This is a genomic window from Desulfobacter sp. UBA2225, assembly GCF_002348205.1.
Classification (GTDB): domain Bacteria; phylum Desulfobacterota; class Desulfobacteria; order Desulfobacterales; family Desulfobacteraceae; genus Desulfobacter; species Desulfobacter postgatei.
The window spans coordinates 1-40,504 of the sequence record NZ_DDYV01000032.1 but is presented as its reverse complement, the minus strand read 5'-3'; the positions used below and the strand labels follow the sequence as shown (position 1 = coordinate 40,504).

General features: G+C 47.0%; 35 protein-coding genes, 1 tRNA gene and 1 pseudogene. 21 read left to right on the top strand and 16 right to left on the bottom strand.

Annotation, left to right across the window (positions count from 1 at the left end; all coding sequences use genetic code 11):
• Nucleotides 1–609: PDZ domain-containing protein (locus B3D59_RS01640; RefSeq protein ID WP_286817334.1), on the top strand; the 609-nt coding region annotated here is incomplete at its 5' end.
• 12 nt (nucleotides 610–621) lie between these two features.
• Nucleotides 622–882 (top strand): glutaredoxin family protein, encoded by a 261-nt coding sequence (locus B3D59_RS01635; RefSeq protein WP_286817333.1) that lies wholly within the window; start codon nucleotides 622–624, stop codon nucleotides 880–882.
• Nucleotides 883–1,273: 391 nt separating this feature from the next.
• Here B3D59_RS01635 and B3D59_RS01630 read toward each other — a convergent pair.
• Nucleotides 1,274–1,349 (bottom strand) — tRNA-Ala (locus tag B3D59_RS01630).
• Nucleotides 1,350–1,669: 320 nt separating this feature from the next.
• Here B3D59_RS01630 and B3D59_RS01625 point away from each other — a divergent pair.
• Entirely contained in the window at nucleotides 1,670–3,580 is a 1,911-nt protein-coding gene (locus tag B3D59_RS01625; RefSeq protein ID WP_286817332.1) for a peptidylprolyl isomerase, read from the top strand.
• A gap of 61 nt (nucleotides 3,581–3,641) precedes the next feature.
• On the opposite strand, the gene B3D59_RS01620 is transcribed toward B3D59_RS01625, so the two are convergent.
• The 7 genes from B3D59_RS01620 to B3D59_RS01590 all read right to left on the bottom strand — a co-directional run bounded on the left by B3D59_RS01620 (nucleotide 3,642) and on the right by B3D59_RS01590 (nucleotide 12,011).
• Nucleotides 3,642–4,058 carry a PilZ domain-containing protein gene (locus B3D59_RS01620; protein ID WP_286817331.1) on the bottom strand — a complete coding sequence of 139 codons (417 nt, stop codon included), beginning with the start codon at nucleotides 4,056–4,058 and terminating at the stop codon, nucleotides 3,642–3,644.
• Between the two features lie 281 nt (nucleotides 4,059–4,339).
• Complete coding sequence (locus B3D59_RS01615) at nucleotides 4,340–4,792, bottom strand: regulatory protein RecX (RefSeq protein WP_286817330.1); 453 nt, start codon at nucleotides 4,790–4,792, stop codon at nucleotides 4,340–4,342.
• A gap of 19 nt (nucleotides 4,793–4,811) precedes the next feature.
• Nucleotides 4,812–8,048, bottom strand: coding sequence for an AsmA-like C-terminal region-containing protein (locus tag B3D59_RS01610; protein WP_286817329.1), 3,237 nt, complete (start codon nucleotides 8,046–8,048; stop codon nucleotides 4,812–4,814).
• 26 nt (nucleotides 8,049–8,074) lie between these two features.
• Nucleotides 8,075–10,129, bottom strand: a complete 2,055-nt coding sequence (locus B3D59_RS01605) for a carboxy terminal-processing peptidase (protein WP_286817328.1) — start codon at nucleotides 10,127–10,129, stop codon at nucleotides 8,075–8,077.
• Nucleotides 10,113–10,967, bottom strand: coding sequence for a ribosome biogenesis GTPase YlqF (gene ylqF, locus B3D59_RS01600; protein ID WP_286817327.1), 855 nt, complete (start codon nucleotides 10,965–10,967; stop codon nucleotides 10,113–10,115). Before ylqF ends, B3D59_RS01605 begins: the two co-directional genes overlap by 17 nt.
• On the bottom strand, nucleotides 10,964–11,212 hold the full coding sequence (locus B3D59_RS01595; RefSeq protein ID WP_286817326.1) for a hypothetical protein: 249 nt from the start codon (nucleotides 11,210–11,212) through the stop codon (nucleotides 10,964–10,966). The genes ylqF and B3D59_RS01595 overlap by 4 nt, the downstream gene beginning before the upstream one ends.
• Nucleotides 11,213–11,234: 22 nt before the next feature.
• Nucleotides 11,235–12,011, bottom strand: a complete 777-nt coding sequence (locus B3D59_RS01590; RefSeq protein WP_286817325.1) for an inositol monophosphatase family protein — start codon at nucleotides 12,009–12,011, stop codon at nucleotides 11,235–11,237.
• Nucleotides 12,012–12,272: 261 nt separating this feature from the next.
• On the opposite strand from B3D59_RS01590, the gene B3D59_RS01585 reads away from it, so the two are divergent.
• Complete coding sequence (locus B3D59_RS01585; RefSeq protein WP_286817324.1) at nucleotides 12,273–13,469, top strand: lytic transglycosylase domain-containing protein; 1,197 nt, start codon at nucleotides 12,273–12,275, stop codon at nucleotides 13,467–13,469.
• Here B3D59_RS01585 and B3D59_RS01580 read toward each other — a convergent pair.
• The 3 genes from B3D59_RS01580 to guaA are packed head-to-tail and all read right to left on the bottom strand — an operon-like array spanning nucleotide 13,439 to nucleotide 17,645.
• The gene (locus B3D59_RS01580) at nucleotides 13,439–15,031 is read right to left on the bottom strand and encodes a SidJ-related pseudokinase (protein WP_286817323.1); all 1,593 of its coding nucleotides are present in this window, start codon (nucleotides 15,029–15,031) and stop codon (nucleotides 13,439–13,441) included. The genes B3D59_RS01585 and B3D59_RS01580 overlap by 31 nt on opposite strands.
• A 3-nt stretch (nucleotides 15,032–15,034) precedes the next feature.
• Complete coding sequence (locus tag B3D59_RS01575; protein WP_286817322.1) at nucleotides 15,035–16,102, bottom strand: hypothetical protein; 1,068 nt, start codon at nucleotides 16,100–16,102, stop codon at nucleotides 15,035–15,037.
• Between the two features lie 13 nt (nucleotides 16,103–16,115).
• Nucleotides 16,116–17,645, bottom strand: a complete 1,530-nt coding sequence (gene guaA, locus B3D59_RS01570; protein WP_286817321.1) for a glutamine-hydrolyzing GMP synthase — start codon at nucleotides 17,643–17,645, stop codon at nucleotides 16,116–16,118.
• A 290-nt stretch (nucleotides 17,646–17,935) separates the two neighbouring features.
• Here guaA and B3D59_RS01565 point away from each other — a divergent pair, with 290 nt between their 5' ends.
• The 9 genes and pseudogenes from B3D59_RS01565 to B3D59_RS01525 all read left to right on the top strand — a co-directional run bounded on the left by B3D59_RS01565 (nucleotide 17,936) and on the right by B3D59_RS01525 (nucleotide 28,110).
• Nucleotides 17,936–18,160 (top strand): hypothetical protein, encoded by a 225-nt coding sequence (locus tag B3D59_RS01565; protein WP_286817320.1) that lies wholly within the window; start codon nucleotides 17,936–17,938, stop codon nucleotides 18,158–18,160.
• Nucleotides 18,161–18,163: 3 nt separating this feature from the next.
• Nucleotides 18,164–19,828: a type I secretion system permease/ATPase gene (locus tag B3D59_RS01560; RefSeq protein WP_286817319.1), complete on the top strand. Its 1,665-nt coding sequence runs from the start codon at nucleotides 18,164–18,166 to the stop codon at nucleotides 19,826–19,828.
• The gene (locus B3D59_RS01555; protein ID WP_286817318.1) at nucleotides 19,825–21,483 is read left to right on the top strand and encodes a type I secretion system permease/ATPase; all 1,659 of its coding nucleotides are present in this window, start codon (nucleotides 19,825–19,827) and stop codon (nucleotides 21,481–21,483) included. The genes B3D59_RS01560 and B3D59_RS01555 overlap by 4 nt, the downstream gene beginning before the upstream one ends.
• A complete protein-coding gene (locus B3D59_RS01550; protein ID WP_286817317.1) occupies nucleotides 21,467–23,137 on the top strand; it encodes a type I secretion system permease/ATPase in 1,671 nt (556 codons plus the stop codon). Before B3D59_RS01555 ends, B3D59_RS01550 begins: the two co-directional genes overlap by 17 nt.
• Before the next feature lie 2 nt (nucleotides 23,138–23,139).
• On the top strand, nucleotides 23,140–24,447 hold the full coding sequence (locus tag B3D59_RS01545; protein ID WP_286817316.1) for an HlyD family type I secretion periplasmic adaptor subunit: 1,308 nt from the start codon (nucleotides 23,140–23,142) through the stop codon (nucleotides 24,445–24,447).
• Nucleotides 24,448–24,468: 21 nt separating this feature from the next.
• On the top strand, nucleotides 24,469–24,864 hold the full coding sequence (locus tag B3D59_RS01540; protein WP_286817315.1) for a four helix bundle protein: 396 nt from the start codon (nucleotides 24,469–24,471) through the stop codon (nucleotides 24,862–24,864).
• Nucleotides 24,857–25,999, top strand: a complete 1,143-nt coding sequence (locus tag B3D59_RS01535) for a glycosyltransferase (RefSeq protein ID WP_286817314.1) — start codon at nucleotides 24,857–24,859, stop codon at nucleotides 25,997–25,999. The genes B3D59_RS01540 and B3D59_RS01535 overlap by 8 nt, the downstream gene beginning before the upstream one ends.
• A gap of 279 nt (nucleotides 26,000–26,278) precedes the next feature.
• Nucleotides 26,279–27,706 carry a CAP domain-containing protein gene (locus B3D59_RS01530; RefSeq protein WP_286817313.1) on the top strand — a complete coding sequence of 476 codons (1,428 nt, stop codon included), beginning with the start codon at nucleotides 26,279–26,281 and terminating at the stop codon, nucleotides 27,704–27,706.
• Nucleotides 27,707–27,738: 32 nt separating this feature from the next.
• Nucleotides 27,739–28,110, top strand: a pseudogene (locus B3D59_RS01525) (GxxExxY protein).
• A gap of 41 nt (nucleotides 28,111–28,151) precedes the next feature.
• Here the strand turns inward: B3D59_RS01525 and B3D59_RS01520 are convergent.
• A complete protein-coding gene (locus B3D59_RS01520; RefSeq protein ID WP_286817312.1) occupies nucleotides 28,152–29,021 on the bottom strand; it encodes a class I SAM-dependent methyltransferase in 870 nt (289 codons plus the stop codon).
• A gap of 501 nt (nucleotides 29,022–29,522) precedes the next feature.
• Here B3D59_RS01520 and B3D59_RS01515 point away from each other — a divergent pair.
• From B3D59_RS01515 to B3D59_RS01490, 6 genes are all read left to right on the top strand, one after another.
• Nucleotides 29,523–33,983, top strand: a complete 4,461-nt coding sequence (locus tag B3D59_RS01515; protein WP_286817311.1) for a DUF4214 domain-containing protein — start codon at nucleotides 29,523–29,525, stop codon at nucleotides 33,981–33,983.
• A 107-nt stretch (nucleotides 33,984–34,090) separates the two neighbouring features.
• Nucleotides 34,091–34,885 (top strand): SapC family protein, encoded by a 795-nt coding sequence (locus tag B3D59_RS01510; RefSeq protein WP_286817310.1) that lies wholly within the window; start codon nucleotides 34,091–34,093, stop codon nucleotides 34,883–34,885.
• Between the two features lie 102 nt (nucleotides 34,886–34,987).
• Nucleotides 34,988–35,236, top strand: a complete 249-nt coding sequence (locus tag B3D59_RS01505; RefSeq protein ID WP_286817309.1) for a DUF6447 family protein — start codon at nucleotides 34,988–34,990, stop codon at nucleotides 35,234–35,236.
• A 480-nt stretch (nucleotides 35,237–35,716) separates the two neighbouring features.
• Nucleotides 35,717–35,977 (top strand): DUF4160 domain-containing protein, encoded by a 261-nt coding sequence (locus tag B3D59_RS01500; RefSeq protein ID WP_286817308.1) that lies wholly within the window; start codon nucleotides 35,717–35,719, stop codon nucleotides 35,975–35,977.
• Nucleotides 35,978–36,018: 41 nt separating this feature from the next.
• Nucleotides 36,019–36,264: a DUF2442 domain-containing protein gene (locus B3D59_RS01495; protein WP_286817307.1), complete on the top strand. Its 246-nt coding sequence runs from the start codon at nucleotides 36,019–36,021 to the stop codon at nucleotides 36,262–36,264.
• Between the two features lie 234 nt (nucleotides 36,265–36,498).
• Nucleotides 36,499–36,792, top strand: coding sequence for a hypothetical protein (locus B3D59_RS01490; RefSeq protein ID WP_286817306.1), 294 nt, complete (start codon nucleotides 36,499–36,501; stop codon nucleotides 36,790–36,792).
• A 20-nt stretch (nucleotides 36,793–36,812) separates the two neighbouring features.
• Here the strand turns inward: B3D59_RS01490 and B3D59_RS01485 are convergent, their stop codons facing one another.
• Both B3D59_RS01485 and B3D59_RS01480 read right to left on the bottom strand, forming a co-directional pair.
• Nucleotides 36,813–37,124 (bottom strand): HigA family addiction module antitoxin, encoded by a 312-nt coding sequence (locus tag B3D59_RS01485; RefSeq protein WP_286817305.1) that lies wholly within the window; start codon nucleotides 37,122–37,124, stop codon nucleotides 36,813–36,815.
• An 8-nt stretch (nucleotides 37,125–37,132) separates the two neighbouring features.
• Nucleotides 37,133–37,432 (bottom strand): type II toxin-antitoxin system RelE/ParE family toxin, encoded by a 300-nt coding sequence (locus B3D59_RS01480; protein ID WP_286817304.1) that lies wholly within the window; start codon nucleotides 37,430–37,432, stop codon nucleotides 37,133–37,135.
• 297 nt (nucleotides 37,433–37,729) lie between these two features.
• Here B3D59_RS01480 and B3D59_RS01475 point away from each other — a divergent pair, with 297 nt between their 5' ends.
• Nucleotides 37,730–38,770: an Rpn family recombination-promoting nuclease/putative transposase gene (locus B3D59_RS01475; protein WP_286817303.1), complete on the top strand. Its 1,041-nt coding sequence runs from the start codon at nucleotides 37,730–37,732 to the stop codon at nucleotides 38,768–38,770.
• A 249-nt stretch (nucleotides 38,771–39,019) separates the two neighbouring features.
• Nucleotides 39,020–39,541: a hypothetical protein gene (locus B3D59_RS01470; RefSeq protein ID WP_286817302.1), complete on the top strand. Its 522-nt coding sequence runs from the start codon at nucleotides 39,020–39,022 to the stop codon at nucleotides 39,539–39,541.
• Between the two features lie 121 nt (nucleotides 39,542–39,662).
• Here the strand turns inward: B3D59_RS01470 and B3D59_RS01465 are convergent, their stop codons facing one another.
• Nucleotides 39,663–40,034 (bottom strand): DUF86 domain-containing protein, encoded by a 372-nt coding sequence (locus B3D59_RS01465; protein ID WP_286817301.1) that lies wholly within the window; start codon nucleotides 40,032–40,034, stop codon nucleotides 39,663–39,665.
• On the bottom strand, nucleotides 40,027–40,320 hold the full coding sequence (locus tag B3D59_RS01460; RefSeq protein WP_286817300.1) for a nucleotidyltransferase family protein: 294 nt from the start codon (nucleotides 40,318–40,320) through the stop codon (nucleotides 40,027–40,029). Before B3D59_RS01460 ends, B3D59_RS01465 begins: the two co-directional genes overlap by 8 nt.
• Nucleotides 40,321–40,504: the final 184 nt, after the last annotated feature.

Genomic DNA, 40,504 nt, shown 5'->3' with positions numbered 1-40,504 from the left:
GGCGTCTCCATCCAGGATGTAAGCCAAGAGATGAGCGAATATTATAATCTGGATCCGAACCAAGGTGTTTACGTGGCAAAAGCCTATGAGGATCATCCTGCTTATGAGGCCGGCATTCGTCAGGGTGACGTGATCATCAGTGTTGAGGGTGTAAAAATTAATTCATCCAGGGATCTGACCATGAACATCGCCAATTTAGGGGTAGGTTCCAAGGTCAACATTGAGGTCGTTCGCCAGGGAAAAAATAAAACCTTTACGGTTAAACTGGGTGAACGCCCCGATAGCATAGAAGATTCCGGGTTCGGAGAACAACTCGATGGCTTTGATGATTTGGGCTTTATGTTTAAGCCTTTGGATAAGGATTTAGCCGAGCAACTGGGGTATCCCCCGTCCATCAAAGGGCTTGTGGTAATCCAGATTGATCCGGGTTCCCAGGCAGCATTGTCTGGTGTGATAGCAGGGGATCTGCTTGTGGAAATAAACCATAAAAGAATTGCCGGTATCAGTGACTATACTGGAATACTGCGGGCGATAAAGAAAGGGCAGACAGCTCATATGCTCTTTAGACGGGGTAACTCCCAGGTATTTGTGGTCCGGTTTGAAAGATAAAGGAGAAGATTAATGTTAACCGTTTACGGGGCAGCATGGTGTCCGCATTGCACACAGACCGTATCTTATCTGAAACAGAAAAAAATTGATTTTACGTATGTTGACATTGAGTCGGCACCAGATGACGTGGTGCAGCAGGTCATTGAAGTTAACGGCGGTGATGACTGGGTGGTCCCCACACTAGAAAATGACGGGAAGTGGCGCCGTGGGAAGGTTTTCAGTCGCCGTGATATCGACAGTGACCTGAAGGCGCTTGGCCTAAAATTAGAGTGACGCCGGTGGTTTTTGTTTTTTTTGAACCTGAAATTACCATTTGATAATACTGGTGTAATGTTCAGGTCAGGTTCAGATGTTAAGGTGTTATCCAACGTCGGAAATTTTGCTGTTGCGGTGAATGCGATACTAACCGTTATTGATAAATTATAACCGGCGGAAAATCTCCCTCCTTTTTGCAGAACGGGCTGCCTTTTTCTGGGCAGCCCGTTTTGTTGTACTGATAATTGTTGATTCTGATCATAGACGCCACTGGTGGGATAACCCGTTACAATAAGGTCGATAATTGTCATGAAATCAAACATGAAATAAAAATTGGGGAGTGAAGGCTGTCGGATGGATCAATAAAAAAAGCCACTGTAATAAACAGCGGCATGATTTTTATTTTAATTGGTGGAGCTGAGGGGGATCGAACCCCTGACCTCATGGCTGCCAGCCATGCGCTCTCCCAGCTGAGCTACAGCCCCACAAAAGAGTGGTAGATGTATAATCGAAAATGCATGGCGTGTCAATACAAAAAAATGTTTTTTAGTCGTGTTTGAACGAAAAGTCACCCATCTGGGGCGTTGCACAAAAATTTCCAATCCTCACATACGTTAGTATGCTCCGGTTGAAAATTTTTCTGCGCCTTGCATCTGGGCAACTTTTGGCCCAAACACGGGTTTTAGATCAGGCATGAAGTAGATTAAGATTGAAGGCTTAGAATATTTATTGACACAAGTTAGAGCAAAACGATATTATTCCATGCTTTTAAATTAACTAAACAGGGTCAAGGAGCTAAATAGGAATGCTGCGTTATCTTCGGGAAAATACGGGAAATTGGATCATAAAGTTTTTTTTGGGCATCATTGTTATTGTGTTTGTTTTTTTAGGTGTCGGCAGTATGAACGCCGACAAGCACAATAAGGTGGCCACGGTAAATGATCAGGTCATTACTTTTTCTGAATACCGGGATGCCTATCAGCGCATGATCCAGCGTCTACAGGAGCAGTTCGGTACCTCTTTGGATGACGAGTTGATAAAGTCGCTGAATATTAAGCAGCATGCAGTGAACAGTCTGATTGATCAAAAGGTTCTGGAAATTGAGGCCCAAAAGTTGAAAATTGTTGTGTCTGACCAAGAGCTTAAACAGGATCTGCTGTCAGTTAAGGCATTCCAAAAAGACGGTGTCTTTAATATAGATCTGTACAGGCGGGTGCTTGGACAAAATTCCATGACTCCCGAAACCTTTGAAGCGAGTCAGCGCAACACAATCAGGAATGCCAAACTCCAGCGCATGGTGATCAATGGCATAACCGTGGGAGATCAGGAAGCCCAGGCCTGGTATTCATTTAACAATGCAAAAGCCAGTATTGATTATATTATGATTGATCCGGGCACATTTTCTGATGTTTTTGCCGACGAAGCGCAGATTCGTTCCCAGTATGACAATCATCACGATCTTTACATGTCTGAGCCTAAACGCAAAGTTGCATTCCTGGTGTTTGCGCCGGGGGATTTTGAGGCTCAGGTTAAGATTGATGAAATTTCTATTCGGGATTTTTATAATCAAAACCCGACACGGTTTACCACTCCGGAGCAGGTTGAAGCCAGTCATATCCTTATAAAGGTTGACGAAAACGCCGATGAACAGGCCGTGGCCAAGGCCAAAGAAGAGGCTTTGAGCGTTTATGAGAAAGCAGTCAAGGGGGTAGATTTTTCAGAACTGGCCAAAGCCTATTCTCAGGGGCCGTCTGCCGCCAGTGGTGGCTACCTGGGCCGGTTCGGCAGAACCAGTATGGTAAAACCCTTTTCTGATGCCGCGTTTGCCATGAAAGCAGGCGATATCTCACAGCCTGTAAGAACCGGTTTCGGCTGGCATATTATTAATGTGACAGATAGAACACCTGAAGCCGTGACGCCTTTTGAGACCGCCAAAGTAGGGATTCAAAAGGAACTGGCTGCAAGCCGGCTTCAGGATCTGGCATATAATAAGGCTGAGGATGCTTATGATGCCGTGCTTGATGGTGATTCCTTTGAACAGGTTGTCCTGCTTGCAGCTAAACAGCCTGTAAACACACCTGCTTTTACTGCCATGGGAACGGAACTTAAGGGTATGGGTATTTCGGATCCCGGTCAGTTTGCCGCCGCAGCCTTTTCCCTGGCTGATAATGAGATCAGTGAAATCAAGAAAATCGGAAACAATTATTACCTGATGCATGTGCTTGAAAAGATAGGCCCGGAGTTGCTTGCCTATGAAGATGTAAAAAATGAAATTGCCGTTACATTAACTGCCGATCTGAAAAAACAGGCAGCTAAGAAAGCCGCTGAGTCAATGCTTCAAAAAGCAGGCAAGGATGTCGATGCCGTAAGTCTTGAAAAAATTGCCGCTGATAACCATTTTAAGGTCCAAGCCAGTAAGATGTTCACACGCACTGAAGATATTCCCGGTATTGCCGGATCTGTGGCCCTTGCACAAGCCGCTTTTACTCTTGATGAAAAAAATCCTGTTTATAAACAAGTTGTTGAAGTGTCAGGCAAATTCTATATTATCGGCCTTAAGGAAAAACAGGCGCCTGAGGCAACTGCCATTGCCGATAATCTTGATACGGTTAAGCTGCAACTTGAAACCCGAAAACAGCAGGCGTATTATTCTCAATGGCTGGCGGCCCGGAAAGAGAAAGCTGAAATACGGATAAATACAGATATTATCAATTAATTAATATTGAAATAGAGATCTATAGATATTAATCTGGTACGTTGTGCCGATAAATGGCGATTCAAGATTTATTTTGATTCGAAAGCGATTTTAATGGTTCCGATACATTGTTTTTTAGATAATAGTCCAGATCAAACAGCTGTTTGAATGTAAGATCGGTAAATTTGATGTGGCGCTTTCTGACTTTCATTGAACTGAATGACGGCGTATTCGTTATTTCATAGTCGGCAACCGTCTGAAAGGGAAGATCGCCGACATAATATCCCATGCTGCTTAGGAAAATAGACTCTTCATTTCTATTCACAGGTTCTTCTGATTTGTTTTCGGTGTTGATATATTTGAAACACAGTCCGCCCATACTGATGTCGATGATTTGACCAATCTTGTTGGAATTGGGACTGATGGCTGCATAGGCACCTTCCACCGCTTTATACCGTTTGTTTTTTCTACGCTCAATGGTTCTTTTTCTGCCAACCATAAGTAAATCCTTAACTTTCTGTGTTAAAAATCTTCTTTTTTTGCATTAATGCATTAAGCTATATAAGCAATATTTATACCCTCAATTTTTTTTATGGTTTTATTCAATGGACTAAGTCCTAAACGACGAACATCGCGAATAAATAAAAAAATTCCCATCTTGTTTTTTATTGGGGTCAATTTAAAGTTTTTCCGCTATTATGAAATTTATTTGGCAATAATTGTGTAAATAAAGTGTTAAATTGAGAAAAAAAATTCTGTGACCGTGGGCTTTGTATTTCTTCAGGGCTCTGTTTGAAATATCCGACATACAGTCTGACACACACTGTAATCAAACCCTCTATAACGCAAATAGTTCATTATTTTTTTTCTGCATTCCGATTCATCCAGACTGTTCCAGGCCTGCTTTTTAGTTTCAACGGCTTTTAATGCCAATTCCTCGTCTTTGTATACAGATAGCAGTTCTTCAGCAAGTGCCGGATCGATGCCTTTTTTGCGCAGCTCAAATCCAAGGGCAAATACGGATTTGGGTTTATAACGGATTCGGCTTTCGATAAACCCGCGTGCAAATGCTCTGTCGTCAAGGTAATTAAAGTTTGACAACTGCACAATAACCTGATCAATAATATTGCCGTCATATCCTTTATCAGTCAGATATTTTTTCATCTGCCGGATTGTTTTAGGGCTTTTTGACAGATACCCCAAGGCCTTTTGGTATGCTTTTTCAACAGTCATTTTCTATATTCTCTCAGGGCTATTTTCCATTTCCTTTCGCTCCTTCAACCAGGCGACCAGGGCTTTTGACCAGATCCTCCAACAGGTTGAGCAAGCCTTTTCCCACTGCGGAAGGATGAAGGAGAACCACAGTGGGATCTGATATTTTACCATAGGCTCTGGCCGGGAAAGAGACAAGTCGGCCGTTAAGAATCGCATTTACAACCGGAATGTATTTAATGATGGTATCGATGGTTTTAAACGGGGCCACCAAAAAGGTGATATCCAGGGCATCATTTAGCGGATCTGCCCATCCTTCGGCAATGATGCCCATATTGTCTGCATCAATGACGGCATTTTTTATATGCACCACACTTTCTTTTACGTCTGCATCGGCAGTAAATGTCTTAAATCCGAACCCCTGTTGCTGCAGGTCGGTTTCTCCTATAATATTGACAAGTGATAAGAGTCTGGAAAGCACCGTGGCTTTGAATATACGGCCGGACTGGGCCTTAAAATTAAGATGCCCGTTCTGTTTGGATTTCACCATGTCAAAGGTCTGTGCCGAGCCGACAAGTTCCCCTTCAAGTGTATAACTTCCTTTAATAACACTTTGAGTGCCTGTCAGGCATCCGATTGAAAGCGACACCTCCTTTGCCTGTTTCGTATTGAAAAACGTGTGAGTCAATACCCCGGGCCTGTCACCGGCAGGATTGATGGTTATTTTGCTTGAAAGATCAAGGCCGCAAAGAAGTGCATGGGTAATATCGATATCCGTGGACGATTGATGAATTGTCACCTTTGCCTGAACTCCCTGGTATACACGGTGGTCATAGTTCAATGTGTTGACGTTGATAAACATCCGGTTTTGTTTTACCAGGGGGCGGGCGGATGCAGATGTTTTCTGCGGGGACAAAAAGGAATCAAGATCAAGCGTGTCTGCAGTTATGGTGATGTCGCCCGTTTTATCCGTTGAAACCGTCAATGCATTGTCACCGGTTGCCTCCTGAAGTTTCCGGTAAAGATACGAATCAGGGTGAAGCATGTTTTCCAGGGTTGGTTTATCCAGTTGCCCGTAAAAAACAATCCTGGGCATGTCCGGCTGGTTGTAAAAGGTTAGATCGGCATGGGTTCGGTTCCCATCCTCTATCTGCAGCTTTGACAGGGTCATTTTGTCCACGGCAGGACCGTCTGCCATGAAGGATACCGTTGCACCCGAGATCATGCGTAACTTTCCCTGAAACAGACAGGCATCTGCTTGCCTCACAAATTGTGCCTGGGTCAGTGTCAGGGGGAGGATAATACTTTGGGTATATTCCGGTGAAATGTTATTTTCAAGCCAGGAGAGGTCTTTAATGGTACAGGCAATTTCCGACACGGTTATCGTTGAAGGGGTTGCGTTGAATGTGCAGAATAGGTCGGACAGCCCTTGGGTATTGTCTGAAAATATAACAGCCCCTTTATTGATCTGGCCTGTCATGTGGACCTGCCACAGGTTTGGGGAGAACATGGGGCCTTCAAGCCTAAAGTCATTAATGTCCATGATTCCGGAAAAATCTTTAACCGGGACCGGCTTTTTCCTTCCCCCGGGGAAAAGCTCAACCAGGGGTGCCACCTGTTCCAGAATAATATTTGCGGCCATATTTTTGATGTTCATGGGTACGGAACCGCTGATATCAATATCGGCATTAAGATTTGATATCCTGCTGCTGCCCAAGGCTCCTGACAAATTATTCAGAACAACCTTGCTTTTGTCCAAAAGAAAGGCGCCGCCGTCGATGCGGACAGGCAGGGGCAGGCGCTGGTAGTTTCCGATTGCCTCAATGTTTTTTGCTGTTACTTTAACATCTATCTCTTTGTGGGCTTGGGTTTGATTCAGTTCGAGAACCGCATCTGCCCGGCCGGTCAACCCGGATATTTTTGACATTTCCCGGGCAAGTACCGTGCCCGGCAATATGGAGATAAGGGCTTGGGGAACTTCGGCTAAATCAACCTTCAGGGGGAATCTGCCCGAAAATGGAACTGCGTGGTGATGAATCAGATTGATATCAAGGGCACCACCGGTGACAATGGTTTTTCCCACACGGCCGCCTTTAGGGTATATGCTCAGCATTCCGTCTTTCATATCTGCACAACCCGAGGCGTTGTCAACAATGACAGGAACATGGGGGATTTTAACGGTAGTGGCCTCAGCGCAGCCGGTTATAAAAAGGTTTTTTGCGTTGAACAGATGACGTATGTCTTTGCTTTTAAACCCCACCGTAATTTTTTGGGCGGTTCCCGATCTGAGTATGTCAAACAGGATTTGAGGCGTCTCAACTCCGCTGAGAAGTGGCAGGCACACCTCTCTTGTCTGGCTGATATCAATCTGTTCTCCGGTAAATTCAATACTTGATGCTTCTTGTCCGTAAGAAAGTGATAGATCTATTCCAACGCGTCCTTTGGGATAAAGAAGCTCCAAAGGTGCAAGATGTGCGCTTACCCTCTCTTTTGACAGGGCAAATTCAAGGTCGAACTTCCTTGCTTCGGCACGGTGATCCTTGGGTGCTTTAAGATTGGCCTGAAGAGATGTGATTCTCAGGTTGCCTGCAAGAATGTTGTCTGCATCATGCCGGCACTCCACAGAGAGGTGTGGGATATCAATAGCTGTTATTCTGCCTTTGACTGCGGATTCAAGTATTGGGATCTGATCTGTTTCCAGGCGAAGCCCCGACATCTGGGCTTTAATAGTCACAGCCCGTGTCCGCCCTGTCATAAGAATCCGGCAGTCCATGGTGCTAAAATAATTTGATTGGGCATTGGTTACGACAATATCCAGGCGATCGGTGTCTGCGAAGGGTAGATCAAACAATCCGTCAAATCCGTTCCGCACCCATGCGGCAAGATCCGGTGGCGCTGTGAATTTGTTTTTTCCGGCAACAGCCTCATTCCTAATCAGTTTGGGGGATTCAAGGGTGATGCGTCTTAGGGCGGTCTTGAATTTGAGCAGCTGGGGCGGCTCCAGTTCCACTATCGCTTTGTTGATTGCAACCTGGTTGTATCGGTCGATTTGTGCCGATATACCAGTTATGCAGAAACCCGGCAGGGGGGTGAGAATAAATGATAGCTGATCAAACCGGACTTCAATGCCGGTCTTTTTCTGAACAAACCTGGCCAGACGCGCTTTAACCTGTTCCGTGTTGATCAACGGGGTAATGGCAAAGGACAGAACTGCTGCGCAAAGGGTCACGGTTACCGCAACAAAAACGGCAATGCGCAGTATGCGTTTTTTGTTCATGGTTTTAATTTATGACATTGAGAAGGCTATTGCCACTTGTATCCGGTTTTATGGCTTAAGGTAATAAAATCGGCAGCAATGTATTTGGCCTGTTCCGTAAGTATTTCCTTGATCTCTTCTTTTTCCGGGTCAATGTCATCCAGGGTTGTCAGCGGTTTCTCCCCTTTTTGTTTCCGGTAATTGTTTTCCAGGGCCAGCTCTTCTTTATTAAAGGCGGTATCGGTTTTTAGACGTTCGGTCAGATTCAAGGAGAGTGTTTTTTGTTCACTCAATGATTCTGCCAATTGAATCCGCTGGGTGAGATATTTAATGCCAAAAGACTTTTCAGCCCGTTTTTTATAGGCATCATCCAAGGGTTTGATCATGGGCTGCAAAGACCTATATGCTGAATAACGGGTGGCGTCAATATGGTCCCAGAGCAGGGCTCCCTCAAGAGCGCTTTCTCCGGTGTCTTTGGTCCTGTAAATCTGGGGAAACCAGATGTCGGGTTCAACGCCTTTGTGTTGGGTACTTTTGCCCGAGATCCGGTAAAATTTGGCCGATGTCATCTTCAGTCGTCCATCTCCCAGGGGTTTGAGTTCCTGAACCGTGCCCTTGCCGAAACTTTGGGTGCCCACAATAAGCCCCCGGTGATAATCTTTGATGGCACCTGCAAAAATTTCACTGGCCGATGCGCTCATTCTATTGATGAGCACCACAAGAGGCCCGGTGTAGAGAATTTTTGGATCTTCATCATAGATGCGTGATACCCTGAATTTTGTTTTGACCTGTACCGTGGGGCCATATTTAAGGAACAGTCCGGTCAGATCATTGGCTTCTTTAAGGGCCCCACCCCCATTGTCCCTTAAATCAACAATCAACCCGTCGATATTCTCTGTTTTTAACTGTTCCAGCAGTTTTATCACGTCTCCTGTGGTGCTTTTGTAGTCCGGTTCGCCCCTGTGAAAGGCGTCAAAATCAATATAGAAATTGGGGATTTCAATGATGCCCAGCTTATAGGTCCGACCTTTCGAGGTCACGTCAACCACCTTTTTCTGGGCGGACTGTTCCTCAAGTTTTACCTCGTCGCGTTTGATACTGATGGTGGCGGTTACACTGGATTTTCTGGCAGGAATGATCCTTAACCGCACAAAGGTACCCTTGGGTCCCCGAATCAGTTTGACCACATCATCAATGCGCTGGCCAATGGTGTCTTTTATCTCTCCCTCCTCGCCCTGGCCTACGCCGATGATTTTGTCCCCGGGGGCAAGTTTCTGGGATTTGTCTGCCGGACCTTTGGGAATAAGGCGGACCACCTTTGTGTACTCATATTCGTTTTGCAGCACCGCCCCAATGCCTTCCAAGCTCAGTTTCATATGAATGTCAAAATCTTCGGACACGCGCGGAGCAAAATATTGGGAATGGGGGTCAAAGGACATGGTGACGGCATTCATGAAAATATGGAATACATCCCGGGACTGTGTCTGGGAGAGCTGGGCCAAGCGATTGGAATAGATCTTTTCCAGGGTTTCGGAAATTTCCTCATCCGAGGTTTTGTTTATTTTCAAATTAATGATATGGTTCTTCAGCTCTTTTTTCCACAGGGGTTCAAGGCCTGAGATGTCCGGGATAAAGGGTTTATGCTCATAGTCGATGACAAGGGTTTCGTTTTTAGCAAAATCAAGCTGGGTTTGCCAGGATCTGGCCAGCTTGAGAATATATTCAAAGCGCTGTTCGCTGCGGGACTGGTAAAGGTTGAAAATTTCAAAGGCCGGCCCAAGGTTCCCTGTTTTCAGATATTTATACATCAGCTGTTTTAACGGCTGAAAATCATTAAGGTCAGTCTGGGTCAGAAGATGCCTGCCTGGATCCAGAGATTTGATATACCGGTCAAACACCAGAACAGACATATTTCCATCCAGTTTTTTCCCGGTAATATTATCTCGCTCAAGGGCATTGACAATGGCAATACACTGTTGGGACTGTTCATCCTGAAATGTAAGCTCGGCAATTTGTGCATGGCAAACCGGCGCGAAATAAAGAAAGGCGGCAACAAGCACTACAGCCCGAAGCCTATGGTAAAGTTTATTGATCTGTGTCATCGTCTATGTTTATATCCTTTGGTGTTTCAAAACTGATCCGGCCAAGCCTGCCGGATCTAAGATCCCTGATAATAAGTTGTGATGCTTTTTGAAAATCGACATGCCCGCCTTTTTTAATACATCCCCTGGCTTTGCCCACCGTTTCGATAAGGGCCTGGGCTTGCCCGGGCAAGGGATTTAAAAACGGGTAACGTTCAATAAGGCAGGCCGGGTATCTTTCCAGTAAAAGCTGTGCGGCAAAATGGGCAAGTTCATGGTAGTCAACGGCTGTATCACTGATCGCGCCGGACACAGCCAGGACAAGTCCGCGGTGCCTGGGTTCAATCACCGGCCACAGGATACCCGGGGTATCGTAAATATCAATATTATCTTTAAGACTGGTGCGCTGCTGGTGACGGGTAATGGCGGGCACATTACCGGTTTTTGCCACTTTCCGACCGGCCAGGGTGTTCAAAATCGTGGATTTCCCGGTATTGGGAATGCCCACCACCATGACCTTGACTTTCCTTGCCTTGTTTCTGTCTACCTGTGATAACAGTGATTCCAGGGCATGTGAGACCTCTTGCGGACGGGTCGCGCAGATGGCTGCCGCCGGCCATTTAATGTCCCGGTTGAAGTATTCAAGCCAGGCTTGTGTCGCCTCCGGGTCGGCAATATCCGCCTTGTTCAGTAGCTTTATCCGGTTTTTGCCCGTGGCAATCCGTTCTAAAAAGGGGTTTGAACTGGCCAACGGCAGTCTTGCATCAACCACCTCAAGCAGGGCATCCACCCTGCCAATGGCACTTTTAAGCTGATTTTTTGTCTCCAGCATATGGCCGGGAAACCACTGAATATTCATTTTTCTATTTTTTTAATTTCCTGTTGGTGAATGATTGTTTTGTCCGGCGGTATGGGCACCTGTTCAACACGCTCTTTTTGAAACAAATACAGATATGAAAAGAGCAAGGCAATGATACTCGAGCCGATAAATCCGCTGACGGCAAAGGTGATGGTATATCCAATCCAGTCGTAATGCCTGTAATAGCCAAAGGCACCGCCGGCCGTCATGATTAAGATAAATATAAAAGTGAAAATGAGTTTCATGGGTACATTAAGTGTAAAATTATTATAAAACGTGAAATCCTGTCAGAATACGGACCAGTTCATTGTGCAACGCCTTGTTTGCCGCAGCAATGCCTTTTTCCGGGAATTGCCGGCCGCCTGTAAAATCCGTGACCACACCCCCTGCTTCCTTTAAAATAATCGTCCCTGCTGCAATATCATAAATATTTAGATTCATTTCCCAGAATCCGTCCAGGCTGCCCAGGGCCGTATAACAAAGATCCAATGCCGCAGATCCGAAACGCCTGATGTCCCGAAGTTTTGGTACAATTTCGTTAAAAATCGGCAGGTTGTTATTTTGCCGGCCGGCTCTCAGGCACGCAAACCCCGTTGCCATGACCGCTTTGTCAAGTTCTCTGGTTTCAGAGACATGAATTGCGGTGTCGCCCACAAATGCGCCTTTGCCTTTTTCAGCATAAAACAGCTGGTTTAAAGCAGGGGCATAAACCACGCCGAGTACGGGCTCTCCCTCTTTTTCAAGGGCGATACTGATGCTGTAAAAGGGCAGCCGGTGGACAAACGACGTGGTGCCGTCTATGGGATCAATGATCCATCTGAGTCCGCTTTTTGTCTGGACAGCTCCGTACTCTTCCCCGAGTACGCCATGGTCAGGATACCGGGCAAGGATAGCCTTAACCAGAAACGCTTCAACTTCTTTGTCCGTTTCCGTGACAATATCTTTTTCTGATTTGAATTCAAGGTCATGCAAAGACAAGTTTTTTTGGCCTTCAAGGCAGAGCCTGCCGGCTTGCAGGGCCAAATTTTTTATAAAGGAAATCAAGATATCAACCGTTTGTTAACTCATTTTTTTAAATAATTATAAAATTTATATCATTAAAATTTAGGACCTGTAAAATTAAGATCGGGTATTATGGCATATTAGATTGCATTTGAAAATACCCGGCACATCCATTGAAAAATAAAACAGTATTGCTTTGAAGTTACAGGGTTAACATGCCAAGCTCGATTTTCCGGGTCTTGATTTTTAAAGTGTGAAATGAGATGATCATATTTGATGTTTTTTGATCGGTTTCACAGTCCCGTGAAACTATGGCCTTGGACCACCCACTATGGCGCAGATATCATGAAATACTTCTTTGTTTTCACCGTTTTTCTGGCAATTTTTGCCGCACATGTTACACTGGCTGCAGAAGATAAAGCCGGACCAACCCAAGCTGCACCACCCGAATCTGGACTACCCGAAGCTGCACCACCCATTGTAAGCTCCCACATTCCCTCCCTGTTGGAAGCCATCCGTTTTTCCGGTGATATACGCCTTTGCGGGGAAAAAATACCTTATACAGATCAAGATGTCAGAGAGCGGCTTGAAAAGGAGATGATGCTGGCCGTATGGAACCGGCCCCAGGTGATGCTGTGGCTCAAACGGGCCCACCGGTGGTTTCCGTACATTGAAAGCGTTTTAAAGCAGGAAAAACTGCCTTTGGATTTAAAATATCTGGCTATTGTGGAAAGTGCGCTGCTCTCCTATGGAGAATCCTATCAGGGCGCGGTTGGGTACTGGCAGTTCATCGAAAGCACAGGTAAACAATACGGATTGCGCATTGATTCAGACGTCGATGAACGCCGGAACATGTTTTCCGCCACCCGGGCGGCCTGCCGCTATCTTAAAAAACTTTATTCCCAGTTTGGCTCGTATCTTCTGGCCATGTCCGCATATAACATGGGTGAATCCGCTCTGAACAAGGCCATAGAACTCCAGGAGACACGGGATTACTTTTCCCTTTACCTGCCCCTGGAGACCCAGCGGTATATCCTGAAAATGGTTGCCGTTAAGTTGATTATGTCTAATCCCGAAGATTATGGGTTTCATCTCGGGCCCCAGGATCTTTATCCGGTATTTACGTTTTCTGAAATCAAACTCTCCACAACAGATGTTGTGCCTTTAACCATGATCGCCAAGGCCTGTGGCATCTCATTCAAAACCATCAAGGATTATAATCCCCATATTCGGGGATATTTTCTGGAGAAAGGCACAAGCACGCTTCTTGTACCCGAGGGGAAGGATAAGGAGTTTAATCAAAAGTTTTACCCCCTTTACAATACCTTGCCCAAAACGCAATCATCTTCTTCAAGTTCAAGGTACCATGTGGTGAAAGCCGGTGAAAGCCTCTCCGCCATTGCAAGAAAATATAATACATCTCTGTCCGGGTTGCAGAACCTTAACAAGCTGTCAAAGAAACATCGCATTCATCCCGGAGATAAATTGCGTGTGCAATGATGCTTTTTTAAAAAAAGGGACGATACGCAGAATGCGGAAAATTTGAACAGAAACTCAATGAGTTCCGGTATGGAGATGGGCTGGTTGAATTCGCCGAGATGGGGGCCGGTAATCAGTATAATATCTTTTTCCCCTTTGGCCGGTATGTCGGTAACACCCCGTTCCGTCAGGAATTGTTCAAACTGTTCATCGTCCATCGCCAACTGGTCCTGTACCCGTAACGCTTCTTGCATATGTTCATCACGCCCCATTTTTTCAATGAGCTTTTCAATCAGTGCCGGTATATTAAACGGGGCCGGATCAAAGGTCTCAAATTCGGTCAGGCCTTTGAAATAGTGTTCACATACGCCCGTTAAAAGCGATTCAAACAGATCCGGGCAAAAAAGATCCCGGGTATCCACATGGGGTTGACTATTGTCTGTTCCCCTTCTGTGCGGGGCTTTGTTCCTGAAGCAGGAGCCTGCCACCAGAATAAAACTGAGCAGGTATTCCCCGGTATAATGTTCAAGATCCAATCGCTTTGTTTGGCAGGCAATATGTTCAAAATCCCGCAACCCGGATGCGGCAAAATTGGGGAACAGGCTGGAGTTCAGCCACTGGTCCAGGCGCCCGGCATGTTCCCACAAGTATCTGCCGTTGTCGTTTCTTCGATTCTGCTGAACCCGGTTATGGAACAAGGGGATCAACGCCGTATGGAAAAGCCCCTGGGATGAGAGTCTGCCCAGGGCAAGGGATGATTTGAAAAATGATCTTTGGATTTGTTCCCGGTCCGAACCTTCTAAATTGGGGTATTCATAATAACCCGGGCAGGGGATAAAGACGATGCAGGCAGATCCGTATAGTGTTCCCGGGCTTTCCTCAGGCAGTTCATCCGTGATGTTAAATAGATATCTGTCCCGGATGCAGACCGGTTTGGGAACAAGATTTTCAGCACCTGAAGGATTTTTGGAAAACCAGTCCATCCAAACCGCTTCCCAGTGAATTTCATTGATATTGTCCAGGGTTGTGGCGAATTTGATTACGCCCATGATTTTTGTTTCTGTCCGGGCGATCAGGCTTCTGCCCTTCCAGGTCCATTGCATCTCTGTGGGCAATGCCATCCCTGGGGGTGTAAATTTTTCAACAAGGCCGGAAACTTGAATGTCCAACGGCGTGATGGTGTTTGGAAAAGATGGTGTATCCGGTGCCGGGCAATTATCCGCCAGCCTGCCAAGCGCCTGGCTTAGGGCACGAAGACGGTTTCCTGAACTTTTGATCAGAAGCGTCGCAAGCTTTGGCACAATGGTCCTGATGATTTCGTTCTCCATTGTCCTGCCTATGTCCACCAGGGTGCAGGCCGCTTCATGATATAAAAAAAAGGCTTGTTTGGCCTTTTCAAATCCGGCGGTTTCAAATACGGAGAAGAGCGCATCCAGGGTCTGATGGGTAACTGTGTGCGGATAATCCGCCGCCTGCCGGCCAATATATTGGATACTCATGTACGCCGCTGAAAAATCCCGGCTATGATTGATAAGAAGACGTTCTTCGCGGATACGCGCACTGGAGGGTGGGGCGTGGTTCATACGTTACTGCGAAATATCCTGCTCTGAAATGTTCCCTGTGCCGGGAATCGTTTGGCGCGGCAGATCCGGTGTCTCTGTTTTCCGGGTAGGTGTCGGGAGGGCGTTGGGAGAAGAGGCTTGTGGCTTTACCGTTGATTGGACCTGATTTGTTGATTTTGGGGGGAGTTGTTTGGGTGTGGACTTTGCAGCAGCAGCAGCAGCAGCAGCAGCAGCAGCTGTTGCCGCTGCCTTTTCTGCTGCATCGGCCCGTCTTTTGACGTCAGCAATCTGTTTTTCAAGATCCTGCCTGAGCAGACTTAAATTCTTTTCAAAATCCTGCCTGAGCAAACTTAAGTTTTTGTCCAGGCGTTTGTCTATGGATGCTGCCGTCTCATTTTGCAATGCATCAAGTTTTTTGCCCAGCAGGCCTGTCTCCTTAACCAGTTGTGAAATTTTTTGTTCATAGGCGGACAATTCAAGCAGTTTTGTGCCAAATTCTTCCTTAAACAGGTGGAACTCTTTTTGGATCTGTCCGGAGAGCGCTTTAGTATCCGAACTGTTTTTATCAATGGCGGATATAAGTTCCCGGTTAATACGTTCCATGGCCGCCAGGGTGGACTTGTCCTGGTCTGCATTGGAGTGAATCCGTTTATCCAGCTTGGCAAGGGCTGCTTCCATGGCTTTACGATCCACCTTGGCTGCCGACATTTTTGCTGTCTGGTTCTCAAGGGCTTTGCGTTTGGATTCAAGGGCTGTCAGCTTTTCATCCAACTCGTGGGTGGCTTTGGCAATGCGTACGTCCAAGGCATTGAGTTTGATGTCAAGATCCTGGGAGACCCGTGCCATCTGGTTTGCCTGGGTCTGGTCCACATCCACCACCTTTTCGGTGATATCCATGTAGACGAATACCAAAATGGCAATAATAATGCAGGGGATGATCACGGAGATGATGGTCACCCGCTGGGATAATTTTTCTATTTGAAGGGTGTTGGCTTCCTCCTGGAAAGTTGCGCCTCCAATGCCCGGCCGATCATCCTCAAAAGATCCATCATCCTCCGGGTTCAGATAGTCCCCAAGTCTTTTTTCATTCATAATTTGTTGGCTGTTATTCCCATTCAATCGTGCCGGGCGGTTTCGAGGTGATATCAAAAACCACACGGTTGACCTTGTCCACTTCATTAATAATGCGGTTGGAAATTTTTCCCAGAAGATCGTGGGGCAGCTTTGCCCAGTCGGCCGTCATGGCGTCATTGGATGTGACCGCACGAATGGCGATACAATTGGCAAAGGTACGCTTGTCTCCCATGACACCGACGCTTTTGACCGGCAAGAGCACGGTAAAGGACTGCCACAATTTCCGGTAAAGGCCTGCCTGTTTGATTTCCTGGATAAGTATGTCATCGGCCTTGCGAAGAATATCCAGGCGATCGTTGGTGATCTCCCCTAAAATGCGGATGGCAAGCCCGGGGCCGGGAAAGGGCTGGCGCCAGACAAGATCCTCGTTGATGCCAAGTTCAAGGCCAAGTTTTCTGACCTCATCCTTGAACAGCAGTTGCAGCGGCTCAATGAGTTTCAGATTCATCTGTTCGGGAAGTCCCCCCACATTGTGATGGGATTTGATGACCGACGTGGGGCCGCCAAAGGCGGATTTGGATTCAATAATATCCGGATACAACGTTCCCTGGCCCAGGAACTGGGCACCGGCAACCTTCTTGGCCTCGGCCTCAAAAACATCAATGAAAAGTTTCCCGATGATTTTCCTTTTCTTTTCAGGGTCCGTAACCCCGGCCAGCGCGGTTAGAAATTTTTCTTGTGCATCCACAAACTTGATGTTCATGTGCAGGTTGGCCCGAAGGCTGACCTCAAGCTGCTCTTTTTCATTGAGACGTAAAAGCCCGTTGTCCACAAAAATGCAGTGCAGATTTTTTCCCACGGCTTTATGGATCAGGGTGGCGGCAACGGAAGAGTCCACCCCACCGGAAAGGCCCATGATCACTTTTTTGTCCCCAACCGCATCCTTGATCTGGGTGATGGCGCCTTCACTGAAGGATTTCATGGTCCAGTTCTGTTTGCATCCGCAGACATCAAAAAGAAAATGGCGGATCATGGCAGCCCCGTTAATGGAGTGCTCCACTTCCGGGTGAAACTGCAGGCCGAACAGTTTTCTTGCGTAATCGGCAATGGCGGCAATGGGGGTGTTGTCGGTCTGCGCGGTGATCTCAAACCCTTGGGGCAGGGCTTTTGCAGAATCGCCATGGCTCATCCAGCACTGGAAGCTGTCATCCATCTCCTTGAACAGCGGGTTGCCCGGATTGATGCGCAGTTCGGCAAAGCCATACTCTTTTTTGCTTGCCTGTTTAATGGTGCCCCCGAGGGTATGCACCATGTAGTGCATGCCGTAGCAGATGCCGAGGATGGGTACGCCCAGGTCAAAAATACCGGCGTCAATGGTGGGGCTGTTCTCTTCATAAATGGATGAGGGGCCACCGGAAAGAATGATACCCGTGGGGGCAAGCTCCTTTAATTTGTCAAGGTGGATATCCGCCGGTTCCACCTGGCAGTATACATTATTTTCCCTGACACGCCGGGCAATCAGCTGGTTAAACTGGGATCCGAAATCAATAACAATGATCATGGGCATTTCCTGAAATGATTAGATTTAAATCGGCAAATTTTCCTATAAACATGGGAAAATTGCAAGTTGTTTTTGGTTTCCCGGCATCATTGACTTTTTGTAAAATTGTATTAGACTATCTGGCTTGATTTGAGTGACACAAAAAAGTATTGAGTATTGAGTATTGAGTANNTTGAGTATTGAGTATTGAGTATTGAGGATTGAGGATTGAGGATTGAGGATTGAGGAAAACAGCCTGTTTTAAATCTCACTACTCAATACTCACTACTCAGATAAAAGGAGAACGTATCGTGGGTACCGGACCGTTGATCGCCGTTAATGTGATGTTGCTCTATATTATTTTGGGACCTGTGCTGCTCTTTGCCATCTATGTTCTGTTTGACTCCTTGGACCCCACCGGTAGAATGAAAAAGGATTCCGCGTCCGAAAAAGATCCTGCCCTGTGGACAAGTGACGATATTGATGCAAACGGTTTTGAAGGGATGTGCCTTGATAGGCGCAGGAATCAAATTTAACCCATGGCCGCCTTTTTAAAAAAATGGAAGAAATACTTTACCTTTGCCGCGCTTTTAAGCTGTTTTGTAAATATTCTTCAATTAACCTTTCCCTTTTACATGTTCACCATATACGGCAATATTGTTGTTTCCTACAGTCTGCTCTCTCTTAAAAATATCACGGTCGGCGCTTTTATGGCCGTAGCGGTGCTCGGGTGTTTTTCATATCTGCGGTCCGGGCTTCTGGCCCTGGCAGGCCAGGACTTAAGCCTGGGACTGAGGGAACAGGTTTATTCAGGTATGGTCAAAGGATCTGTACTGAACGGTAAGAATGCTTACCAGACCGGCTTGAACGATCTTGAAGTGCTGCGCAATTATTTTTCCACGCCGGCCATCTATGCGCTGTTTGACCTTCCCTGGGCCCCTTTTTACCTGGCGCTTATTTATTTTTTTCACCCGGTGCTGGGCATTATTGCGACCTCAGGCGCCCTTATCATGGTCGGGTTGAGCATATTGCAGGAAGTTCTGATCCGGAAAAGCATGAAAATGGCGGGGCAACTGAACATGAAGAGCCACCGGTTTGTGGACTCTTTTATGAGAAATGCCGAAGTAATCAACGGGATGGGGATGATCAGGGATATATCCGACAGGTTTGTTGAGAAAAATAATCGGGTGATGGTCAATCAGACAAAATCAAGCTATTATGCCGGCACCATTCAGTCCATGATCAAGCCCCTGCAGAACATTATCCAGGTCTTGATTTATTGCTTTGGGGCCATTTATGCCATAAAAGAGGGGTTTGATGTCGGGCTTATGGTCGCCGGGTCCATTATCATGGGACGCGGATTCGGGCCTCTGATGCAGTTCATGTCCTCCTGGCGTACGACGGCCACGGCAAAGGAATCCTACCTGCGGTTAAGCAGTTTTTCAAGCATGTTGGACAGAATAGTCCCCGGCATGCCGCTGCCGCCCCCCAAAGGCCATGTCTGTGTTGCCGGTGCCGGTTATCGAATCCCAAGCCGAATGTTGCTCAAAGCAGTCTCCTTTGAGTTGCCGGCCGGGGAGCTTCTCGGGGTTATCGGACCCAACGGGGCCGGTAAAACAACCCTGTGCAGTTTGCTTCTGGGTATTTTGCCCGCCTTTGGCGGCAAGGTCTATCTGGACGGGAAAGATATTTTTTCCTGGGACAAGGCCCAGGTGGGGCCTTACATCGGGTATCTGCCCCAGGAGATTGAGCTGTTCCCGGGAACTGTGGCCCAGAATATCGCAAGGCTTGGTCCCGTGGATATGGATAGGGTTGAACAGGCCATACAAACCTGCGGCATACAGGGTTTGGTGGACAGTTTTCCCCAGGGTCTTTCCACCCAGCTTGAAGGGGACAAGGGGGTCCGGCTCTCCGGAGGACAGAAACAGCTGGTGGGTCTTGCCAGGGCCCTTTATGGAAAACCCAGGCTCCTGGTCCTTGATGAACCCACTTCCAACCTGGACGAACAGGGAGAACAGCTGCTGGTAAACATACTGGCAGGCATGAAAGAGCTCCGAAACTGCACCTGTATCATGGTTTCCCATAAACCCCAGCTGCTGCACGCCATGGACAAGGTGCTGGTCATCAACGCCGGACAGGTTGCCATGTTCGGCCCAAGGGATGCGGTGTTTGCAAAACTGTCCGGGAAGCAGGCTGCCCTATGATTCTTTATCTGCGCTCCTGTTTTAAATATTTTGTGTTTGCAGGGCTTTTTTCCATATTTATCAACACCCTCTATTTGACTTTTTCTTTATACATGCTGGCGGTTTACCGCAATGTCCTGGCCAATCACAGCATGCCCACGCTTTATGCCATAACGGCCATCGCTTTAATAGCCCTTGTGGCTTTAGGGCTGCTTGAGTTCTGCCGGTCCCGCCTGCTGGTCCGGGCCGGGATTCAGCTGGACAAGCTTTTGAGCCGGCGGGTACTCAAGGCAATGCTCAAGGATCTGTGCCGTGCCGACAGCGACCGGTACACCAAGGGACTCAACGACATTAATACCCTGCGCAACTACCTTGGCGGCAATTCCATTTTTGCTTTTTTCGATCTGCCCTGGATATTTATTTATCTGTGGGTGATTTACCTTGTACATCCCCTGCTTGGCCTGACAGCCACAGGCGGTGCGGTTGTGGTTTTTATCATCGGACTGCTGCAGTCGGGCCTGACCCAAAAAGATACGGCCAGGGCCCAAATTTTAAAAAACCAAGGACTGCAGTGGGTCGCAGCCAGTTTCAGGACAGCCCGGGAGCTTGAAAGCATGGGGATGACCGGCAATGCCGCGAGCGGGTATTGCCAAATCAATGACCAGGAGATTCAGATCCACGACAAAACCGGGAATGTCAGGCATATTCTGGGGGCGGTGAGCCAGAGTTTCGGCACTCTCATGCAGGTCATTATATATGGGGTTGGTGCAGCCCTGGTGCTGGCCAACAAGAGTGACCCCGGCGTTATCATTGCTGCTTCAATTATCATGGGCCGGGCCCTGGCGCCGGTGAACCAGGCCATTGCCGCCTGGAAGCAGACCTCCGACGCCAGGATGGCCTATGATAATCTATCCGCGTTGTTAAAAAAGTCCCAACAAAAGCCGGACACCGTCGGTGAAATAACCGGGGCCCTGGATGTGGCGGATGTCAGCCTTTCCATAAACGAAACCCAGGTGCTCAGCCATATTGATTTTGCGTTGAAGCCCGGGGAAATCATGGGGTTGGTCGGGCCCAACGGTGCCGGTAAAACCTCATTGTGCCGGATGATTTTAGGGATGTGGAAACCTGACAGCGGCGTGGTGGAACTGGACGGCAAAAATGTATTTGAGCTGGACAATGATGATATCGGGCAATATTTGGGGTATCTGCCCCAGAATGTGGAGCTGTTTGCCGGCAGTGTAAAAGACAATATCGCCAGAATGGGGAAGGCCGACGGGGAAAAGATACTTCAGGCCGCACAGAGCGCCGGTGCCCATGAGGTCATTTTAACCTTTCCCCAGGGGTATGATACCGATATCGGGGAGGCGGGGCGAAGTCTTTCCGGGGGACAGCGCCAGCGGGTCGGCCTTGCCCGTGCCCTTTACGGCACCCCAAAACTGGTGATTCTGGATGAACCCAATTCCAATCTGGATGAGGCAGGAGAGCAGGCCTTGATCAAGGCATTAAAAAACCTTAAACAAATGGGTGCCACAACAATCATGATTACACATAAGCCAAACCTTTTATATACGGTGGATAAAATCCTGGTCCTCCAGCAAGGACAACAGGTGCGGTTCGGAGACAGGGATGCGGTTGTTGGACAGTTAATGGGAGGCGTGAATGCAACACATAATTAAATCATGGGTAAAATATTTTATAATCGTCGGGATTTTCGGGCTTTGTATGAACCTGATTTATCTTGCCCTGCCCATATATATGATGGTCATCTACGACAAAGTGCTGTTCAGTTTCAGTACGGCCAGTCTTTCTACCCTGGCTGCCGGTATAATGATCAGCTTTGTCATAGTGGCCCTGATCGATTATTTTCGTGCCCGGGTGCTGGGACAGACCGGCAATAACCTGGCCCAGAGAATGATGCCTTATGTCTTTAAAAGCATGCAGGCGGATGCCGCAGGAATTAAGCGTTCAGGGTATACCCGGGGGCTTTTGGATCTTGAGCTGTTGAGGGATGCCTTTGCCAGGGGGCATATTTTAAATTTTCTGGATCTGCCCTGGGTGCTGGTGTATCTGGCGGTCCTTTATCTGATACATCCCCTGCTGGGCTTTGTGAGCATTGGCGGCGTTTTTTTGATTACCCTGTTTCAGCTCCTGCTCAAACGAATTGAAACAAAGCGTTATACCGTGGCCGATGTCACGTTTCATGCCGGAGCCGATTTTGCCGGCAACTGCCTGCGCCATGCCCAGTTGATTTCAGGGATGAGAATGTTTTCCGCCGCCATGGAACAATACAGGACCCGGTATGAAAAGACCCTGGCTGCAAGGTCCGAGGCGGATGCGTTTCAATCTGCCTTTGGCGCGGTTATCCGTCTGCTCCAGATGACGGTGATGACGGCTGTGTTTACCGCCGGGGCGTTTGTGTTTTTTAGCCACGGAATTACCCAGGGGGGTATTTTTGCCGGTGTGATGATTATTGCACGGCTTTTTTATCCCTTTGAACGCAGCCTGCTGAATATGAAAACGGCTGTTGAAGCCGTGGCTGCATATAAGCGGCTCAAGCAATTTGTGAACACCCGGGAATCCAACCCCAAGCTCTCCCTGCCGGCCCCCGAGGGGCGGGTTTCGGCAGAAGCCGTCAGCCTCTCCCTTGATGCCAGGACGGTTTTATATAATATTTCCCTGGCCCTTGAGCCGGGTGAAACCCTTGGTGTTTTCGGGCCCAGTGCATCGGGAAAAACATCTCTGTGCAAGGTGCTGCTCGGCATCTGGCCGCCGTTGACGGGAAAGGTCAGGCTGGATGGGGCGGAACTTTCCCAATGGCCGGAGGAGGAGCTGGGGCAATATCTTGGCTACATGCCCCAGACACCTGAGTTGTTCCCCGGAACTGTGGCGGAAAACATTTCACGGTTTGAGGCGGTGGATTCTGAAAAAATCGTTAAAGCCGCCCAAAAGGCCGGGGTCCATGACATGATTTTAAAGCTTCCCCAGGGGTATGAAACCCGGATTGATCAAACCGGCAAGAACCTTGCCGCAGGTCCCCGGCAACTGATTTCCCTGGCCAGGGCCCTCTACGGTGACCCAAAATTCGTGGTTCTGGATGAACCCCACACCCATTTAGATGACCTGGGGCTCAGGATGGTGCTTGCCGCCCTTAAAAATTTAAAGCAGGAAAATGTGACCACCGTTATGGTCTCGGACCGACCCAATCTGATTGTGAACATGGACAAGCTTCTCATGATCAAGGAGGGGCAGACGGCCATGTACGGACCGGCTAAAGAGGTGTTAAATCAACTTGCCAACAATAAACAGTCCCAGCAGGCGGCAGGAGTATAAAAATGAAAGAAGATCCGGTATTAAATACAAACCCTTCAAAGTATATCATTGCAGGTCTTTTGGTTATTGCCTTTTTTTTCGGCGGCCTTGTGATCTGGTCCGTTTATTTTCCCTTCCAGGGGGCGGTGATCGCCCCGGGCGTGGTCAATGTGTTCGGTGAAAGAAAAGTGGTTCAGCACCTTGAAGGCGGGATCATCAACAAAATTTTTGTAAAAGAGGGGGACGAAGTCGCCCAGGGTGATGTGCTCATTGAGCTGAAAAGCTCCCAGGTCAGTTCCAATGTGAAACTGCTCCAGGGACGGTTGTGGGCCAAGGAAGCCGAAGCGGTCAGACTTCGGGCCGAGGCGGGTATGAAACCGTCAATTTCCTGGCCCAAAGCCTTGGGTGAGTTGAAAGACGACCCGGAAATTGCCCCGATCCTTTCCTCGGAACAGGATATTTTCGTCTCCAGGCGCTCCGATCTGCAGGGAAAAATACAATTGTATCATTCCCAGATCAGTCAGACAAAAAACAGGATTGAAGGGGCTAAAGAAGAGCTGAAAAGTGTGACGGAAATTACCCGGAATCTTGAAGAGGATTTAGCCGGTAAGCGGCCGTTGCTGGCGGAGAAATACATGGGAAAAACCGATATTCTGACGCTTGAAAGAAGCCTTTCCGAGTACCGGGGGCGAAAAGGTAAATTAAAGCAGGATATTGCCCAGTTTACCCAGATGATCGAGGAATATAAACTGCGTATTGCAGATATGGAGAACCAGTATACGGATGCGGCCGTGTCAAGGCTTGGCGAGGTGACCGACATGATTTTTGACCTTAAAGACCAGATTACGCCCATGCTTGATGCCCAGCATCGGCTCGAGGTCCGGGCCCCGGTCAGCGGGGTCGTCCTTAACATACGGGTTCATTCCGAGGACAGCGGTGTGATCCAGCCCGGAATGCCTTTACTGGAAATAGTACCCAAGGATCTGAGTATGGTGATCAAGGCCCAGGTCCGGCCCCAGGATATTATCAGTGTTAAGAAGGGACAGCCGACCAAGGTGCAGCTGGCGGCATTCCAGCGAAAATCCACCCCCCCCATCAGGGGAGAGGTGACCTATGTCTCCCCGGATTTAATGAACCAGCAGACCCCCCATGGGGAAACGTCCTATTATGAAGTCCATGTGCTGGTGGATGAAGAGGATTTAAAGGTTCATAACGCCTATCTGTCGCCCGGCATGCCCGCTGCCTGCTATATCACGACTGAAAGCCGGACAGTGATCAGCTATCTTTTAGATCCGTTGCTTGAAAATGTTGACAAAGCCATGCGTGAATAGATGAGTAGTGAGTATTGAGTTATGAGTAGTGAGAGCAATGCTTATCGTTATAAGCGGTTAGTCGTTTGGCAAAGAGCAATGGCGCTTGTTGTTCGTGTTTATAAAGCAACAGAAAGTTTTCCTAAACATGAACAATATGGTTTGATTTCACAAATGCGGCGTAGCGCTGTTTCCATACCGTCGAATATTGCAGAGGGACATGGTAGAAATTCGGATAAAGAACTGGTTCGTTTTCTTGATATTGCAAAAGGTTCAATATATGAGTTAGATACACAAATTGAAATTTCAAGACAACTAAATTACTTGAAAATACAAGAAGCTATCTGTCTTTCCAATATGTTGGATGAAACAAGCCGAATGTTGTCAGGGCTCAGGAAATCAAAATCTCAATACTCAAGACTCAAGACTGATGAGTAAAATAACCCATATTTTTAAGACCTATTTCCCCGAAACCAACGGGGGGCTTGAAGAGGCCATAAGACAGTACGGCAGCCATGCGGCAAAACACGGGTTTGAGGTTGAGGTGGTCTCTGTGGGGTCCGGCAATTATACGGTGACCTCCCCTGACCATATCACAGCACGGTTTTACCGTAAAACCTTTGACCTGCTGTCCAACCCTTTCAGTATGGGTTTTGCCCGTTCCTTTAAACGGATCTGCAATCATACCGATATCCTGCATTTTCATTTCCCCTGGCCCACGGCAGAGCTTCTGGCCCTTTGCCACCGCATTGAAAAACCTGCCCTGGTCACCTTTCACTGTGATATCCACAAAGCCAAGCTTTTAAAGCGGCTCTACCTGCCCTTTGTGGCCCGGTTTATGGGGAAGATGGATGCCGTCTGTATCTCCAGTAAAAGCCTTTTCAACACCACCCCCTATTTGGCGCAGTTCAAGGATAAAATTCATGAAGTTTCTTATTTTGTGAATAAAAATCGCTTTGCCGGACTTGGGGAGCCGGACCGGGAGGTTGCGGCCTTTGTCGGCAAACACAAAAATTACGCATTGTTTGCCGGGATGCTCAGGTGGTACAAGGGGCTTGATATCCTGCTGGATGCTGCAAAACAGATGACGCACCATGTTGCCATCGTGGGCAAAGGGGATCTTTTTGACCGGCTTAACGCCAGGATCCAAAACGAGAAGATCAGCAACGTTCATCTCATGGGGTTTCAAAGTGACGCCAACCTGAAATTTTTAATTGAGAACTGCGGCCTGGTGGTTCTGCCCTCGACCGCCCCGGCCGAAGCCTTCGGCCAGATCCTTTTGGAGGGGCTCTATTTTTCAAAACCCCTGGTCTCTACCGAACTGGGTACCGGTACAAGTATTGTGAACCGGCACAATCATACCGGCTTTGTGGTCCAGTCCGGGTGCCATCTTTGCCTGGCCCGGGCCATCGATAAAATCCTGACCGATGAACATTGCGCCCAAGGGTTTTCAAAAAATGCCTTTCACCACTACCTGGACAATTTTACCGCCAGGGCCCAGGGGGATAAATATCTTAGGATCTACAAATATCTGCTTTCTCACACAAAGGCACAAAGACACAAAGGGTTATAAAATCAAATAAAATCTTTGTGCCTTTGTGTGAGGTTTTAACTAAAGATTCATAAGAATTGCCGGTGCTTCATCTCCTTCATGGCCAACTTGGGCCAGATATGACCAGAACCTGATTTGTCAACACGATTTTTATATACCCAAAAACAGGGGTGTTAAGAAAAAGGTAAAACATAAAAAAGCACAACCATAGGTTCTCTCAATGGATTTATCTTTTTAATTTAACTGATGTTTCAGACGGGTTGTGTTGTGTGGCATATATTTTGCTTTTTCATTTGCATTATGAGAAAGCATCTTATACACACAATTATTTCGGCAATGGTTTTCTGGGGCGTTTGCGGCCCTGCTGCAGCGCTATCCGCTGAAGACGATCAAGTTTTTCTGGATATGATCAACAAAATCAGAGAAGCTCCTTACGTCTACGCCAGAGATCTGGGGTATACCCACGAAGCTTTGATCAAAATTGGAATTCTGCCTGAAATAAAAAAAAGATTAGCACCCTATACGCTGGATTCGGATTTAACTGCTGCAGCTGCTGAAGAAAGCAAAGAGATGGCCAGTGAAGATATGGCCAGTGAAGAGATCACGGTATCCGACACTCGCCCTGTTTATCGTTTAACCGCATCGACCGGCGGCGTGGTCTCGTTTTTTAATTTTATGTCCCGGGAGACAGCCTTTAAAATCGTCATAAATTATCTTTTCAAAAAAGAACTTGATAACGAGTCGTTTGATCATATTTTGTCCAAAGACTATTCCTCTGCCGGTATTGCCATATCAGCCGGAAAGGTGGGATCGGGAAATGCGTGGTTTGTTGCTATTTGCCTTCGCTCTTCCGAACTGGTATCTCAAATTCAGATGTTGAATCTGATCAACCAGGTCCGGCATAACCCGGATAATATATGGAACTATACGTCGTTGAATCGGGCAGAAGCATATATACTAAACCCGAATATCGTTTATTTGGGTGATCGTGATAACGGATACAAACCTCTTTTCTTTGATGCATCCTTGAGCGCATCTGCCCGGGCGCGTTCTGCTTATGAGCTTAACGGAACCTATCCGCAAGCTTTGTCAGAGGCACAGACGGATTTTGAGAGGGCTGCCTATTATCTTTATGACGGTGAGTTTGCCCAAGAATATGCTGCAAGGATGAAGAAGATTAACGCTTCAACCGAAGAGAATGATCCGTCTGTGAACGAATTCTTTCAATGGCTGATACAGAAAGAACTGGAATCATGGCCCCAGAGTCCTGTTGCTTTTTCAGTCGATTTTCAGGATATCGGATCCAACATGGCTTTTCAGTCAAGTGGGATATCAGGTGAAATATATGATCTCTGGGTACTCTCTTTTGTTGTGGGTAAAAATGGCCGGAATACAATTGGCGATGATAACAGCACCATTAACACTGCGCAAAATCCAAGGATATACGGTGTCCTTTTTGCGGACATTGACAAAGACAATCTTTACGATCCGGGTGAGGAGATTGGTAAGCAAACGGTAACGGCTTGGGTCCATACGGATGGTGTGGAAGGGATGCAAGAAGTTAAACAAGTTGCCACCACCGATAATGCCGGCCATTTTTCCATGGAACTGGAAGCCAATCGGCAATATCTTTTTGTCGCAACAATAGGAGAGGTTTCGGTCCGTCAGGATCTTTTCATCACCTCTGATCAGTTCGTTAAACTGGGTTACACGCCCGCTGTTCCCTAAACTCACCACGAAAATCACGAAGAGCACGAAGAATGGATTTTGATGAGTTGTCTAATCGGGTTATTGGTTGCGCCATTGAGGTTCATCGGGAGCTTGTCGCGGGCTTGCTTGAGTCTACCTATGAATAATGCCTTGCGCATGAATTAAGTAGAGATAACATATCCTTCAAACTGCAACACCCTCTTCCTGTAATTTATAAAAGTGTCCGCATTGATTGTGGATATCGGGTTGATTTGTTGGTAGAAGACAAGCTTATCCTTGAATTGAAAAGCGTTGAACAACTAAACAAAATCCATGCGGCTCAACTGTTGACATATATGAAATTAGCCAATATCAAAACAGGCTTGTTAATTAATTTTAATACCCAAATGTTAAAGCGCAGCATCAAGAGATTCGTCCTATAATTTCTTCGTGCCCTTCGTGTCCTTTGTGGTAAAAAAAATATCTAAACCCTGCGGAAAAAACAGATAACGGACGTCCATTGAACATGGCCGTTATTAAGAATGATATGATGACGGGTTCTGTGGACATCGCCGTTCAGGTGGATCATGATGGGATCAATCAGGTATTCCAGCGGGGGCAGCTGGTAATTCATGGCCTCTACCGGTTTAAGCCGGGGGCTTGCATTGAGAATGTATTTTTCAAACAGCGCCTTTGTGAAAAATTCAGGGTGATCACTGCAGCCCGGGGTAATGATGAATTCCGTGGCAACGGCGACAATGCCGTTTTTTTTTGTCACCCGCGCCATCTCCGTCATGGCCTGCTTTGCCCTGGCGTGCCCGCCAAAGTGTTCAATGGATGACAGGGACCACACAAAATCAAAGTGTTCATCGTTAAATTGAAGATCCGTGCCGTCCATATTTATCAACCTGAGCCTGGATTTTTCATAGGATCGGGGGCAGAACGCATCTGCGTTCTCAAGAACGGCGGCATCGGCCTCGTTTCCGCCTACGGCATTGTTGGTCCAATCGTCATTGCCGTAAAGATCCGTGCCCACCACCTCCCGGATATGGTCGGCCAGATAATATAGCACCGGCTCATGGCCGGCACCCACGCCAAGGGCTTTGGCCGTTTTGTCAATGGCCCCAAGGGTGTGCAGGCCCCAGAGGCACTGGGTCCATTCCCAACCCTTTCGATAGGCATACGCCTTGGTATCACTGAAGCAGTGTTTATCCACGGCGTAGGACTCAAGTTCCCGGTGGATGTTCATCCACGCCGGATTGTCCCATTTGTCCGGATTTGTCAGTTCATTGAGCCTGTCAAGGGATGCGGTCCCCTTTATCTTTTTTAAAATGGAATAAAATTTAGCGAACATGATGAAAAACGTCATCCCCGAAAATATTGGTTCATGATTGCTTTGTTTGTCAATAACAGCAAAGCAGATAAAACTCAAGCCCCGGCCACTTTTGTCAGCAATCCTGGGTTCTCACACAAAGACACCAAGACACAAAGGGTCATAAAACCAAATAAACGCTTTGTGCCTTTGTGTCTTTGTGTGAGTTTTTCAAGTAAGCCGATTATCAGGTATAGGCTAAATTAAACCATATCTGTGTACATATGACCAAAAATTTTAATTTATGCGCAAACGCCATAGGTGAATTTCATTGTTTTTTAAAATTATTAAATTCGGTGGAGGTATACAGGGCAGGGGGGATGGGCATGATACGGGAAATTTGTCTCAGGTGGGATCGAAAAAAGTTGACGATGGTATCTTCTTTGCTTATACTTATACAGTATTATTATTTCGGGCAGTGTTAGTACCACTTTTCCGGTGGCACAATATCACAATATCAATTATTAAATTAGGAGAAAAAGAATGGCAGTAACAAGAGAGCAGGTTGCACAAATATATGTGGCTACATTTAACAGAGCCCCTCTTGACGCGGGTCTTGACTATTGGACAGGAAGTGGCTTTACCATTGAACAGATTGCCACCAGTTTTTTTGATCAGGATGAAGCCAAGGGCATCTATACGGATGGCGGGGAACCCATCCCCAGTGAGGACTTTGTTACCATAATTTTTAACAATCTTTTTGGCCGCGCGCCGGTTGAAGCCGGTCTTGAATACTGGTCCACAGCCCTGGATGAGGGGACTGTTTCCCAGGCTGAAATGATTCTGGCCGTAGCGAACGGCGCAACAGGCGATGATGCTCAGATATTGGCCAATAAGACAGAAGTCGGCCTGTATTATGCTGATATGGGCGGAACAGAAACTGATTGGGATCTTAGCGATATAGACGCGACGGATGCGAGCGTCGAAAAGGCTATAGCTGACATCAATGAAACGTTAAAACAAGAGATTGTTTTAACGGTAAATGCCGACAACCGGACAGGCTCTGACTTCGACGATCTGTTCACTGCCCCGGTCCTTCAGAACGAAACCGGCAGCGGTGAGCTGGCCAATACCCTTGAAACCGGTGACATTCTGGATGGCCGTGCCGGTCAGGATATACTGGCTGCCGACCTGATTGCAACCGGTACGATTCAGGACATCGGCCAGGGCGCTGCTATTGGAGCGACGACCACAGGCATTGAGGAAGTATACCTGACCGCTATTACCCCGCAGGTTGATACCGCCAATAACACCACTTTTATTTCCACAATCGATGCCGGACGTATGGCAGATGTTGAGCAGTGGTGGACCGATGAAAGCCGGTCAGACATCCGTATTGAAGATGTCCGCACCCGTCCGGAAGACACCACTCTGGGCATGCGCCTGACCGACCCTGGCGTGAGTTATGAAGTCTATTTTAATCCCCTGTTCATGGAAGGCGATCTGAATGCTGAATCAGCCCTGACCATCCGGGTGCAGGAAATTACAGACGGACTGGCGCCTGAAACATTTGAACTTGCAAACATCACTGTCCGGGAAATCAATTTTGATTTAAATGGGGAATCCTATAGCCTGGATACCCAAGAGATGCGGGCAGCTGATACCTGGGCAGAACTGGAAACCGCCATTGCCAACGCTTTGGCCGCGGATGCCGACCTTTCCGGACTGACTGTTACCCATACCGGCAACGGTGTGTTTCTCATTGAAGATTCTGCCGGCGGCGTGTTTGCCATTGAAGAGGCTGAAGCCCTTATTTTTGGCGCGGCTGCCGGTATTGACGTACGTAACCGTGTCGATGTCGGCATGATTACCGAAGAAGGCCTGATCAGCTCCACTTTGGTGGTTGATGGTGTAGGCAGCGGCTCCAGGGGCGGGATTGTGAATATTGCCGCCATGTCCGGCTCCCGCGGTGTTGAGAAGCTGGATGTACTGGTTGACCGTGATAGCGGTATCACCTCTTTGTCCTCTGTCAACAGCCCGAATACAGTTGGCAGGTCGTTTGACGATGAAAACCAACTGGAGGAAGTGTATCTATCGCATCTGGATGGCGGCGCTCACGGTAAATTTGAGCTTGGTTTGCGCACATTTGATACCCGGGGTGTTTCTACGACCACTGATGACCGTCTTCAGACCAATGGTCTGACCGATGTCCGGATTTTTGATGCCACTGGTTTTGATGCTGCGTTGAAAGTTGGTGCTTCATTGACGGCCGCTGTGTTTGACAAATACCTGCTGGGTGTTTCAGAACCCGTACAGTTCAGCTACCTGCTGGGTGACGGCGGTTCCAACCTGAGCCTGGCGGTTGATAATGGCGTTGCCGGCGACCCCGACTTTCAGCTGGAAATCATCGGCGGTGTGGAAGCAGACCGAGTTAATTTGGAAGGTCTTGCAGTGAAAGAAAATACTTCCGTTGATGGTGGTTTGGGTGAGAACACTATGGAGATCACTACTTCCACTGGATGGGCCGCGAATCAGGACGGGTATACTATTCCCGCAGGTTTCGCTGCAGCGACCGATTATACAGCAGCGGAAACATCTTTTAGTTCTGTTGAGAATATTGACAAGTTGGTCATTGCAACTCAAACAATTAATGTCGGGAATCAAGCAGGAGCTGCTGCTGCCATCGCTGCCGCTACTCTTCCCGCAATTAACTTTGATGATACCACTCATGATCTTGTCGCTGGTGGGTTGGCTGATATATCTGAAATTGTAATTGCAACAGATGGTGAAATCGCGTTCAATGATACTACTATTGTGGGTGCGCCTGCAGCAACCACCAATATTGGCGCTAATACCCGTCTGGTAAATCTGAATGCCAATGAGCAGACAGTTGTGGTTTCAGGTAAAAACCAGACACTGGGTGCCGGCAATAACGACAACAACCAGAACTTCGGCATTGTTCGTTTCACCGACACAACCGGTGAAGAGCTGAATCTGCAACTTGCCAACACCGCCCGTGTATCCGGCGTGCTGACAGCCGCCGCAGTGACCATCGATAACCAGGTGGGCAATGTCAGTGACGTCCGTACCCTGAATCTGGATTCCGCAGGCGTGCGCAACACCAGAAATGTTGTTACCACATTGAACGGTAACCTGGTGAACACCTTCATGCTGGAAGGCACCCAGAACCTGACCATTACAAATCTGGCATCTGCCTCCAACAGTGTTGACGCGGTAGCCGCTTCCCGTGATGATCTGCTGGTAGACGGCAGCGGGCTGGGTACCTTTGATCCTCAAACAGGGAATCTGGTGAAGGCCGCTGATCTGTACCTGGGTGTGACAGGAGCGGTTATTACAGCTATTGATGCCGCCCTGGGAACCAACCGGACAGTTGAACTGATCGGTACCGAAGGTAATGCAGACATCCTGAATATCCGTGACGGTGTGACCACAACCAATGCAACCGACATCTCAGAATTTGAGACCATTCGTTTTGGTGATGGTGGTGTGGGTGTTGGTGTGTCACCGTCGATTTTTGTGGCAACCAACTTCAATGCAACCAATGTCTCTGATGTTGAACTGTATGACCTGGTTGATTCCACAGCGACCATCAACCTGTTCAACCTGCGGGCCACTGAGAATGTTCAGATCAATGCAGGAACGCTCGATGTGACGGATACATTTGTTGAATCAATTGTTGCCGCTGATGTGACACTGGCAGCAGCCAATAACACTTCCGGCAGTCAGGTGAATGTTGATTTTGTTTCTGATGCCACAACGGCATTGTTTGTACCCACCTTCTGGTCAGTTGGCGGCGCCAACCTCAACGTGCAGGATTTCCAGACCATCAGCATGGACATGGGCGGCACCACAGGAGAGTCCTACAACTACAACTTCAACCTGAACACCCTGGCAAATCCGACTACCGGGAATGTCAATGCCCGGACCCTGGAAATCACCGGCGGTCTGTATGATTTGAACTACCTGAACACTGACAGCCTGACACTGAATGAACTGGATACGGCGTTGACAAAAGTTGATTTCTCCGCTTATAATGGTGATTTTGTTACTCAGGGCTGGGACAGCACCCAGGGCACCAATGCCGAGGTTGTTGTGAATGAGTTCGGGTTTATTTTTGATGTTGGTGGAGACAATACTGTGTTTTCTGTGCCTGCTGGAGCTCTTGTCCCTGCACTCGAAACGCTTGAATTTGATTTTGTAACAGGTGGTTATGCAGGCTTGGCTGCGGGTGATTCTATTGTTATCACCTTTGCTGGTGGAGAATATGTCTTTACCAATGATACTGGCGCTCTTATAACTGCTGCCAATTTGGATAATGCTATTGTAGCGGACGCTGTGAACGCACCGAATGCATTTAATATTGCTGCTGGTGTTGCGCCTGATAGTATACTGATCACGCCAACTATTAATGGTAATATGCCTGATCCTACCGATGCTCCAGGCACGGGTTATATTGAAGAGGTAACAGCTGCCGGCGTAGTGACCGATCTAATTGGTGCAGCTACTGCTACTGTTACCGCATCATTAGATGGTGATCTTAATCCACTTAACGTGACAGGTTTTGATCTTATTACCTCAGCATCTGAATTCCTGACCAAATTTGTCTTTACCGAAGACGTTTATGACCAGGGTGTGGTATGGCAGATCGATAATTTCCAGGCCATTGATGCCGGTGATAACGTAACCATAAGCAACCAGACCCAGCTGGATCTGCGTGCCCTTGATGTGGATTCTTCCACTAAGATTACCATTAGCGCAGGTGATGTTTTTGCAGGTTCTGTGGCTCTTGATGCACAAGCTATCGCTGATTATACTGCTTACGGCAATTATCTTGCAGTTGCTGGCGATGGTATTGTTCAAATCCTAGAGTTGACCGCAGCAGACACGGTTATCACCTCCAACGACGGCCTGGATTTCACGATCATTCTTCAAGGTGTTAATTCCGCTGACCTCCAGAACGAAAACATTGTCGGCATTGCATAGTTTCACTGCCTGATAAGGTGATTGTTCGTTAAACAAAGGCCACCTCTGTAAAGGGGTGGCCTTTTTATTCCCAAGATTTTAGTCGGGATCCGTAACAAAGGAGTGACATGTTTAAACACCCCATTCCCCTGAGTGCAGAGACCCATAGGGATCTGCGCTTCTCACCGGACCAGCCCTTTGATTTTGCCCGTGAGCTGGTTTTCATTCCCCTGGCAGCGGCTGAACTGTTCAAGGCAGCCCGGGAAACGGTTATTGTGTTTCCCATGCAGGGAGGGGTGCCCAAGGCCCTGGTGGGATTTGAAGCAGGATGCAATGTATATATCGATGATGCGGGTCACTGGGTGGGCCGTTATGTACCGGCCCATTTGCGCCGGTACCCCTTTGTTTTGGGCGAAATACCCACCACCCCGGAAGAACGGGAAGAAACCGGGCGGCGCTTCGGGCTCCAGGTTGATGCGGGTGCATCGCATTTGAATAAACCCGACGGCATCCGGCTGTTTGATGGTACTGGACAGCCTACGGATATTCTCAAGAAGATCCGGCAGATCCTCATGGGGCTGCAACATGATTTTGAACGGACACAGGCCATTGTGAATCAGCTGGATACTTTTGATCTGCTGGAGGAACGACAACTAAAAATCAATCCGGATAAAGAAGAATCCAAGATCGTGACCGGGTTTCGCCTGGTTGATCAAAAGGCCTTGGCCGAACTGCCGGCCGACCGGCTGGTACTGCTGCGGGAAACCGGGGCACTGGACATGGTCTATGCCCATATCATGTCATTGACCAACCTGGAAGACGGCTGGCTTGCCCAGCAGGCCGGAAAAGGGCCGGTGCCCGATGTGCCGGATATTGAAAAGCTGTTCGGTGAATCCGGCAGCGATCCCATCCAGTTCAGTTAGCAGACCCTCTTTGGTGGGGGACAGACACCAGCCGGCAGGGAAGATCCCTGAATCGCCGGCTGACATACAAAAATGAGAAAATTAGAAAGGATCGACAAAACCATGACATCACAGAACACATCCCGGACGAACCGGTCAGAACATAAAATCACCATTGACGGGGCGGAATACAAACTATCAGATCTGTCTGACAACGCCAAAAACCAGATCATGAACCTGCGGGTCACTGACCAGGAGATCGCCCGGCTTCAGCAGCTGGTGGCTATTGCCCAGACCGCCCGGACTGCTTATGCAAAGGCCTTGGCCGACGAACTTCCCAAAATAGATGCCGCAGAAGGTTCCCGGCACTGATCTTTTTTAGTTTCAGGGGGGACAGGGGCGCAGCCGTTAAAAATAAAAACCTTGGCCGCACTTTCAGTCCCCAGGGAATTCGGGGGATGGAATTCGGGGAATTCCGGGGACACCATACATAAATGGTCACCCATTAAAGGCCGGGTTTTCGATTCGGGTCGATTCGGGGTCGGGCCATGCTAACCACTTGAAATAAAATTAAATTTGATTTAAAATACCCTCCATATCATGACTATAATCAATTTTTTAGGGTCAAAAACACTGATTTAGAAGGCAAGCTTTGACCAGAGCAAAACGACATTATCTCCCAGGTCAGATTTGGCATATCACCCATCGATGCCATAAACGGGAATTTTTGCTGAAATTTTCAAAAGACCGTCATAGATGGACTCAATGGCTTTTTGAAGCCAAGCTCAGCTTGACAAGAATTGATAATCCAATTAGTTTTAAATTTTGGATAATTTGTTTTTAGGAGTGTTCATGCCACCTATTAGTATTTTTTATGGGATTATTATTCAGATGTTTTGGCAAGAACACCCACCTCCACACTTTCATGCTTTGTATGCTGAGTATGAAGCTTTGATCAATATTCATACTTTGGAGGTTGAGAAAGGTTTTTTACCAAAACGTGCGATGGTTTTGGTTCTTGAATGGGCTATTGAACATCGTGCAGAATTAATGGAGGCATGGAATCAATGTGCGCAAATGCAATCACCGCAAAAAATCGAACCTCTTTCGTAGAGCCACCTATAACTCCATGTATGCCTTGGCGGATACAGCAGTTGAAAGTACTGCCTGATTATCGGCTTTTTGTCCGTTTCCTTGACGGAGTGGAAGGATACGTCAATATGAAACAATTTTTGTTTTCGGATCGTGCAGGTATTTTTTCTAAATTACGTGACCTTGAAACATTTTCCCGTGCAACTCTTGTATATGGTGCCGTCACTTGGCCAGAGGAGCTTGATCTTGCACCTGATGCCATGTATGAGGAGATAAAGGCCTCTGGACAATGGAATCTGGATGGATGATAGGTTTGTGAATTCGGGGGACATGGTGAATTCGGTGAATTGAATTCGGGGGACACCTTACGCAATTTGAATTCCAGGGACCATACTTGCAGGGACCATACTTGGAATTCGGGGGACACCATACCGAATTCCGAATTAGTATGGTGGGGTCAGGCTTGGCTTATTGGTATTATTTGGAAAAGGAGGAGAGGGTTTCAACACCTCTACTTTAAAAAATTGACTCAACTGCCTGTTATGACATCTGTTCTGGTGATGTTCCCGACTGTTATCGATTATTATGACGCAGTTACCAGGTTTCCTTCTGGAGGTGAGGGCTTCGGGCAGGGCAGCCTATTACCAGCGTTAAAATGCTGTGACCATCCCACAGTGCCGGACCTTATTGAGTTCCTGATACTTACAGGAGCCAGGAAAAGTGAGGCTACAAAGGCCAAGTGGAGTTACAAGGATATTGAGGATGGTATCTGGACTGTTTTCCCGTATTTATTCGTCCTGCCTGAAATCATTGATAAATTCACCAGATCGGTGTAGTGTAGTACGGCTGAGGATATTTATGCAAAGGCTTCCCGGACAGGTCTTGCTCTATCAATCCTTGCTTTTCTTTTTGGAGTATTCAACGCTGCCCAAAGGTCACTTCGTCTTTGCATGTTCAGCCAAAAGTCAGGCGTATTTTCGAATACTTTTGCCAGCAATAAAGCAGAGTCAACTGTTATAGTCCGTCTTCCATTGCATATTTCATTTACTGTTTTCCGACTGACACCCATTGCTGTTGCAAGCTGTTCCTGGGTGATTTGCATTTGTGCAAGATATTCTTCTTTAATAATTTCCCCGACACTCACAGGCTGGCGTTTTGTGATTAGCATTTTATACCTCATTTCCTATAGTCATGGTTATCGAGATAAACATCCACGGCTTCCCCTCCAGAATCATTCCAGAAAAAAATAAGCCGCCATTGTTTATTTACTCGTATGCTGCATTTCCCTTTTAAATTACCTGAAAGTTTTTCAAAATGGTTGCTTGGCAGGCTTCGCAGGTCCATGTCGCACGTTGCATCATCAAGTATCTGTATTTTTCTGAACAACTGGTTTCGAATGGAGGCAGGAACCTTTTTATGGTAAATATCGTCTATAAAAAAATCCTGAAGCCAAGAGTCCCTGAATCCTTTTATCATAATTTCACAGTAACTCCTATGGTTACATCTGTCAAGGCTATCTATCATTTATTCCGCTAACAGCTTCAACCTCACGCCAACCCATCCATCCTTGTTTATAAATTCAATCCCAGCCTCTTCCAAAGCCATGGAATTCCGGGGACACCTTACGTAATTGCCGTTCGGTAGAAAGAATGCGATTCGGGGTCGGGCCATGCTAACAACTTGAAATAAAATTAAATTTGATTTAATATCCCCTCCATGTCCTATATAGGAGAATGGGGTCAGAGTAACAATTATTACACCTTGACTCTCCCTATGAAACTGTCTAAAATTTGTCCCATGAACAATGAAAACACCAGCAGCATGAACGATGTGAGCAATCCCCATGACAAGCTCTTCCGAGAGACATGGAGCAACCTTGAAAATGCCAGGAGTTTTCTGCACCACTACCTGCCGCACCATGTATTGCGCTTGATGGATCTTGACACCCTTGAAATCAGCAAGGACAGCTTTGTGGAAAAGGAGCTGTCGGATTACTATTCAGATATGCTTTACAAGGTGATGTTGTCGGGAAAGCCCGGTTTTGTCCATGTACTGTTTGAGCATAAGAGCTATTATGATAAGCATGTCCATCTCCAGATCCTGGAATACATGGTGAAAATATGGCGCCTTTTTATAAAGCAGAAGAAGAAAAAAGAAGCTCTGCCCATTGTGATCCCGCTTTTGATCTGCCATGGAAAGAGGTCCTGGCCTGAAGATAAAGTCCGGTTATCTTCGGTTTTGTCAGGTCCTGTGGATGAGCTGTCAGGCTATATCCCTGATTTTGGCTTTCACCTCCATGATCTGACCCGTTTCACAGATAAAGATATAAAAGGAACGGTTATGGCAAGGGTGGTGCTGTTGCTTTTCAAGCATGTGTTTGACCCGGATTTGCAGAAAAAATTGCCGGCCATATTGTCGCTCATGAAGAGCTTGATGGAAAAGGAGACCGGGCTTCAATATCTTGAAACAGTGTTGCGGTATCTGTTTAATACAATGGATGACATATCCGCTGAAGCAATCAGGGAAGTTGCCGAGCAGGCGCTTTCCGCAAAGGAAGGAGAGTATATCATGACACTTGCCGAAAGACTTCGTAAAGAAGGGGAAATAAGAGGGGAAATCAGAGGTAAACTTGAAGGCAAGCTTGAAGGCAAGCTTGAAGGGTTGACGGATGCCATTGAACTGGGGATGATCCTTAAATTCCCGGATCGGGTTGACCAAGTAATGGCAGAGGTAAAAAAAATCAAGGATCTTGATACCCTCATAAAAATTAAGGAAGCCATTAAAACGGCAAAGGATGTTTCTGAAATCTTATAGGGGGAGATGGAAATTCTGGAAATTTGAAATTCTGAAAATTCTGCGTACATCATGCTAAAAATAGGGGGACAGACCAGATTTTATTATCATCAAAGTCGATGGCAAATCGGGTAAAGAATCGGAAGTATGGGCTGTTTTCTTTTTTGGGTGGTTGTTAATCAATGCCCTGATGGTTATAATCATTTCATCGCGATTGATGTGAAAAAGGATACCAGTTATCGCGGGTTGAAGTAAAAAAAAAGGGGGGGCATGAAATCAAATCTATTGAACTGTGTGATGATTGTATTCATATTTCTCCATCTGTTTTTACCGATGTCATTATGGGCCGTCGAGATAGCGCCCCGGATATCGGATCGTGAGATCATCGAAAAGCTTGTTGTTCTGGAAGAGGGTCAGAAAGCGCTCAGAACTGAAATGAAATCGGGCCAGGAAGCACTTAGGGCTGAAATGAAATTGGGCCAGGAAGCACTTAATAAAAGACTGGATGATTTAAACAAAAGACAGGATGATTCAAATAATACGATGCTTGTTCTTTTTGGATCTCTCATCACGTTGATTGTGGCACTTTTTGGTTATATTGCCTGGGATCGTCGTACCATGGTGAAGCCGGTGATTGAACAGGTCAATCGGCTGGAACGTAAAGTTCTGGATTATTTGGATTTGGAACACTCGGATGGTTCACTTTTAAGAAGGCAGCTTGAGGCATTGAGACAATATGCCGCAAAGAATCCTGAATTTGCTGAAATATTGCGGGGGTTGGCGCTGCTTTAGGGGAGATGTAGATTGGGGTACTTTAATTTGGGGGACACCTTATGTAATTGCCGTTCGGTGGGGTACATTAGGAATTCCGGAGACACCTATACTTAAATATTGATTGTAATCAAGTCTTTGGCTATGATAAGTCTTCAATCATTGTATTTATGGTTTGTGCAAGTTCACGGATATGTGTTTTGCAAACGTTAAATATTACATCGGCATCAGTTTGGAAGTAATGGTGACTGATGATATCACGCATGCCCTTGGCGTTTTTCCAGTTAACCTGTGGGTATTTAGCCAACAACTTGTTATTGGTATTTTTATCAAGATTTTTTAATGCTTCCCCAATTGCAATGAGCAGCATACATATGCTGTCAAGTTTTTCCATGCCAGCAGAAGAATCTGTAAAATAATTGACTTCTTTTACAGGTTCAAAACGTTGTAAAATGGTTTGTGCAGCCTTATAAATCTGCTTCATTATTTCTAAAACAAGCTCCTTGTCATACATAAAAGGCTTCCTTGTCTATTCTCTTTTTAAGAAGTGCATTCATGTCATTTCTATACCTTATAATATCAACCTTACGATGTAACTGCTCCTCGAGTTCCTGTTTGATTCCAATAAGATGAAACAGATCTGCTTTCCCGAGTTCAACAACAATATCAATATCACTTTTTTCGTTCATTTCATTCCGTGCCGCCGAACCAAAAATGCCGATTTTAAGGATGCTGTATTGTTTTTGATTTTTGTTTTTGAATCGTCGCAGGTAAGTGAGGATTTCTTCTTGTTTAATCATGATTCCTCCAGTCCTCCAGGCAAAGCCGGGTCCATTGTTAACAATAGATTTTACCAAAGATTTAATATATTGCAATGGCTATTCGCCATAAGGGCAGGGCAATGGAAATGCCGGGGGAAATCGGGAATTCGGGGGACAAGGGAATTCCAAGGGAATTCGGGGTAGAGTAGAGCACTGATTCGGC

Excerpts from the sequence above, each read along its gene's own strand:
- B3D59_RS01635 (WP_286817333.1), top strand. The coding sequence starts at position 622 with ATGTTAACCGTTTACGGGGCAGCATGGTGTCCGCATTGCACACAGACC.
- B3D59_RS01625 (WP_286817332.1), top strand. The coding sequence starts at position 1,670 with ATGCTGCGTTATCTTCGGGAAAATACGGGAAATTGGATCATAAAGTTT.
- B3D59_RS01620 (WP_286817331.1), bottom strand. The coding sequence starts at position 4,058 with ATGGTTGGCAGAAAAAGAACCATTGAGCGTAGAAAAAACAAACGGTAT.
- B3D59_RS01615 (WP_286817330.1), bottom strand. The coding sequence starts at position 4,792 with ATGACTGTTGAAAAAGCATACCAAAAGGCCTTGGGGTATCTGTCAAAA.
- B3D59_RS01610 (WP_286817329.1), bottom strand. The coding sequence starts at position 8,048 with ATGAACAAAAAACGCATACTGCGCATTGCCGTTTTTGTTGCGGTAACC.
- B3D59_RS01605 (WP_286817328.1), bottom strand. The coding sequence starts at position 10,129 with ATGACACAGATCAATAAACTTTACCATAGGCTTCGGGCTGTAGTGCTT.
- ylqF (WP_286817327.1), bottom strand. The coding sequence starts at position 10,967 with ATGAATATTCAGTGGTTTCCCGGCCATATGCTGGAGACAAAAAATCAG.
- B3D59_RS01595 (WP_286817326.1), bottom strand. The coding sequence starts at position 11,212 with ATGAAACTCATTTTCACTTTTATATTTATCTTAATCATGACGGCCGGC.
- B3D59_RS01580 (WP_286817323.1), bottom strand. The coding sequence starts at position 15,031 with ATGAACCACGCCCCACCCTCCAGTGCGCGTATCCGCGAAGAACGTCTT.
- B3D59_RS01575 (WP_286817322.1), bottom strand. The coding sequence starts at position 16,102 with ATGAATGAAAAAAGACTTGGGGACTATCTGAACCCGGAGGATGATGGA.
- guaA (WP_286817321.1), bottom strand. The coding sequence starts at position 17,645 with ATGATCATTGTTATTGATTTCGGATCCCAGTTTAACCAGCTGATTGCC.
- B3D59_RS01560 (WP_286817319.1), top strand. The coding sequence starts at position 18,164 with ATGGCCGCCTTTTTAAAAAAATGGAAGAAATACTTTACCTTTGCCGCG.
- B3D59_RS01555 (WP_286817318.1), top strand. The coding sequence starts at position 19,825 with ATGATTCTTTATCTGCGCTCCTGTTTTAAATATTTTGTGTTTGCAGGG.
- B3D59_RS01550 (WP_286817317.1), top strand. The coding sequence starts at position 21,467 with ATGCAACACATAATTAAATCATGGGTAAAATATTTTATAATCGTCGGG.
- B3D59_RS01545 (WP_286817316.1), top strand. The coding sequence starts at position 23,140 with ATGAAAGAAGATCCGGTATTAAATACAAACCCTTCAAAGTATATCATT.
- B3D59_RS01540 (WP_286817315.1), top strand. The coding sequence starts at position 24,469 with ATGAGTAGTGAGAGCAATGCTTATCGTTATAAGCGGTTAGTCGTTTGG.
- B3D59_RS01535 (WP_286817314.1), top strand. The coding sequence starts at position 24,857 with ATGAGTAAAATAACCCATATTTTTAAGACCTATTTCCCCGAAACCAAC.
- B3D59_RS01530 (WP_286817313.1), top strand. The coding sequence starts at position 26,279 with ATGAGAAAGCATCTTATACACACAATTATTTCGGCAATGGTTTTCTGG.
- B3D59_RS01520 (WP_286817312.1), bottom strand. The coding sequence starts at position 29,021 with ATGTTCGCTAAATTTTATTCCATTTTAAAAAAGATAAAGGGGACCGCA.
- B3D59_RS01515 (WP_286817311.1), top strand. The coding sequence starts at position 29,523 with ATGGCAGTAACAAGAGAGCAGGTTGCACAAATATATGTGGCTACATTT.
- B3D59_RS01510 (WP_286817310.1), top strand. The coding sequence starts at position 34,091 with ATGTTTAAACACCCCATTCCCCTGAGTGCAGAGACCCATAGGGATCTG.
- B3D59_RS01505 (WP_286817309.1), top strand. The coding sequence starts at position 34,988 with ATGACATCACAGAACACATCCCGGACGAACCGGTCAGAACATAAAATC.
- B3D59_RS01500 (WP_286817308.1), top strand. The coding sequence starts at position 35,717 with ATGCCACCTATTAGTATTTTTTATGGGATTATTATTCAGATGTTTTGG.
- B3D59_RS01490 (WP_286817306.1), top strand. The coding sequence starts at position 36,499 with ATGACATCTGTTCTGGTGATGTTCCCGACTGTTATCGATTATTATGAC.
- B3D59_RS01485 (WP_286817305.1), bottom strand. The coding sequence starts at position 37,124 with ATGCTAATCACAAAACGCCAGCCTGTGAGTGTCGGGGAAATTATTAAA.
- B3D59_RS01480 (WP_286817304.1), bottom strand. The coding sequence starts at position 37,432 with ATGATAAAAGGATTCAGGGACTCTTGGCTTCAGGATTTTTTTATAGAC.
- B3D59_RS01475 (WP_286817303.1), top strand. The coding sequence starts at position 37,730 with ATGAAACTGTCTAAAATTTGTCCCATGAACAATGAAAACACCAGCAGC.
- B3D59_RS01470 (WP_286817302.1), top strand. The coding sequence starts at position 39,020 with ATGAAATCAAATCTATTGAACTGTGTGATGATTGTATTCATATTTCTC.
- B3D59_RS01465 (WP_286817301.1), bottom strand. The coding sequence starts at position 40,034 with ATGTATGACAAGGAGCTTGTTTTAGAAATAATGAAGCAGATTTATAAG.
- B3D59_RS01460 (WP_286817300.1), bottom strand. The coding sequence starts at position 40,320 with ATGATTAAACAAGAAGAAATCCTCACTTACCTGCGACGATTCAAAAAC.